Source organism: Aneurinibacillus sp. Ricciae_BoGa-3 (assembly GCF_028421645.1).
Lineage (GTDB): Bacteria > Bacillota > Bacilli > Aneurinibacillales > Aneurinibacillaceae > Aneurinibacillus_B.
This window is the reverse complement of record NZ_CP116887.1, coordinates 355001-412671: the sequence shown is the minus strand read 5'-3', so window position 1 is coordinate 412671 and position 57671 is coordinate 355001. Positions and strand designations below refer to the sequence as shown.

Annotated in this window: 45 protein-coding genes, 13 tRNA genes, 1 rRNA gene and 8 pseudogenes (1 of these 67 cut by a window edge); 22 read left to right on the top strand and 45 right to left on the bottom strand. The window is 42.4% G+C overall.

Annotated features, from left to right (window positions below):
- Nucleotides 1-370 precede the first annotated feature (370 nt).
- Nucleotides 371-1081, bottom strand: a complete 711-nt coding sequence (locus PP175_RS02170; RefSeq protein ID WP_272441238.1) for a HAMP domain-containing protein — start codon at nucleotides 1079-1081, stop codon at nucleotides 371-373.
- Nucleotides 1078-1611 (bottom strand): response regulator transcription factor, encoded by a 534-nt coding sequence (locus PP175_RS02165; RefSeq protein WP_272441237.1) that lies wholly within the window; start codon nucleotides 1609-1611, stop codon nucleotides 1078-1080. Before PP175_RS02165 ends, PP175_RS02170 begins: the two co-directional genes overlap by 4 nt.
- A 405-nt stretch (nucleotides 1612-2016) precedes the next feature.
- Here PP175_RS02165 and PP175_RS02160 point away from each other — a divergent pair, with 405 nt between their 5' ends.
- Nucleotides 2017-2157, top strand: a complete 141-nt coding sequence (locus PP175_RS02160) for a hypothetical protein (RefSeq protein WP_272441236.1) — start codon at nucleotides 2017-2019, stop codon at nucleotides 2155-2157.
- Nucleotides 2158-2207: 50 nt separating this feature from the next.
- Here the strand turns inward: PP175_RS02160 and PP175_RS02155 are convergent, their stop codons facing one another.
- Entirely contained in the window at nucleotides 2208-4637 is a 2430-nt protein-coding gene (locus PP175_RS02155) for a heavy metal translocating P-type ATPase (protein WP_272441235.1), read from the bottom strand.
- Nucleotides 4638-4993: 356 nt separating this feature from the next.
- Here PP175_RS02155 and PP175_RS02150 point away from each other — a divergent pair, with 356 nt between their 5' ends.
- The 3 genes from PP175_RS02150 (at nucleotide 4994) to PP175_RS02140 (ending at nucleotide 8309) form a co-directional block, all read left to right on the top strand.
- Nucleotides 4994-5878 carry a cupredoxin domain-containing protein gene (locus PP175_RS02150; protein WP_272441234.1) on the top strand — a complete coding sequence of 295 codons (885 nt, stop codon included), beginning with the start codon at nucleotides 4994-4996 and terminating at the stop codon, nucleotides 5876-5878.
- 74 nt (nucleotides 5879-5952) lie between these two features.
- Complete coding sequence (locus PP175_RS02145) at nucleotides 5953-6657, top strand: cytochrome c biogenesis CcdA family protein (protein ID WP_272441233.1); 705 nt, start codon at nucleotides 5953-5955, stop codon at nucleotides 6655-6657.
- Between the two features lie 461 nt (nucleotides 6658-7118).
- Nucleotides 7119-8309 (top strand): oxalate decarboxylase family bicupin, encoded by a 1191-nt coding sequence (locus PP175_RS02140; protein WP_272441232.1) that lies wholly within the window; start codon nucleotides 7119-7121, stop codon nucleotides 8307-8309.
- A 503-nt stretch (nucleotides 8310-8812) separates the two neighbouring features.
- Here PP175_RS02140 and PP175_RS02135 read toward each other — a convergent pair.
- A pseudogene (locus PP175_RS02135) lies at nucleotides 8813-9658 on the bottom strand (reverse transcriptase domain-containing protein); the annotation flags it as partial.
- Nucleotides 9659-9744: 86 nt separating this feature from the next.
- Between PP175_RS02135 and PP175_RS02130 the strand changes: the two are divergent.
- Together PP175_RS02130 and xerA are read left to right on the top strand one after the other, a co-directional pair.
- Nucleotides 9745-11529 carry a tyrosine-type recombinase/integrase gene (locus PP175_RS02130; protein ID WP_272441231.1) on the top strand — a complete coding sequence of 595 codons (1785 nt, stop codon included), beginning with the start codon at nucleotides 9745-9747 and terminating at the stop codon, nucleotides 11527-11529.
- Between the two features lie 122 nt (nucleotides 11530-11651).
- Nucleotides 11652-12614, top strand: coding sequence for a site-specific tyrosine recombinase/integron integrase (gene xerA, locus PP175_RS02125; RefSeq protein WP_272439344.1), 963 nt, complete (start codon nucleotides 11652-11654; stop codon nucleotides 12612-12614).
- Nucleotides 12615-12698: 84 nt separating this feature from the next.
- Here xerA and PP175_RS02120 read toward each other — a convergent pair.
- The 3 genes and pseudogenes from PP175_RS02120 to PP175_RS02110 form a co-directional block, all read right to left on the bottom strand.
- Nucleotides 12699-13124: pseudogene (locus tag PP175_RS02120) on the bottom strand (reverse transcriptase domain-containing protein); the annotation flags it as partial.
- A gap of 189 nt (nucleotides 13125-13313) precedes the next feature.
- Nucleotides 13314-13454, bottom strand: a complete 141-nt coding sequence (locus PP175_RS02115; RefSeq protein WP_272439345.1) for a hypothetical protein — start codon at nucleotides 13452-13454, stop codon at nucleotides 13314-13316.
- A gap of 283 nt (nucleotides 13455-13737) precedes the next feature.
- Nucleotides 13738-13962, bottom strand: a pseudogene (locus tag PP175_RS02110) (NAD(P)H-dependent oxidoreductase); the annotation flags it as partial.
- A gap of 55 nt (nucleotides 13963-14017) precedes the next feature.
- Between PP175_RS02110 and PP175_RS02105 the strand changes: the two are divergent.
- Both PP175_RS02105 and PP175_RS02100 read left to right on the top strand, forming a co-directional pair.
- Entirely contained in the window at nucleotides 14018-14650 is a 633-nt protein-coding gene (locus tag PP175_RS02105; protein ID WP_272441230.1) for a YdeI/OmpD-associated family protein, read from the top strand.
- Nucleotides 14651-14825: 175 nt separating this feature from the next.
- On the top strand, nucleotides 14826-15407 hold the full coding sequence (locus tag PP175_RS02100; RefSeq protein WP_272441229.1) for a DJ-1/PfpI family protein: 582 nt from the start codon (nucleotides 14826-14828) through the stop codon (nucleotides 15405-15407).
- 131 nt (nucleotides 15408-15538) lie between these two features.
- On the opposite strand, the gene PP175_RS02095 is transcribed toward PP175_RS02100, so the two are convergent.
- The gene (locus PP175_RS02095; protein WP_272441228.1) at nucleotides 15539-16690 is read right to left on the bottom strand and encodes an NADH-dependent flavin oxidoreductase; all 1152 of its coding nucleotides are present in this window, start codon (nucleotides 16688-16690) and stop codon (nucleotides 15539-15541) included.
- Nucleotides 16691-17003: 313 nt separating this feature from the next.
- Between PP175_RS02095 and PP175_RS02090 the strand changes: the two genes are divergently transcribed.
- Complete coding sequence (locus PP175_RS02090) at nucleotides 17004-17396, top strand: MerR family transcriptional regulator (RefSeq protein ID WP_272441227.1); 393 nt, start codon at nucleotides 17004-17006, stop codon at nucleotides 17394-17396.
- 28 nt (nucleotides 17397-17424) lie between these two features.
- Here the strand turns inward: PP175_RS02090 and PP175_RS02085 are convergent.
- Nucleotides 17425-17730, bottom strand: a pseudogene (locus tag PP175_RS02085) (transposase); the annotation flags it as partial.
- 98 nt (nucleotides 17731-17828) lie between these two features.
- Here PP175_RS02085 and PP175_RS02080 point away from each other — a divergent pair.
- Entirely contained in the window at nucleotides 17829-19055 is a 1227-nt protein-coding gene (locus tag PP175_RS02080; RefSeq protein ID WP_272441226.1) for an ISL3 family transposase, read from the top strand.
- A gap of 206 nt (nucleotides 19056-19261) precedes the next feature.
- Nucleotides 19262-19941: pseudogene (locus tag PP175_RS02075) on the top strand (transposase); the annotation flags it as partial.
- A gap of 316 nt (nucleotides 19942-20257) precedes the next feature.
- Here the strand turns inward: PP175_RS02075 and PP175_RS02070 are convergent.
- Nucleotides 20258-21175 carry an AraC family transcriptional regulator gene (locus PP175_RS02070; RefSeq protein ID WP_272441225.1) on the bottom strand — a complete coding sequence of 306 codons (918 nt, stop codon included), beginning with the start codon at nucleotides 21173-21175 and terminating at the stop codon, nucleotides 20258-20260.
- Between the two features lie 247 nt (nucleotides 21176-21422).
- On the opposite strand from PP175_RS02070, the gene PP175_RS02065 reads away from it, so the two are divergent.
- From PP175_RS02065 to PP175_RS02055, 3 genes are all read left to right on the top strand, one after another.
- Complete coding sequence (locus tag PP175_RS02065) at nucleotides 21423-22406, top strand: aldo/keto reductase (RefSeq protein WP_272441224.1); 984 nt, start codon at nucleotides 21423-21425, stop codon at nucleotides 22404-22406.
- Between the two features lie 35 nt (nucleotides 22407-22441).
- Entirely contained in the window at nucleotides 22442-23293 is an 852-nt protein-coding gene (locus tag PP175_RS02060) for an aldo/keto reductase (protein WP_272441223.1), read from the top strand.
- A 762-nt stretch (nucleotides 23294-24055) separates the two neighbouring features.
- On the top strand, nucleotides 24056-24352 hold the full coding sequence (locus tag PP175_RS02055) for a hypothetical protein (protein ID WP_272441222.1): 297 nt from the start codon (nucleotides 24056-24058) through the stop codon (nucleotides 24350-24352).
- A 173-nt stretch (nucleotides 24353-24525) separates the two neighbouring features.
- Here PP175_RS02055 and PP175_RS02050 read toward each other — a convergent pair whose 3' ends face one another.
- The 5 genes from PP175_RS02050 to PP175_RS02030 form a co-directional block, all read right to left on the bottom strand.
- Nucleotides 24526-24810, bottom strand: coding sequence for a hypothetical protein (locus tag PP175_RS02050; protein WP_272441221.1), 285 nt, complete (start codon nucleotides 24808-24810; stop codon nucleotides 24526-24528).
- A gap of 1472 nt (nucleotides 24811-26282) precedes the next feature.
- Nucleotides 26283-27614 (bottom strand): multicopper oxidase family protein, encoded by a 1332-nt coding sequence (locus PP175_RS02045; RefSeq protein WP_272441220.1) that lies wholly within the window; start codon nucleotides 27612-27614, stop codon nucleotides 26283-26285.
- The gene (locus PP175_RS02040; protein ID WP_272441219.1) at nucleotides 27611-27883 is read right to left on the bottom strand and encodes a cupredoxin domain-containing protein; all 273 of its coding nucleotides are present in this window, start codon (nucleotides 27881-27883) and stop codon (nucleotides 27611-27613) included. The genes PP175_RS02045 and PP175_RS02040 overlap by 4 nt, the downstream gene beginning before the upstream one ends.
- 119 nt (nucleotides 27884-28002) lie before the next feature.
- Nucleotides 28003-28602, bottom strand: coding sequence for a class I SAM-dependent methyltransferase (locus PP175_RS02035; RefSeq protein ID WP_272441218.1), 600 nt, complete (start codon nucleotides 28600-28602; stop codon nucleotides 28003-28005).
- Nucleotides 28603-28683: 81 nt separating this feature from the next.
- On the bottom strand, nucleotides 28684-29529 hold the full coding sequence (locus PP175_RS02030) for a polysaccharide deacetylase family protein (protein ID WP_272441217.1): 846 nt from the start codon (nucleotides 29527-29529) through the stop codon (nucleotides 28684-28686).
- Nucleotides 29530-29872: 343 nt separating this feature from the next.
- Here PP175_RS02030 and PP175_RS29810 point away from each other — a divergent pair, with 343 nt between their 5' ends.
- A complete protein-coding gene (locus tag PP175_RS29810) occupies nucleotides 29873-30085 on the top strand; it encodes a four-helix bundle copper-binding protein (RefSeq protein WP_442870443.1) in 213 nt (70 codons plus the stop codon).
- An 87-nt stretch (nucleotides 30086-30172) separates the two neighbouring features.
- Here PP175_RS29810 and PP175_RS02020 read toward each other — a convergent pair whose 3' ends face one another.
- Nucleotides 30173-30811 (bottom strand): nitrite/sulfite reductase domain-containing protein, encoded by a 639-nt coding sequence (locus tag PP175_RS02020; RefSeq protein ID WP_272441216.1) that lies wholly within the window; start codon nucleotides 30809-30811, stop codon nucleotides 30173-30175.
- 295 nt (nucleotides 30812-31106) lie between these two features.
- Between PP175_RS02020 and PP175_RS02015 the strand changes: the two genes are divergently transcribed.
- A complete protein-coding gene (locus PP175_RS02015; protein ID WP_272441215.1) occupies nucleotides 31107-31499 on the top strand; it encodes a hypothetical protein in 393 nt (130 codons plus the stop codon).
- Between the two features lie 247 nt (nucleotides 31500-31746).
- Here the strand turns inward: PP175_RS02015 and PP175_RS02010 are convergent.
- Nucleotides 31747-32616: pseudogene (locus tag PP175_RS02010) on the bottom strand (efflux RND transporter permease subunit).
- A gap of 337 nt (nucleotides 32617-32953) precedes the next feature.
- On the opposite strand from PP175_RS02010, the gene PP175_RS02005 reads away from it, so the two are divergent.
- Nucleotides 32954-33376 (top strand): hypothetical protein, encoded by a 423-nt coding sequence (locus PP175_RS02005; protein ID WP_272441214.1) that lies wholly within the window; start codon nucleotides 32954-32956, stop codon nucleotides 33374-33376.
- Nucleotides 33377-33817: 441 nt separating this feature from the next.
- Here PP175_RS02005 and PP175_RS02000 read toward each other — a convergent pair whose 3' ends face one another.
- A complete protein-coding gene (locus PP175_RS02000; RefSeq protein ID WP_272441213.1) occupies nucleotides 33818-34645 on the bottom strand; it encodes a TrmB family transcriptional regulator in 828 nt (275 codons plus the stop codon).
- A gap of 141 nt (nucleotides 34646-34786) precedes the next feature.
- Between PP175_RS02000 and PP175_RS01995 the strand changes: the two genes are divergently transcribed.
- Complete coding sequence (locus tag PP175_RS01995; protein ID WP_272441212.1) at nucleotides 34787-35416, top strand: homoserine/threonine efflux transporter; 630 nt, start codon at nucleotides 34787-34789, stop codon at nucleotides 35414-35416.
- A gap of 185 nt (nucleotides 35417-35601) precedes the next feature.
- Here the strand turns inward: PP175_RS01995 and PP175_RS29700 are convergent.
- Nucleotides 35602-35715, bottom strand: a pseudogene (locus PP175_RS29700) (integrase); the annotation flags it as partial.
- Between the two features lie 86 nt (nucleotides 35716-35801).
- Nucleotides 35802-36161, bottom strand: coding sequence for a macro domain-containing protein (locus tag PP175_RS01990; RefSeq protein WP_272441211.1), 360 nt, complete (start codon nucleotides 36159-36161; stop codon nucleotides 35802-35804).
- 107 nt (nucleotides 36162-36268) lie between these two features.
- Between PP175_RS01990 and PP175_RS29805 the strand changes: the two are divergent.
- A pseudogene (locus PP175_RS29805) lies at nucleotides 36269-36496 on the top strand (DUF6444 domain-containing protein); the annotation flags it as partial.
- Nucleotides 36497-36517: 21 nt separating this feature from the next.
- Nucleotides 36518-37498, top strand: a complete 981-nt coding sequence (locus tag PP175_RS01985) for an IS66 family transposase (RefSeq protein ID WP_272441210.1) — start codon at nucleotides 36518-36520, stop codon at nucleotides 37496-37498.
- A gap of 292 nt (nucleotides 37499-37790) precedes the next feature.
- Here the strand turns inward: PP175_RS01985 and glmS are convergent, their stop codons facing one another.
- The 11 genes from glmS to rocF all read right to left on the bottom strand — a co-directional run bounded on the left by glmS (nucleotide 37791) and on the right by rocF (nucleotide 51648).
- Entirely contained in the window at nucleotides 37791-39590 is a 1800-nt protein-coding gene (gene glmS, locus PP175_RS01980) for a glutamine--fructose-6-phosphate transaminase (isomerizing) (protein ID WP_272441209.1), read from the bottom strand.
- Between the two features lie 558 nt (nucleotides 39591-40148).
- Entirely contained in the window at nucleotides 40149-41291 is a 1143-nt protein-coding gene (locus PP175_RS01975; protein WP_272441208.1) for a mannitol-1-phosphate 5-dehydrogenase, read from the bottom strand.
- Between the two features lie 5 nt (nucleotides 41292-41296).
- Nucleotides 41297-43378 carry a BglG family transcription antiterminator gene (locus PP175_RS01970; RefSeq protein ID WP_272441207.1) on the bottom strand — a complete coding sequence of 694 codons (2082 nt, stop codon included), beginning with the start codon at nucleotides 43376-43378 and terminating at the stop codon, nucleotides 41297-41299.
- Nucleotides 43379-43559: 181 nt separating this feature from the next.
- On the bottom strand, nucleotides 43560-45488 hold the full coding sequence (locus tag PP175_RS01965; protein ID WP_272441206.1) for a PTS mannitol transporter subunit IICBA: 1929 nt from the start codon (nucleotides 45486-45488) through the stop codon (nucleotides 43560-43562).
- A 307-nt stretch (nucleotides 45489-45795) separates the two neighbouring features.
- Nucleotides 45796-47145, bottom strand: a complete 1350-nt coding sequence (glmM, locus tag PP175_RS01960; RefSeq protein ID WP_272441205.1) for a phosphoglucosamine mutase — start codon at nucleotides 47143-47145, stop codon at nucleotides 45796-45798.
- 24 nt (nucleotides 47146-47169) lie between these two features.
- Nucleotides 47170-47394: a CdaR family protein gene (locus tag PP175_RS01955; RefSeq protein ID WP_272441204.1), complete on the bottom strand. Its 225-nt coding sequence runs from the start codon at nucleotides 47392-47394 to the stop codon at nucleotides 47170-47172.
- Nucleotides 47370-48467: a CdaR family protein gene (locus PP175_RS01950; protein WP_272441203.1), complete on the bottom strand. Its 1098-nt coding sequence runs from the start codon at nucleotides 48465-48467 to the stop codon at nucleotides 47370-47372. Before PP175_RS01950 ends, PP175_RS01955 begins: the two co-directional genes overlap by 25 nt.
- Nucleotides 48460-49284 carry a diadenylate cyclase CdaA gene (gene cdaA, locus PP175_RS01945; protein ID WP_272441202.1) on the bottom strand — a complete coding sequence of 275 codons (825 nt, stop codon included), beginning with the start codon at nucleotides 49282-49284 and terminating at the stop codon, nucleotides 48460-48462. Before cdaA ends, PP175_RS01950 begins: the two co-directional genes overlap by 8 nt.
- Before the next feature lie 130 nt (nucleotides 49285-49414).
- Entirely contained in the window at nucleotides 49415-50035 is a 621-nt protein-coding gene (locus PP175_RS01940) for a zf-HC2 domain-containing protein (RefSeq protein ID WP_272441201.1), read from the bottom strand.
- 18 nt (nucleotides 50036-50053) lie between these two features.
- Nucleotides 50054-50617: an RNA polymerase sigma factor SigW gene (sigW, locus tag PP175_RS01935; RefSeq protein WP_272441200.1), complete on the bottom strand. Its 564-nt coding sequence runs from the start codon at nucleotides 50615-50617 to the stop codon at nucleotides 50054-50056.
- A gap of 119 nt (nucleotides 50618-50736) precedes the next feature.
- Nucleotides 50737-51648, bottom strand: coding sequence for an arginase (rocF, locus tag PP175_RS01930; protein ID WP_272441199.1), 912 nt, complete (start codon nucleotides 51646-51648; stop codon nucleotides 50737-50739).
- Between the two features lie 210 nt (nucleotides 51649-51858).
- Between rocF and PP175_RS01925 the strand changes: the two genes are divergently transcribed.
- Both PP175_RS01925 and PP175_RS01920 read left to right on the top strand, forming a co-directional pair.
- A complete protein-coding gene (locus PP175_RS01925; protein ID WP_272441198.1) occupies nucleotides 51859-52830 on the top strand; it encodes an ABC transporter ATP-binding protein in 972 nt (323 codons plus the stop codon).
- Nucleotides 52830-54350, top strand: coding sequence for an ABC transporter permease/substrate-binding protein (locus PP175_RS01920; protein WP_272441197.1), 1521 nt, complete (start codon nucleotides 52830-52832; stop codon nucleotides 54348-54350). The genes PP175_RS01925 and PP175_RS01920 overlap by 1 nt, the downstream gene beginning before the upstream one ends.
- Before the next feature lie 212 nt (nucleotides 54351-54562).
- On the opposite strand, the gene PP175_RS01915 is transcribed toward PP175_RS01920, so the two are convergent.
- The 14 genes from PP175_RS01915 to PP175_RS01850 form a co-directional block, all read right to left on the bottom strand.
- Nucleotides 54563-54636 (bottom strand) — tRNA-Gly (locus PP175_RS01915).
- Nucleotides 54637-54662: 26 nt separating this feature from the next.
- Nucleotides 54663-54739 (bottom strand) — tRNA-Pro (locus tag PP175_RS01910).
- 13 nt (nucleotides 54740-54752) lie between these two features.
- Nucleotides 54753-54829, bottom strand: a tRNA-Arg gene (locus PP175_RS01905).
- A gap of 82 nt (nucleotides 54830-54911) precedes the next feature.
- Nucleotides 54912-54987 (bottom strand) — tRNA-Gly (locus PP175_RS01900).
- Nucleotides 54988-55100: 113 nt separating this feature from the next.
- Nucleotides 55101-55183, bottom strand: a tRNA-Leu gene (locus PP175_RS01895).
- A 237-nt stretch (nucleotides 55184-55420) separates the two neighbouring features.
- A tRNA-Lys gene (locus PP175_RS01890) sits at nucleotides 55421-55496 on the bottom strand.
- 12 nt (nucleotides 55497-55508) lie between these two features.
- Nucleotides 55509-55583, bottom strand: a tRNA-Gln gene (locus PP175_RS01885).
- A 144-nt stretch (nucleotides 55584-55727) separates the two neighbouring features.
- Nucleotides 55728-55804 (bottom strand) — tRNA-Asp (locus PP175_RS01880).
- A gap of 158 nt (nucleotides 55805-55962) precedes the next feature.
- Nucleotides 55963-56038: transfer RNA gene (locus tag PP175_RS01875), tRNA-Met, on the bottom strand.
- An 8-nt stretch (nucleotides 56039-56046) separates the two neighbouring features.
- A tRNA-Val gene (locus PP175_RS01870) sits at nucleotides 56047-56122 on the bottom strand.
- Between the two features lie 3 nt (nucleotides 56123-56125).
- A tRNA-Glu gene (locus PP175_RS01865) sits at nucleotides 56126-56202 on the bottom strand.
- A 66-nt stretch (nucleotides 56203-56268) separates the two neighbouring features.
- Nucleotides 56269-56344: transfer RNA gene (locus PP175_RS01860), tRNA-Thr, on the bottom strand.
- A gap of 3 nt (nucleotides 56345-56347) precedes the next feature.
- Nucleotides 56348-56422, bottom strand: a tRNA-Asn gene (locus PP175_RS01855).
- A 71-nt stretch (nucleotides 56423-56493) separates the two neighbouring features.
- Nucleotides 56494-57671, bottom strand: a 23S ribosomal RNA gene (locus tag PP175_RS01850); it runs 1761 nt beyond the window's last position.

The window sequence follows — 57671 nt, the reverse complement described above, 5'->3', positions numbered from 1 at the left end:
TTGCTTCATCTTGGCTAATGTTTTCGTTGGAATGTTCCATTGTTTATCTCTCCAATGTTTTTGTTGCCCTACATAATCATTTTAATTGGCTCGTGGCGAATGCCTGCCTTACAAAGGGAAGACAACTTAGGGCACAATGTAGATAAAACGTACTAGTTTACTGATTTTAGTGTACCCATGTTTTATTATTATTTACTAGCACTCCAATTATAGCATACCCCTGTACCGTATGCAAATAACAAAAAGATGTTCCTTAATTATGATTAATGATTTCCGCTCTCTCTTAGATCAGGAGCAACAAGAAAAAAGTTGCCGATACAAGTCCATTAAAATAGTTCCGATTAATCATTAAAGATCCAAGATTATAATTTCAGGTAAACCTATCATTTATGGAATGACCCAATTGGGCGATCTCATCATTTCCTGTCACCGGGACCCGGGTTGTATACCGCCCCTCCGCGATTTCACTGGTGGATTGTTTCATGTCAATTAGGGGCCTAACAATCATACGGGAAATGACAAATAAAAGACCACCCATAACAAGAACTGTCACAATTCCTGTTAACATTAACATTCCCTGCAATACTCGTACAGCTTGGCGAATGGGTGCTGTTGAGGAGAACATTACGACTTCGCCAATCGTTGTGCCGTTCTGTAAAATGGGAGAGCGGGAAACAAGAAAAAGTTTGGTATCCCAATTCTTTTCTATTGTGTCCTCTTGTCCTTCTTCTTTACCGGCAGCCACCTTTAAGTAGCTTCTTTGTAGGGGGGAAATAGGAGCAGAACTGTCTATTATCCTCCCCAGTTTATTCAGAAGGACCACCGTAAATTTCGACCCTTTTTCCATCCGGATTACATGTTCAACGGTTACAGGGAAGAAGTGGTCACTCAAAACAGATGCATGACTGTGCCCGCGCTGTACAAGCTCTTCTGTTACATGAGAAAGATAGAAATTTAGAAAAAGAGAATATAAAATGTTGCCGACCGAAAAAATAATAATCATAAAAACAGAAAGCAGCAATAATCCAAGCTTTAATGCAACACGCTCCCGGAAACGTTCTAAAATGGCGGTTGTATTCACTGTAATTTATACCCTACTCCCCATACTGTTTTAATAATGTTGTGGGCAGGAGCCCCTTTGGCCCGTAATTTTTCCCGGAGATTTTTCACATGCGTATCCACCGTTCGCTCATCTTCAATATTTTGTTCCCCCCATATCAAAGCCAATAAATCTTCACGACTAAAAATACGCCGCGGGGATTTCAACAATATATAAAGAATCTCGTATTCTTTAGGTGTCAAAGATAACAGCTGGTTGTCAAAAAAAGCTTCACGTTGATAACTATGCAATGTGATCCCTTGATGCGTCAGCAGGAGTTCATCGTTCTTTGCTTGTTGATTATTTTTGCTCGTAGTTCTCCTGACTACTGCTTGCACTCTCGCCAGATCCATGACAGGCATCATAACATCAAGTAATATTAATATGTAGGTATCCCTCTCGATCTTCTCGATAGCTTCTTCCCCCGAAGATGCCCGATCTGTACGGTATCCAGCCTGACGCAGACAAATGGAAAGGAGCTGTTGCATCGGTTTCTCGTTATCAACAATCAATATTATCCCCTTACCTTCCATCATAACACCGCCTTTCATTTAACTTTTTCAAAATGAGCTCATACTCTACCACACTAATTTCGCCCTTGGCGAATCTCTCCCGGATACTATTAACTTCATTATCCTGTGTATATCTTTTATTGGATGGACCTTGAATCCACTTTATAATCAAATACACACCAAGCAGCAGAAAACCCCACTGGAAAAACATTCAAACGAACATGCCAGCTCCTTGGAACCCCATAAACATGATTAGAAGGCCTCCTTTAAATAGAAATGCAATAATAAAGCTTGTTTATCCCTACTATTTGTTATATCCAAAAAAGCGAAGGAAATGTGAAGGTGCCTTTTCATCACACTTTCTTCATTTGTATTTCTTACACTTTAAATAGGGAGGGATGAATCATGTTAAATTGCTTGCAGAATTTCGGCATGGGTGGGGTAGGAATGATTGCTTGGATGCTCTTTCAATGGGCACTCCTACTTGGCGTTATTTACTTGACTAAAATCAATAGGAGCCAGCCTTGTCTAGCTGGCTCCTATTGATCACATTGATTTAGAATATTGTTTCTCAGAATAACTTGAAGTGCAACGATTTAACGTATGTTAACCTTTTGGAGCCGCAGCGCGTTGAGAACAACGGAGACCGAACTCAGTGCCATTGCTGCTCCAGCGACCCACGGGGCCAGTAAGCCTACTGCGGCAACCGGAATCCCCAGGGAATTATAAGCCAGAGCCCAGAACAGGTTCTGTTTGATGTTCCCCATTGTCCTGCGGCTGATGTAGATGGCATCCGGGATGCTGTTTAAATCACCTCGCATGAGCGTTACATCTGCCGCCTCCATGGCTACATCGGTGCCTGTTCCAATCGCCATTCCAATGTCAGCAGTAGCAAGAGCGGGGGCATCGTTGATTCCATCCCCGACCATGGCAACCTTTTTTCCGTGAGCTTGCAGTTTTTTCACTTCTTCTGCCTTTCCCTCAGGCAGAACTTCTGCCAGAACCTCATCGATGCCCACCTGTTGAGCAATCGCCTGCGCGGTTCGCTCATTATCACCCGTGATCATAATAACTTGAATGCCCATTTGTTTTAATCGTGCTACAGCTTCTTTTGACGTTTCTTTAATGGTATCGGCAACAGCAACAATGCCAGCATATTTACCATCAATGGCGATTAACATCGCTGTCTTTCCTGCGTGCTCAAGCTGTTCCATTAAACTTAGTTCCTCGTTTAACGATACATCATATTTCATCATCATCTTCCGCGTACCGGCTAGGATTTCCTTCCCCTCAACAACGGCCCGTATCCCGTAACCCGGGATTGCCTCAAATTCATCCACTGCTGGGATTTTGATTCCTTTAGCAACGATACCTGTGACAATCGCTTGAGCCAGTGGATGCTCTGAATTCTTCTCAGCGGCACCGACCCACCGTAAAAATAAACGTTCGGCAATGCCGGATACGAGTACATCCGTTAATTCCGGTTTTCCTTTGGTGACTGTTCCGGTTTTATCTAAAACGATGGCATCTATATGATGCGTGGACTCCAGATGCTCACCACCCTTAAACAGAATGCCGTATTCAGCGGCACGGCCCGACCCAGCCATAATAGAAGTCGGTGTTGCCAGACCGAGCGCACAGGGGCAGGCAATGACCAGAATGGCAATCGCTTTCTCTAAAGCGCCCGCAAAATTTCCGGGAGCCGCCCAGAAATACCAAATCAAAAAAGCAATGAGCGCAATTCCCACAACGATAGGAACAAAAATACCTGAAATAACATCGGCAATCCGTTGAATTGGCGCTTTGGAACCCTGCGCTTCCTCTACAACCTTAATGATTTGGGCAAGGGCTGTTTCTTTGCCCACCTTCAAGGCTTTTATTTTAAGAACACCATTTTTATTGATGGTCGCGCCTATAGCATTGTCCCCCGTTCTTTTCTCAACAGGAAGGCTCTCACCTGTCAGCATCGACTCATCCACGGAAGAAACACCCTCGATTACTTCTCCATCTACAGGTACCTTCTCCCCGGGTTTAACAAGGATTACATCCCCCACCACGACTTCCTCAATAGGAATGCTTACCTCCTCGCCATTTCGGAGAACTAGCGCTGTTTTGGCCTGCAATCCCATTAGCGTCTTAATCGCTTCCGAAGTTCTCCCTTTAGCAAGAGCCTCAAACAATTTGCCTAGAATGATTAGCGTAATTAAAATAGAACTCGTTTCATAATACATTTCAGGTAAATGATGAGCATTTACGCTTCCCGTCCACTTTATGGTTAAATACAGACTATAAAAGTAAGCGGCAGAAGTTCCTAAAGCAACCAGCACATCCATATTTGCGCTCTTATTACGAAGCGCTTTATAGGCGCTGACGTAAAACTGCCTTCCAATGATAAACTGGACGGGAGTTGCCAACGCCAGTTGAACCCACGGGTTCATAAACCATGTCGGTACCCAAATGAAAGACGTGAAGGAAAAGTGGCCAACCATTGCCCACAGTAAAGGGATGGAAAGAATCGCTGACATTAGCAATTTTCGTTTTTGACGTTTAATTTCTTGCTGGCGCTGTTCCCCCGCACTAACCTGATCTTTCTTCGGTAACGCTTTGTACCCAAGTTTCTCTACCTTTTTCACCATTTCTGAAACCGAAACGGAACCCGGGAGGAACTCCACATGCGCTGTTTCCAAAGCAAAATTCACGCTGGCATTCGAAACACCGGGCATTTTATTCAACCCTTTTTCTATACGATTAGCACAAGCGGCACACGTCATGCCTACTAGTTGCAGATTCACTTCATCCTTGGCAACGCCATAACCCAGCTTCTCAATGCGTTGTTCCATTTCAGGTACATTTACTTGCTGAGGGTCATATGTGATCGAAGCTTTTTCCATCGCAAAGTTAACATTTGCTTCTTTTACACCTTCTATCTTGTTTAGGCCCTTTTCTATGCGATTTGCACATGCCGCACAGGTCATTCCGGTAATTTGAAGGGAAGTTTGTTTTATTTCTTTATCAGTGGTTTGCATGATTTCCACCTCTTTCTATATTAAATTCATGAATTCTTTAAGAATTACATAAGGATACTTCTTTCATTCCATATTTTTATACTATACCCCCCTTATGTATATGTCAAGAGTTGTCACATCCAAACCTATGATGATTTTCCCTTTTTCGAGCTATTTTTATTATTAACAATGAATTTGAAGAAAGTGTGAAGAGACAGGCTTATAAATCAAGAAGAAAATAAGGAGAAAAAATGAAGAATTTTTGTTGAGGATTTTATGTAAGATAGAACATGGTTTAATGGGACATTCCCCTGCTTTATTCAATACTTGTAATTAAAAACCATAAAAGATCAAACAGACAGAAAGAGGTTGAGAACATGAAAGCCGTTTTGTTCAATGCTTTATTGGCTCTTGTATTTTATTGTTTCTGCCTGTGGCAATTGCATCGATATAGGAAATTCATACCCGGTATGACGGGGATGACAATATCCATGTGTTTAGGAATGGCCGCTGGACTCGTGGGGGGATATCTACCTCTTCTTTATTATCCAACTGATCTATTTACTTACTCCCTATTAGGCATTTTCGCTGGGGGGTTTTTAGGCATACTTTCCGGAACTCCACTAGGATTAGTTTGCGTATTAGAGGGTTTCTTTGGCGGTCTTATGAGCGGTATGATGGGAGCTATGCTGGGCGATATGATTTCGCCCCCTCAAAGGGAATTTTTATTTTATATTTTTCTTGTGCTATTATTTTGTACGATCTCACTTGCTATTTATCTTATTGTGCACGAACTTTTCAAGCGAGAAATACCTACTAAACTAGGCGTTGTTGCAAATCCCTTCTATCCTATATTCCTTTTGATAACTCTTTTCCTGATGTTCCCTCACAATTCTTTTAAGCTAGGCCAACCTACACCTCCCCCTTCCATTGTTATTGAAGCAAGGGAATTTGCTTACTCTCCCAATGTAATTAAATTAGCAAAAAGTGAACCTGTAAAAATTACATTAATTAATAAAGGGATACAAGAACATGATCTAGAAATCAAAAGTATTTCCTTCTCACAATTACAAATAAATGAGCATTCTGGGCATGTCCATCACAGCCATAATGAGAGGAATTTTTTACATATCCATGCCAATCCCGGGCAACAATCCGAGGTGATATTTACTCCTAATTCTGATGGCACCTATGTGTGGTTCTGTACCCTCCCCGGTCATAGAGAGTCTGGCATGACAGGCACTCTTATCGTAAAGGGCTAATTTATCGTTCTTCACATTACCTTCAATTATGTACGATATCCTACAGATTAAAATAAACATGGAGTTGGTATTCGTTGATAGATATGAGTATATGGGTTGCCTTTGGAGCCGGTTTTTTATCCTTTGTTTCTCCTTGTTGTTTGCCACTTTATCCTACGTTTCTCTCATATATAACTGGAGTTTCGGTAAGTGAGATCAAAAACACAGGGTTAGCAAGTCCGACAGCACTGATTCATACATTCTTTTTCACCATTGGGTTCTCCATAATATTCTTTGCTCTTGGTTTTTCCACAACTTTTCTAGGTGCACTCTTTAAACTAAATCAAGACCTTATACGTCAAATAGGCGCGATCCTAATTGCCGTAATGGGTCTTGTTATGGCAGGAATTTTTACTCCGAAGTTTATGATGAAAGAATATAAGATGCATTTTACCAATCGACCTACAGGCTATGTTGGTTCGACTTTAATCGGAATAACGTTTGCCGCAGGGTGGACACCTTGTGTTGGCCCTATCCTCACAGCAGTTCTAGGTCTAAGCGTAGCAAACCCTACACAAGGTATATGGTACATGATCGCCTATACGCTTGGGTTCTCGATTCCTTTTTATATCATGTCATTCTTTATTGGCAAAATGAGGTGGATAAGTCGTTATAGCGGGTTCATCATGAAAATCGGAGGTGTTACGATGATCCTTCTTTCTGTCTTGCTTTACACGAATCAAATGAGTGCCATAACGAGAACTTTAATTCGGCTTTATGGAGGGTTTTCTGGATTTTAATCATCCCAAAAAATAAAAATATTATTTTTTATCAATTTTGCTTATGAGCATTTGCCACATTCCATATCACATGGCGAATAATTTTACAGAACCATTAGGTGGAATGGTCACAACCATTAAATATGTCTAAAAAAGCCTGCAATAAAACAAAACAGTCTTTAGGTGCAAAACAGTAACAAAAAAACATGGATAAAGATTTTTATTCCTCTCTATTCAGTAGTGGACGATCGGGCAAACCCACCTTCACAGAACCCATGAAACGATAGGACGTACAAATGTATTTAATGTTCATTAAGGTTTAACTGCTCTGTAAAAGTTGACCGTTGACTTTCTTATCAAACTAACAGGCAGTATACCGTTATAAGAGGACATAGTTCCTAATCCTGATTCTATTCATAATTTAAAATTAGGTACCTGAACCAGTGTAAAATACTTAGTGAAAAGAATCAGGGGTGTTTATTTTGGAAAAACAAACAAGGAACGTATACATACCACAACCGATAAGGGATGGTGCCGGATGGTGGGATTTCGGACCACGGGATATTTGGCGAGACCTTGAGAACCCCGATATGTTGGTTTCGCCTGCTACGGATGCCGGAACGCTTCCTAACCTAAAGTTTTCTTTCTCCGATGCCTATATGCAGTTAAATCATGGTGGTTGGTCACGGGAAGTTACAGTAAGACAACTTCCGATTGCGACCACCATTGCTGGTGTGAATATGGCTCTGACTCCGGGTGGTGTGCGTGAGTTACATTGGCATCAACAAGCGGAATGGGCTATCATGCTTGTGGGGCGAGCACGCATTACAGCAGTTGACCAGAACGGGAGAAACTTCATTGCTGACGTAGGCGTGGGAGACCTATGGTACTTTCCTCCTGGAATTCCGCATTCTATTCAAGGGTTGGAAGAAGGTTGTGAGTTTTTACTGGTCTTTCCTGACGGTAATTTCTCTGACCTCAATACTTTATCTATCTCCGATTGGTTCTCACACACGCCAAAGGACGTACTATCGGCGAATTTCGGGGTTCCAACAAGTGCTTTTGCCCATATTCCAAACCATCAGCTATACATTTTCCAAGGAACTATTCCTGGTCCACTCGAAAGTCAGCAGGTAGCAGACCCTCAAGGCACGGTACCAAAAACCTTTAAACATCGACTACTTGCACAAGAGCCGATTGTAACTCCGGGCGGGAGTACTGTGCGAATAGTCGATTCAACCAACTTTCCTATTTCCACTCAAATTGCCGCATCGTTGTTGGAAATCAAACCAGGCTCAATGAGAGAAATGCATTGGCATCCAAACAATGATGAATGGCAATATTATATCTCAGGTACGGCTCGCATGACGGTTATGGCACCAAATGGTACTGCTCGTACTTTTGATTATCGTGCTGGGGATGTAGGATATGTACCACGTGCCTTTGGTCACTACATCCAAAACACTGGTAATCAAAGTGTGTGGGCTTTGGAGATGTTTAAGAGTGACCGCTTTGAAGATATTTCACTGAATCAGTGGATGGCTCTTACTCCTCATCAACTCGTACAACAGAACCTAAATGTAGGACCGGAATTAATGAACGCATTGCGAAAGGAAAAACAATATATAGTACAATATCCGGGATTCTCTTATTACCCAAGAATGGATAGATAAGTGTTTTAGCCGCCTCATAATATCCAAAAGTTGATGGTAAAAGATGTCCAGAATCTGCTAGATACTTTGACCAAATCCGAAACAAAAGGCTGTCAATGCTGTAAAGCGTTCTTTAAAATGAAAATACATAGTTTTGCAGATCGGTTACTCTGAGGCAACTTCAGATGGAGTGGAGGGCATGATAGACTTGTATGGTGAAGCCAGTCCTTGAGACTACTGGCTTTCTGGCTTGGTAATCATTCCCGCAGAGGCTCTGTGTCAAGTCGCTAATATATTGTTTCTGGCATTTAATTGATGAATGTCTGGCAGTATATTTAGTAATCTTTATGAATTATTTCTCAAAGAAAAAATGTATAGATACTAATATTCATACATTTTTTTGAAGTAGTTGTTATTAAACAAACGTTGCAGTTTAGTTCAAGAAGAAAAAATCGAGTAGGAGGGGGTGATTAACCCCCGACCTCTCACACCACCGTACGTACCGTTCGGTATACGGCGGTTCATTATGTACTCCGCAACGAGTCATATCGTTCTGCCAGACTCTTAAGCTGAAGCGATTCGAAGAATCGATTATTCAACGTTCGATCCAGGACAGGACTGTTGGAAATACGCCAGTATCCCTTGCGGGAATTACCCCACTCGAAGGCTTTTGCTTTAGGAACACCTAAAGCGATAAGCCTTTTTACTTTTGTACGGGGAAGTTTCCACTGTTTCCATAGGCACATCCGCAATCGTCTGCGAATCCACATATCAAGACTTTTGAAAACACTTGGCGTATCTGCCAGCGCAAAGTATCCCAACCATCCCATGAGATATTGATTGAGTTCCTCGATTCTATCATCGATAGCCATCGGACTCTTCCGGGACGTGATCGCGCGGATTTTCTGTTTAACTCTTTTCAGAGATTGGGGAGCGATGCGGACTTTCGGATTGACATGGAAGGTAAAGCTAAATCCTAGAAATTTGCGTTTCCATGGACGGTCTACCGCACTCTTTTCCTGATTCACTTTAAGCTTGAGTGTTTCTTCAATAAAGTTGGTCACCGATGCTTTCACCCGTTCTCCCGCTTTACGTGTACGAACGTAAATATTACAGTCGTCTGCATAGCGGACAAACTTGTGTCCTCGCTTCTCCAGTTCCTTATCCAGTTCATCTAATACGATGTTGGAAAGCAACGGACTTAGTGGACCACCTTGCGGCGTGCCCTCTTCCGAATCTCTGACAACTCCATGTATCATGACACCCGCTTGAAGAAATCGACGAATCAAGAGAAGAACCGTTTTATCTTCTACTTTCTCCGCTACCTTCCTCATCAACCGATCATGATTCACTTTGTCGAAGAATTTCTCTTTAGCGATATAAGATAGACCCATAGGATCATCCCTAGACAAGATCGTGAGATCTTGTAAACTAACTTCAGAGAGGTACACATCTTATGGAATCTATCATCGAGGATTATCGAGAATATCAAACCATTATTCGAGGATATACGCCAAAAGTGGTGAAAGCTACTTGGCGGGAACTCAAAAAGCTAGCTCAATATCTGGAGAACTTATCCATCAACTTTCAAAACGTTCAACTCGTTCACCTGGAGAACTACTGTATTGAACGTACAGAAAGTAAATCTCTTGGATACCGAAATGTAATCATTAGTCAACTTCGTTCTTTTTTTAATTATTTAGTGCAGCAAGAATTACGTTTAGAAAATCCTGCTCGTCATCTAAGGTATACGAATCTAGATCTTTATCAATCCTTACCTGAGATCGCTTCAATAGAGGAAATTCAAGATTGCCTAAAGGAATTAAAAAGGCAAATCGACAGTTGTTTGAGCCGTCGTCAATTCGACCCTATCCGAAAGCGTAATCTGGCCTTATTTGCTCTTTTGTATGCCTCCGGCATTCGAGCTGGAGAAGCAGCAAACTTACAGATCAGAGATATTCTATGGGAAGAACAAGTTCTCATCATTCGAGAAGGAAAAGGGCGAAAAGAACGGCGAGTTCCCGTCGTTAATGAGATATTAGAATTACTTCAGATTTATTTAGCTACGCGTAATGATCTTGAACCTAACGCACCGCTATTCTTAACCTGGCGGAAAGAAGCGATGGACAACAACTTAATAGGTGCTACCTTTAGGAAATATCATGAGATGTGGGAAAAATCCCTTCGCCCCCATCAACTACGCCATATTTGTGCAAGTCATCTGTATCAACAAGGAGGCAATATCGTACAAATCAAAGACTGGTTAGGCCATAAACGGCTGACAACAACCCTTCATTATACTCGGATTCAAAACCCAGAGATAGAAGCAACACTGGAGTCACACCCTATCAACGAAATGTCTTGTTCATCAAAACCCAAGTTGGAAATTGTTAACGTATCTAGCCAAAATAAACCACTACGTCGAAAATATACGATGACTCCCATAGCTGAACCTCTTACAGGAAAATTAGCAGAACAAATTCAAGAATTCCTTCGAACTGCAGAGGGTATGAAGAAATATTCGAAGGGTACGTTAAAGGAATTTCGTTTTAGTCTTACTCGATTTGCCGTAGGCTGTCCACATTGTCTGGAGAAAGGAATTGAGGTGTTACGTGCCGTAGACATCATTCGCTGGCTTAGTGCTCGTAGACAAGCCGGAATCTCTCCTTGTACGATAGACAAAAATCTATCCCACCTTCGCTCATTTATGGCTTACGCCATAGACCGTGGCTGGAGAACTGAAAATCCGATGGAGGCACTTAAAATGGTACCCAAACAACCGAAAGAACAAACCTATTTAACGGAAGAAGAGATGCTACGTATACTTTCTGCACCTGATCGCTCAACTAACCAAGGTTTTACGGACTTTATTACTCTTTTGGTACTCTATGCAACAGGGCTCCGTGTCGGAGAACTGAGTGCTCTAAACATCGAAGATGTGGACCTAAAAGAAGGCTGGATTCATGTACGAGAAGGAAAATCAGGTGATCGTCAAACAGCTATTCCTAAAGCAGCTATTGGCGACTTAAAAAAGTATGTTGGACTCTATCGCAAAGCCAAATCGGGCCCTTTCCTATTGAATCAAAAAGGAACTCGTATTAAACCATGGACCATAACAAGGCGTATACGAAAATATTCCGAAGCTGCTCATATTGAAAAGCCTGTTAGCCCTCATACCATTCGTCATACTTTTACGGCTCATCTTATCCAACGAGGTGGAAGAGTAGAAGCTCATAGCTAAAGCACTTGGACATAAGTCATTAAAAGAAACCACCCCCTATGCTCACGCCGATTTCGAGGATATCAGAAAAGCCGTTAGCCTACTTCGCAGAAATATTCCACCCGTGTCAGGAGAGAAAAAGCATGAATAATGAAGCCATTCTTAGAGAATTTCTCGACTATACCCAATTTGTTCGAGGTTGTCGTCCTAAAACCGCCGATGCCTACGCCATCGATATGAAAGTTTGGCAAACATTTTGTAGAAATGACTACCCACAAATGGACAATCCCTCCAAAGCTAAAATGGTTGTGGATTATATCCGCTACCTTCGTGTTGACCGTAAGAATGGTTCTTCTGCTGTGCAACGTAAATTGGCCACCCTTTCAGCATTTATCGACTATCTCATTCTTATGGAGATAATAACTCCTAAACAAGATGAACGAAAAAAATGGCCGAAACTTCTCGATACACCGGAACGACTTCCAGTGGTCTTAGAAAACAAAGAAATTCAACAGATACTCACCCAACCAGACACCACAACTATTTTAGGCCGCCGTGACCGGGCAATCCTTACTTTGATCTACTCAGTTGGACTACGAGTAAGTGAAATCTGCTCCCTCCAGCTACGTAATGTCCATTGGGAAGAGAAACGAATTCTGATTCAAGGAAAGGGGGGACGGGAGCGATATGTACCACTGGATTCAATCGTTGAAGACGTCATTAAGGATTACCTCACTTCTAGAACTAGCACTATTTCTGAGCTCTTTGTCAGCAAAAAGGGAGGTGCGCTAACTTCTCGAGCTATTCAGTTTATGGTTAAGAAATATGCGGCACGAGCTGGTATCGATAAGAAAGTCACTCCCCATAAATTGCGACATACATGTGCTACTCACCTTTTGCAAGAAGGCGCTCATTTAGTGGCCATTCAAAAATTATTAGGCCATAAGAGCCTAAATACGACTCAAATTTATCTACACATCACCATTACAGACTTAAAACAACTTTCTCAACGCCATCCGATGCGTAAAATGCGTACTGTCATAGGCTTATGCGGTAAACCAGTAACTTGTTTTCAAGCACCTTACGGTGCCCGAACGGGTACGTAATTCTGAAATACTGCGATTTAATTAGAAAAACATAGATAATAAACGTTAATTAACTTAAATAGGCGAGGGCCACTCTAAATTAATATCGCTAAATTTCTCCAGATCCATGTCGACCACCCACCTATATCCCTGCTGCATGTAGCGCTTCGCTTTCCTTACGGCATCATGTCCTCGCCTTGCAGGGCGGAATCCATAACTATGGTCAGAAAAGCCAGGGGCAAAGAGAAGCGTCAATACTTGCGCAAGTGCCTGTTGAATGAAACGGTCGGTCACGGTAGGGATGCCTAACTGCCTCACGCCGCCGTTCGGTTTCGGGATTTCGACCCGACGGACTGGGCTCGGTTTATAGGAGCCCATCTCGATGGAACGGCGAATGTCATGCCAGTGTTCCTTAATATGTGCTCGTAGGAGTTTAACTGACATACCGTCCACGCCATGACTTCCTTTATTCCGTTCCACTTGCTTTAGGGCAAGTAAGAGATTGTTCCGTGACAGCAATTGTTCAATCATAACGTATACTCCTTGCGTGAATGAAAGGCCCAATTTGTGCCGAACGCACACTCCGCCCTTCTGAAGTTCCCCGTGGATTCACCACTTCTTCCTTCAGATAAGTCCTTTCGGATTGTCTGCCTTCATCGCGTGTCTTCGAACGCCTTGTCTTTCATTCTCCATAATGTTCAGCCCTTCCATGGTTTGTCGTCACAACCCATGTACTATGGCTTCTGCTGACTTCTGTCTGTTCAGCTTATCCTCACGGATAAGGTTGCCAAGGGAACTCGGCATGTCAGACAGATCTCCCCGGGTAAGAACATTATCTTCCCCTCCATCTATCTGCCTCATTTACTCTCATTCGCCTTCGGCAGTATGGACTTCGTCTTGTTTAGCAGACTCATCCAACGAATGTTAGCCTTATATGAGGTTCGTGTTCCTCAGACCGGAGGTTTGCCGCCGGCTTCCTTCAGATTCGACCTCACGGTCGACACCCTTGCCTTAAGCTATGGTTACTACTGCCTTCACCATTCGGGACTTGAACCCTATAGATAATGCCCATGCCGGGCGCACTAAAATAACCTGAGTCCATATCAGGACTCAGGTCGTATATTTGTGCTTTTTAATTTACGGTCTACTTAACATTAGTAGTCTTTGAGAAATGGAAATTAATTGTATCTTCAACTTTATTTAAAATGCCTTTATATGCTTTTGTATCAAGATAACCGATGCTTCCAAAAAGTAAGTGTTCTACAGGTTCAATACCAACAAAGTCGAAAATACCAGTATCAGACGTGATTTTCAATCCATCAGTCATACCAGACTTATCGTAAATTTCTTTAGGAGTACCGAATGTACTCGGTTAATCCAATAAGAAATCGTTCGATGAAGATGTGAAAGAGGGGTGTACCTTGATGACAAACAAAAGAATGAATCCTAAGGTTGATGCATATTTCACTGAGGGTTGCATGCGTTGCCCTCTGGGAGGGACTCCTAACTGTAAAGTCCATAATTGGCAGGAAGAATTGAAGAAACTGAGAATGATCCTTCTTGACTGTGGACTGACTGAAGAATTGAAGTGGTCTCAACCTTGTTACACATATCAGAAACGAAACATAGTTTTAATGAGTGCATTTAAAGAATACTGTGCGATTAACTTTATCAAAGGTTCCTTATTAAAGGATGCCAATGGTATTCTAATCAAACCTGGAGAGAATACGCAGGTGGGGCGTCAGATTCGGTTCACCAATGTTCAAGATATAGTTGAGATGGAACCCACCTTGAAAGCATATATTTATGAAGCCATTGAAGTGGAGAAATCTGGTGTAAAACCAAATATTAAAAAGAATCCAGAACCAATTCCTGAAGAACTTCAAAAGAAATTAGATGAAATACCTGCCTTGAAAACTGCTTTTGAGGCATTGACGCTAGGACGGCAAAGAGCATACATTCTTTATTTTTCAGCAGCCAAACAATCAAAAACTCGGGAGTCAAGAATAGAAAAATGTATGCAGCAAATTCTCAATGGAAAGGGATTAAATGATTAGTATAATATTCTGCTTGAACTAACGGGGATCAATAGCGGAGGAGTCAGTGTACTGGCTCCTTTTTTCGTTGTTCAGCTATTGGGCAGTTTAGCGTAATAAATCCGGAAGGTATTTTTTGGTATGTAAAGAATTGACTACGTAAGATTAAATTACAAGATAGGGGCGAGATTTATCAATGAAGATTGCTTTTATCCTTTTTGACCAGATGACTTCTCTCGATTTTGTGGGTTTCTATGATGGTATTACTCGATTGAAAACTATGGGAATTAAAGATGACCTCCATTGGGATTTATGTGCCTATACTGAACAAGTAAATGATGATCGCGGAATTACATACAGTGTAAATAAGGTGCGTTCAGATTTGTCAGCTTATGATTTGATATTTATCCCTGGTGGGATGGGAACGAGAACATTAATTCATGACACTGAATTTATTAATTGGCTGAAAACGGCTGAAGTAGTCCCTTATAAAGTTTCTGTATGTACGGGTTCTCTCCTTCTAGGAGCTTCTGGATTCTTAGAAGGAAAAAAGGCAACGACTCATCCTAACGCTCTCGACTTGCTTGGATTATATACAGAACACGTTCAATCCCAGAGGGTTATAAAGGATGGAAACACTATTACTGGTGGAGGGGTAGCAACTTCAGTGGATCTCGGACTATATTTATGTGAACTTTTTGCTGGAAAAGAAGCGGTAATGAAAATCCAAAAACAAATGGATTATCCATATTATCATACGGATGTAGTCACACAATAGCTCTAACAACGAGGATCGTTACTAAATACCGGCTGCTACGGCAGCCATTTTATTTACTATGCTAATTGGCAGGTTAGCTTAGGTAAAACACAAAGAAAAGAGGCACTTCAGGAGTATCTCTTTTCTTTCTTTTATTTAGTTACTTTATCGGTAGTTTCTACCGCAAACCAACCAGTCGTGGCTTGAATGACATTCCATAGCTTTTCAGGAATATCCAGTTGGTCTAGTTTTGATATCTTCAGTGCTGTTTCTATTTCATCTTCACGTCCATTTGCGACCAACTCGACCCAATTGGGATTCATAATTAACGCCTGACCTATGGCAATTAACGGTAAGCCTAATTCGAAAGCTTTCAGTGCATCATCTGGAGTTCTCATGGAACCAGCAGCCATTACAGGCACTCTCCCGTTCGCTCTTTCGAGAATTAGTTCAAGTCGTGTTTTTTCGTTCTGGCTGGTTTTTGGTTTAGATGATACATCATCTAATGAAGCATGGATGTAATCTAAATCTTGCTCAATGAGGCGGTCAATTAATTGGTACGTATCTTCCATTGTTAATCCGCCTTCTGTTGATGATTCTTCAGGGGAAACCCGATATCCTAACATAAATGGTTTGGTAGCATGTTTTTTAATGACATTTTTGATTTCATTAATGACTGCAAGCGGAAACCGTAGGCGATTTTCAAGTGTTCCTCCCCATTGGTCCGTCCGTTGATTAGTCGCGGGAGACCAGAAATTTTGAAGTAGAAATCCATGCGCCCCATGTAATTCAACACCGTTAAACCCTGCTTCAATGGCTCGTCTCGCCGTTTCTCCAAAAGCATGAATCATATCCAAAATTTCTTCGTGGGATAGTTCTCTGGGTAATATTTCAGCAGCAAATAGAGTGGCCTCCGTCTTCACTGCGCTTGCGCTTACCACCTCTCCATTTGGAATAAGTTCCGTCACAGCTTTATTACCAGCATGGAAAATTTGGAGTAGGGCAGGGGACCCTCCAGTTTTCGCAGCGTTAGCTAATTTCCGTAAACTTGGTATAAATTTATCATCGTACGCAGCGAATTCATCCGTAAAACCTTGTCCGTTTGGAGTAACACGAGTGCAACCCGTAATAACAAGCCCAACACCATTTACTCTGCGGCTATAATACTTTACTTCATCATCAGAAATAGTACCGTCCTCGTTGCTTGACCAAGTTGTCATTGGAGCCATGACTAACCTGTTCTTAATACTCACTCCACTTCGGAATGTGAAAGGCTCGAATAACTTGCTGTATTTAACGTTCATTTTTATAACCCCTTTATTTGTTTATTTCAGTTAACCTTATCCACGGGCAGCTCCCGTAATAAACCACACTTTAATCATATATGTTTACCTACTTCGTTCCTTAGAGTCTCCAGTGACTTACATGTGATTTACGGTGATTTAAAATTTCTTCTATTAGTTGTTACACTTTATTGTAAGTTATTGTTGTTACAACAAGTCAATTTTATATTCTTATATGTGGGAAGCATTATTATATAAGGGTTATTGAATTTTTTTATCTTTTTTGGTATGATTTTAGTTATAGTTACTATAACTAAAATAGGGGGACGGGTAGATGTCATATTCGATGAAATATGTAGTTGATCATTTAAATATATCCGCAAATACTCTTAGATTTTATGAAACTGAAGGGATATTAAACGAAATCTCTCGTGATTCCAAAGGTCGTAGAATTTATAGCGAAGAAAACATCGAGTGGATTAAATTCATTCGTTGTCTAAGGGAGACAGGAATGCCAATTTCAAAAATAAAGGAATATATAGACCTTTATGAATTAGGAAATGCTACATTCCTGCAAAGAAAAGAGATGATGATGCAACACAAATTAGAGGTACAAAATAAAATAAATGAAAGTCTAAAATATTTGGAAATAATCAGTTATAAAGTAGCTACGTATGAACTTCAAGAAGAAGAAGTTATGAAAAATAATATCAAATGTCACCTGTAATAAAGGGGTTGCAGAAGCAACCCCTTTATTGAGTTCGTCGATTAAAACTGATTGTAGAGTGATCAGGAACCGGCTCGGCTATGTTGAATCATAAGAACCACCGATAAGCCACATTCGTTAGAATTTCTTTTTCTAGTTGGCGTTCGGAGTGTATTCCGTAAAAATAGCCGATAAACATCATCTTAAAAAGTGTGACAGGGTGAATCGAAGGTCTTCCGTTGTTTTCACAATAGTAGGAAGATAGTTTCTCCTCAATGAATGAAAAATCGATAATGTTATCTACTGAACGTAAAAAATGGTCCGAAGGAACAAGGTGTTCAATGGAAGTGGCAATGACTTCATCTCTATTATTTTTTTGCTTCCTCGCTGTCTAGCGTGAAACATATATGTTAATGATAGAGCTATCATACTTTTTACAAGGGGAATAGCTCAATGAAAACTAATGAACAACAAGACTTAGAAATGTATCAAGCAGCTTTACAACTTGAATATCCTTGGTATGTCATCCGCAAGGAATTTGATTTGAACAATGGTCGTTTGGATATTTATTTAGATTTTGACCGTAAGGGCAACTTTCCCTGTGCCACTTGTGGTGCAAAGAACCAGCCCTTCTATGACATCGTGGTAAAGGAACGTGTCTGGCGACACTTGGATTTCTGGCAGTATACCTCTTTTCTGCATGCTCCTCTTCCGCGTGTACGTTGCGAGCAATGCGATAAAGTGAAAGCTGCTTCTGTTTCTTGGTCTCGCCCAGGCAGCGGCTTTACGGAACTCTTCGAGTTTCGGGTATTAGAACTGGTAAAAGAAATGCCGGTGAATGCGGCTGCTCGTATTATGCGCGAACATGACACCCGTTTATGGCGTACTCTTCGCTTCTATGTCCATAAGGAACTCGAAAAGCAAGATTTGTCAAAGGTAACGAAAGTGGCCATTGATGAAACATCCTCTAAAAGAGGACATCAATATGTGAGTTTAGTTGTTGACATACAACAGCGAAAAGTCATCTTTGCTACAGAAGGAAAAGACGCTTCTACACTGAAGCGATTTAAAGCTGAATTAGAGACGAAAAATGGAGCAGCAGAACAAATAGAAGAATTCTGCAGTGATCTATCTCCCGCTTTTATTCAAGGAGTGAAAACGCACTTTCCTAATGCAAATCATACCTTCGATAAGTTTCATATTTTGAAGCTGATTAATGACGCGGTCGATGAGGTGCGTCGACAGGAACAAAGAGAAATACCGGAACTAAAAAGAAGCCGGTATGTTTGGCTTAAAAATGAAAAAAATCTCAATGTAAAACAGAAAGAGCAGCTCATTCGCTTAAAAGAAATGAATCTGAAAACGACGAAAGCGTATCATCTAAAGCTGGCTTTTCAAGATTTCTGGACAAGGCCCGCCTTACTAGCCGATCTTTATTTGCAAGAATGGTACAACTGGGCTGTTCGCTCCCGGCTTGAAGCGATGGTTCAAGTAGCGAAAACCATTAAGCATCACAAACAAGGCATTTTACAATGGTTTCAGTCGAAAATAACCAATGGTCTCTTAGGCATCAATAGCCTTGTTCAAGCTGCAAAACGTAAAGCACGAGGCTATCGAACGATACAAAATCTTATGACGATGATTTACCTAATCGCTGGAAAGTTAGAAATAGCCAAGTAAAGAAAAAAGGACAATTACCGGTATGAAAACAAGCATCATTCGCTCGTCCAACCAATAACAGTCCCTGTCCTACTCCAAGTATGAACAGGATAAGAAAAACATATACCGGGTGGATTCAAGCGGATTTCGTGAGTTCAACCAATAACAGTTCCCTGTCCTATTAATCTTTTAAATTATCTCTAAATCATGGTAATTAGCGAAGAGCCAATGTTTTCTGGTTTGGATACAAGCTTCATTTAGCTGCGGAAACAAAAAGTCAATATATCTTGGTTCACTTGCTCTCTTCAGGAAATATGAATGATGCGAAAGCTGCTATCCCCCTGTAAAAGGAGTGGCTGAGCGTTTTCCCGTTCTTAACATCACGAAAGTGATGGCAGACGCTGGATATGACTACAATCCGATCTACGAACAGATCCATCGCATGAAGGCGGATGGTATTATTGCTTATAATAAGCGAAATTAAGCGCCACCTATCGGTATTGACAAGCATTTTTCACCGACATGTGTACGGGAGCATTCCTATCGTTATGACAGCTATGATAAGAAATACGAGACACTCAAATATACAAGACCGAAGGAATGCAGAGAATGTCCACTAGCTCATGACACGTTATGTCAAAAAATCATTAAAATCAAAAAGACAAAGGATTTACGGCGTTACCCTGCTCCTGCAAGAGGAAGTAAGGCATGGAAAGAACTTTATAAAGAGCGTACTTCTGTTGAACGAGTAAATGCCTATTTAAAAGAATATTTCCAGTTAAATAACATCCGATACCGTTCTGGAGGTCTTGCAAGAGTTCACACTGATTTAATATGCTTACTGTTCAATGCCTGTAAAATTGCCGTTAACCGTATTAACACCAAATTAAATTGCAAAGCAGCCTAAGCTATTACGACGACCTACGGTCGTTTTAAAATCAAAATACTGAAATTCTGGGAGCCTTAGCATCTGAACAAAAAATAATTATGAAATTGATTCAATTAATATTCAGTTTTAGATATCCCAAGGTAATTGCTTATTGTGGTAACGAGGATCAATAGCGGAGGAGTCAGTGTACTGGCTCCTTTTTTCGTTGTTCAACTATCGGGCAGGATAGCTGAATAACGATGATAACCCACTACGAAAAAAGGAACAGATTGTCTTAGACATCTGCTCCTTTTTTATATTCTATCTGGGATTCACGCCGTCGTGGGCAAGGGATTCATACGTTTAAAGTTTGTTCATATTTGCCCCTAAGGCGCTTTATATCTTCCTTGGGTGGAAAACCAAACATGCGAGAATATTCACGGCTAAATTGCGTGGCACTTTCATAGCCTACCTGAAATGCAGCATCAGCTGCATCAATTGGATCGGATAATAACAGGCGCCTAGCTTCCTGCAACCTGAGATGTTTTTGGAACTGAATTGGACTCATTGCGGTTACCTCTTTAAAGTGCCGATGAAGCGTAGCAACACTCATATTAGCTATCTCTGCAAGTTCCTCAATCCGAAAAGAACGATTATAGTTGTCCATTATATGGTCAATTACGTCACTGATTTGATTGGTGGCACTTCCATCTATTGCTATTTGTTTCAGCACACCCCCATGTTCTCCTTGTAGCACCCTATAGATGATTTCTTTTGTGACTAGAGGTGCAATTACCGGAATATCTTTAGGGTTGTCTAGTAAACGCATTAATCTGGTTACCGCGTCTAGCAGAGGCGGTTCTATCCGGCTGACATACATACCTCGCTTAGGATTTTCCTTCTTGTCAACTCCGATTTTAGAATCACGTAAAACGTCTAGGATTTGAGTCGACGTTAATTCAAGTTTCAGAGCCAAATACGGAACCTGGGAAGAGGCTTGTGTTACTAGTCCAGTAATTGGTAAGTTAACGGATGCAACAAGGTAATCGGCTGGACCGTACTTATAACACTCCTCTGCGAGCAATATCTCCTTGTCACCCTGTACTACAATGCATAAGGAAGGTTTATAAACTCCGTAATTTGGTCCGGTAACACTAGAGTAACGAGACAAAAATAAACAGGGAATAGCAGTCGCGTGAGCACCGTCCCGACCTGTATTACGCTCAATCAGTTTGGTGAGTTCAACCTGCTGTGTATTTATTTGTTCAGACATGGGAACCTCCTTGCTCCTTCACTGTTGGTGGTCCAATTATAATCATATTTACCCGTTAAGTAAATCTTCGTGATAGGATCAGGCAATCATTTGATACGATTGTGATACCAGTATCTGTTGAATCTATTGGATAATAAAGATGCTCAAGTTTTTGTTCACACTTTATTGTTGATCGCAAAAGATTGGCAACGAATTCTTAAGAAGCATCCACAATGCACAAACTATAAAAAAGGAAGGGAAGATAAACATGCAAATACGTAAATTAGGAAAAAGTGGTTTGGAAGTTTCCGCTATCGGGCTAGGTTGCATGGGAATGAGTCATGGTTATGGTCCCGCATCGGACAAGAAAGATATGATCTCGCTGATCCATGCGGCAATTGACCGCGGTGTTACTTTCTTCGACACAGCTGAAGTTTATGGTCCTTATGTGAATGAAGAGTTGGTAGGTGAAGCACTTGCCCCATTCAAGGGAAAGGTGGTTATCGCAACTAAGTTTGGTATTCAAATGGTCGATGGTAAGCAGGTGTTGGACAGCAAGCCAGAGCAGATTAGGCGATCCGTTGAAGGATCCCTCAAACGCCTGAAAGTAGATACCATTGACCTGTACTATCAACACCGTGTTGACCCAAATGTGCCGATTGAGGAAGTAGCTGGAGTCGTACAAGACCTAATTAAGGAAGGTAAGGTTAAGCATTGGGGACTGTCTGAAGCTGGGGTAGCAACAATCCGCCGGGCACACGCGATTTTGCCGCTCACTGCCATTGAAAGTGAATACTCCATGATGTGGCGAAATCCTGAAGAAGAGCTGCTACCTACCCTTGAAGAACTCGGAATCGGCTTTGTTCCGTTTAGTCCGCTGGGCAAGGGCTTCCTTACCGGAAAAATTGATAAAAGTGCAACATTTGTTAAGTCCGACTTCCGCAGCATTGTGCCACGCTTCAAACCGGAGAATCTAGAAGCCAATCAGGTCTTAGTTGAACTGATAAAGAAGATTGCTGAGGGGAAAGACGCAGCACCGGCTCAAATTGCACTTGCATGGGTGATTGCCCAGAAGCCATGGATTGTTCCGATTCCCGGCACACGCAAAATGAAGCGCCTGGAAGAGAATCTTGGCGCTGTGGACGTCAAGCTGACTCCAGAGGAACTAAGTAATTTGAACGATGCGCTCTCCAAGATCGAAATTTCGGGAGATCGCTATCCGGCAGAATATGCAAATAGAGTGGGTAAATAACGGAAACTTATATTAAAAAAACTGGAGGATTTCATATGCAAAAAGTAACTCTGAACAATGGTGTTGAGATGCCGATACTAGGCTTTGGTGTTTATCAAATTCCAGATGCAGATGAATGTGAACGAAGCGTTTACGATGCCATTAAGGCCGGCTATCGTCTGATTGATACAGCCGCCTCTTATCTAAATGAAGAAGCAGTTGGCAGAGCAATCAAACGCAGTGAAGTACCAAGAGAGGAATTATTCATCACTACAAAACTCTGGGTTCAAGATACCGGCTATGAGCGCACAAAGAAAGCATTCGAAAAATCACTACAAAGACTACAATTGGATTATTTGGATTTATACCTCATTCACCAACCGTTTGGTGATGTTTTTGGCTCTTGGCGGGCTATGGAGGAATTGTATCGTGAAGGCAAGGTCAAAGCAATCGGAGTGAGTAACTTTCAGATGGACCGTCTGCTCGATTTAATGCTTCGCAACGAAGTCATCCCTGCCGTAAACCAGGTTGAAACACATCCTTTCTGCCAACAAATCGAAAGTGCAAAACTGATGAAAGAAAACAATGTTCAAATCGAGTCTTGGGCACCTTTTGCTGAAGGGAGAAATGACCTCTTCCAAAATGAAGTTTTAGTATCTATAGCTGAAAAGCACAAAAAATCTGTTGCTCAAGTAGTTTTACATTGGTTGACCCAAAGAGGTGTTGTTGTTATCCCAAAATCTGTTCGTAAGGAAAGAATCATCGAAAACTTGAATATCTTCGACTTTGAATTAAGCCAAGAGGATATGGAGAGAATCACTACGTTAGATACGGGAAAGAGCTTGTTCTTTTCGCATAACGATCCTGAAATCGTGAAATGGATGGCTACCCGAAAACTTGATATTTAATTAACATAACAGAATGAAGTGCGCTGAAGTCCAAGAGGCAAGCCAAGCAGGCTTGTCTTTTTTAGCATTCGGTAACTTTAGAATCACCAATTGGTGATTCCGTAAGTGGATTATTTATATCAGGAATGGGTATACGACATGTTGTTTTCGGAGGATTACTATTCTTTATTTTGAACTTAATAACAATGCCGCAAAACGAACTGGACAAAATTCCTAAACCACAATGTCACAATTTACTAAATGATGGATAGTATAGGTTGAGAGTTACCCTGTTACAGGGGCTTTTTTATGCCCCTTTAAGATGTTATTGAACTATTGGGGATCTATAGTTCAATAGCTAAAAACGGATACTTCTTAGAATGCTCTTGATCCCCGTTAGCACAACAACTAAATCCATTTTAATTGCCTAATATCAATCATTTTAATATCCCAATAGAAATTATGGACGATATCCGATATAACGTTCAAAAATATTTAGTACGTCCAATAGACAAACGTCTATACGGCTTTTTTATCTTTTGCATATGGTTAACTTTGTAACGAATAAATTCATTTAAAGGAAAGTGACTTTACTCAGTTGTTTTTCTTATTTTCTTCGTTGTGTCCTTCATACCATCTGCTGGTTACGCTGCTGTCACAGCTTATTCCTTTAATAAACGGAGGTTGTAAAAATGGATGATTTTCAAAAAGAACTTCAAGGGTTGAAAGTTTCTAATTTCCAGGTGGGTCCGATGATTCCTGTTAGCTCTCAAGACCAATTCTATGATTCTACTCGACAATGCGGCGGTGGCGGTCGTTGTGGTGGTGGTGGCGGTCGCTGCGGCGGTGGCGGTCAATGCTTTGGCGGCGGTCAATGCTTTGGCGGCGGTCAATGCTTTGGTGGCGGTCAATGCTTTGGTGGCGGTCAATGCTTTGGTGGCGGTCAATGCTTTGGTGGCGGTCAATGCTTTGGCGGCGGTCAATGCTTTGGCGGCAGTCAATGCTTTGGTGGCGGAGGTGCACGTTGTGGCGGTGGTGCCCGTAGTTTCTAGTTTCATAAAGGAAACCTTGGTTGCCTAAGGAGAAGAGCCCTTCAGTTCTGTTATAACAGTAAACATATTTGATTTTATTAAGATCAGATAACATTCAAATGGTAAAGCAAAGAGCCCACCAGGGTTCGGGTGGGCTTTCTTCTTTATCCCAGATAACTTGGTTAATTATATTAAGTAATCCATGGACATAAATAGCAATTATCAAATGAATAAAAACGGTAAGAGAAACAGAAAAGGGAAAAAGAATCGGTGGAAGCGTCTAAATGGACGTCTAAAGAACCGTTCGCCTTGAAAATCCTCCGCTTTAACATCAATATTCTTTTCAATAAGCTTCATGGATGGACTGACATCATAAAAAGATGGGATTAGCATCGTCACTCCCCGGTTATTTACGCTTTCAATTTTTCCATAATAAGAACCAAATTTTGTATGAACCATTTTCCATTTACCTACGTTTTTAACCATCTCTTGCTGAAGGTTTGCCAACTATGATTCCCCCTAACTATCGATAATTTGTAGCTTCAATATAGGATATGAAAAAAAGCCATTCTTGTCCTAGTCTATTAACCCCATTTTGACTCTTCCATCAATGTAATCCCTTCCATATACTCCTACAGTTTTATTATTACCTATCTAAGATCCACTATTTCTTAGGAAAGTTCTGTTCAAATTTGGAAGTATAAGTAAAAATTGGAGCTGAAATAATCGTATCACGCTAAAGATCCTCGTTAATTGAACAATAAGAACCGCTATATCGATCTCCATAACGCTCTTCCTGAATTTCCTCTAGCTCAGCAGTTGGTGAAAGAGTTAAATGAAATTCTCCATAAAGCAGCCGACTCCCATAGAAAGATTGTTCCTGTGTATGCCTCCTTTTTTACATCACGAAAATAAGCTGTTATTTATCGATGGGTTACATCCCAACTATAATGAACATCGATTAATAGCAGAACCATTAGAAATTTAGATGATAAACCCTAAGGCTTCTGCTCCATGCAAGTAATATCATCCGTCCCTTATTTAAAGAGGAAGAGGATATGGCTTCCGGTATTAACAACAACAAATATATGTTATCTCGTGCACTTCCCCCTTAGTTATCCAGCTTTTGTTATGTTATCGGATATAAATCCAAAAATGAGTCTACTGAGCACTTGTCCACAACAAAGATAAAACGAATCATATGATACATGGAAACTACATTTGAAATAGCAAAAACGAATTTCTTTTGATAATCCATTACTGGTCTAACCTTCTCTCCATCGCATGAAGTGTAGTTTACTCCATTCAACATCGGAGGTGATAGTATGTTCTTTACAGGCATTCGATTCGTTCTTGTTATCTTTGTTCTGCTTGTGATCATTTCTGAAGGTTGCGAAAGAGGTTGTGACCGATAATGGGTAAATCTCACAGATGCAATCTCTGAAAACCCATAGACCTCCCTCCTAAAAAAGCCCGTTCAATTTGAACGGGCTTTTGCTTACCAAGTAAATGTGACAGATGTATCTCCCAAAAGCTCCCTACCACAGGAAAGGTCATTCTCTTAGAAACAACCGTTGGTGCCGATCGGGTCCAAATGTTTTTGAACATAATTTGTGTTTATTCAACTATTCTGCCCAATAGCGGAATAAAAAAAGGACTGCCGAAACAGCCCCTTTTTGAAGTATAGATTCCAAATGCATCATGATGCCCTTTACTATTTAAATTTGGGGTTCTCGAAAACATGTAAAAATAAGCGGGTCTAAAACCCGCTTATTTTTAAGAACTGTGCTTTATTCTGTCGCCATCATTTTATCACTATGAGGCTGGGTGACTATGAACCGACAACCTAAGAGTACCCCGTACCGTGCAATTTCCTAGTGCAATGCTTGCTTTTATACCTACTATCAGTAAACCCGTTTGGTTTATGCAACAAGTTGCCCCAAAAAATTTTTAACCAGCCATAACAAAACAGTTAATTTTTATTCCTTCACCCCTGCTTTATCAACTCCAGCCGGTGTTTTATACCCTACATAGTGGACCACCGTGGCCATCCCTGTACTTGCATGATGCAGGTCATGGCAGTGGAACATCCAGTCACCCGGATTAGTCGCATGGAAGGCAATTTCAAAGGTCTCGTTTGGCTTTACATTCAGCGTATCTTTAATAATAGGCGATCCTTTTAACGGCACACCGTTTTTGGAAAGAACGATAAACGAATGACCGTGTAAGTGCATGGGATGATTTGCCTGTCCTTTGTTTTCAAAGGTTACTTTTACCCATTCATTTTTGTTTACATTTAACGGCTCGGTGTTAGGGAAAGACTTGCCGTTTATCGTGTACTTCATCCCCATATCAGAACTGGGATCCATTACATCTTGGAACACCATTTTAAACTGTTTGTTAAATTTTTTAGGGATTTCTATTTGGCCTTTTCCGTAATTTGTAACATCAAACAACTGAGAATTCATCTGGCCACTTTGGGCGACTTGGTTATTATCCTGATTCTTAACCAGAATTTTTATATCTTTTGCGGCTGGCCGCTGGGTGCGATCCATTATCGCGAAACTAGTTGAAGGCACGATAAACTCAACATCGTATCGTTCACCGGGGGCGACTGGTAATAATTTATTTTTTATGTCTGCCGGTTGTTGAATATCCTGCCCGTCCGTCGCAACTACCTTATAGGAGACATTTCCGAAATCCATTAAGCGTAGTTGATACCCAGCATTAATAAAACGCAGTTTTACTTTATCCCCAGTTTTCACCTGAACGGGTTCAATTAAAGAACCCGATTTACCGTTGACGGTAAACAAATTATAGGAAGCCATATGATCCATATTCATCTTACTTTCCATTTGTTGCTGGGACATATTTTGCATACTGTCTCCGGACATGTTGTTCATGCCATCGCTTGACATGTTGCCCATATCACCATGAGACATGTTCTGCATTTGAGAATGATCCATGCCATTCATAGAGTGGGTATTCTTTGAAGTGCCTGTTTCCCATTCATCGAGTATGACGGTATAATCTTTGTTTACTTGCGGTTCATCTTTCTTTTCAACGATAAACGCCCCATAGAGCCCCTTGTCTATCTGGTGAACACTATCGACATGGGAATGGTACCAGTACGTTCCCGGAACAGTTGCTTTAAATTTATACGTAAAAGTTTGGCCCGGTTTAATTGAATTCTGTGATACTCCTGGAACACCGTCCATTTCGGACGGTACGGGATAACCATGCCAATGAATCGTTACATTCTTCTGCAATTCATTTTTTAGGTTCACCACAACTTCCTGTCCCTGTTTCACCCGAATTTCCTACTCGGAACAGTTCCGCCATACGTCCATACAGGCATCGTCACACCTTTTGCCAACTCCTGCTCGGTTGCTTTGGCTACCAAGTCAACGGTAACTTGATTTCCTTTATCTTTGATGCTGGCCAACGATTTAGATGTTTCTGTTACCGCTGGCTTATCATGCGACGCCTTTGCAGATAGGACTTCAGCTTTTGAACCACATGCCGCTAAAAGTAAACTTCCTGCAAAAACGGAAGCGATTAGTAAGCTATGTTTCTTCACTTTTCCTCATCCCTTCTTCTCCTGTTCTTTTCTGGTTTCTATTTCTGTTATACCAAAAGGTTGTGAAGAAACATTGAAGTTCAGCTAAAGACACAATTTTGTTAAAGATGGCAGTATTCCTAGATTTTTTTATTAACTGCTTCAACAGCAATAAAAATATCTTTAAAGTATCGTTCAACACGGAGCACTTTGAATCCGGCCATTGTTACTTGTTGTAGGCTATCACGGTTTAAATGGCACCCGTGACATAATCGCCTCCATATTGGCGTCAGACAGTCCTGCAACCGGCCCAAAAATGGATTATTATTCAATCTTACATGTTCAAAAAATAGAACAGTTCCGTCTGGTTTGCAAACCCGCCGAATTTCCGAAAGAGCTTTTGATGGATTTGCGATTGTACAAAGAACCAATGTGCCCACAACCGTATCAAACGTATTATCTGGAAAGGGAAGGGCCTCTGCCCCAGCACTAATAACTTCAATTGGTATTTGGACAGTGCTTACCCTCTTTAAAGATCGTTCCCTCATGAATAATTCCGGTTCAATCGCAACAACCTTTTCAACTTGTTCATAATAAGGAAAGTTATTTCCCGTTCCCGAGCCAATCTCGAGTACCGTACCTGACGCGTTTCGTATTAGCTTTCTTCGAATATCCCGTAGGCCCCTGCGCTCTAAAGGCTCCATAAATATATCGTAAAACCTAGTAAACCATGTCCCCATTATCTCCACTCCCGTATGGTGTATGGCTTTTCTTTTTAATGTTTATTTCATTCTTTTTCATCTGGTACGTGTTGATCATATTTAACTTCTTATTTCTTCTTTAGGAATAGGAGACGCAGGAAGTGCCACCATATTGTACCCTTTGCTTCGCAAATACTGAATAACTTTTGGAAGCATTTTAACGGTTTGTTTCCGTTCGTGCATTAAAATAATTGAACCGGGTTTCACACCATCGTGCTCGATATTACTTAGAATTTTCTCTGGATTATGTGCTAAACTCCAATCCAGACTATCAACCTGCCAAAACACGATATACTCGCCGATCCCTTTGGCAACTTGTTTTGTATACTTATTTACTGAGCCATATGGCGGGCGCATGTAAACAATTTTTTCACCGATTTTCTTTCCAATCAGGTCGGCTGATGTGGCCAAATCCTGTTGTTGTTGTTCAGCATTTTCCTTACCAAGGGCATCATGATGCATCGTATGAGAACCAATGACATTTCCCTGCTGGATCATTTGATGACCAAAATGGCCCAGATCATTTGTAATCTGGTCTTCAATCCAAAAGAACGAACCATGGACACCATTTTGATGAAGAATGGAATCAATCTCTTTGGTATAAACTCCAGGACCATCATCAAAGGTCAAATATACCGTTTTGTTATCCTTTGTAGGAATGTTATCAATTAATTTACCTAGTGGTAATGCAACATTCCCTTGTTCAGTAACGGTTATCGGTACTGGGGTCTTTCTGTTATGAAGCTTGTTCTGTTGTTCTTTATTTGTGTCTCCCTTTAATGTATCTATATTTGTAGGGCTGGCGGAAGATGTGGCTGCATGGTTAAAAATAAAATTGATGATAACAATAAGTGCCAAACAACCAATTGCAGACCATATTAGGACTGCTCTTACTTTTGGTTTCAACTTTTTTCCCCTTTTCTTCTTTTCTGTTTACTGTATCGTACACTGATTTTGTTAAGATAGAATTAGAATAAATGTTCAATACAATCCATATACGATCGACATTATAAAACAAGAAGGATTCCATCTGGCGTTTACAACCCATCCAGGAAGAGTTTATCCGGGCAGCCCTCTATATGAACTGCCTCGATATGCAGTGTATCCCTATACGAGCCTTAAGGGATTCAAAAAAATCATTGGTTTGAAAGCGAACTTATTACGAATAGACACCACGTCCCTGCAAAACAAGTCCAGGCATGATTAACCATCGCAAAAAGAACCAGCCCACCATGTCCCATGCCATTAGCTGCTTCAATTTCAACCATGTTATCCACATCGCCTTGCTGTTTGTTGGAAATGCAATGGCTTCCACCGACGATGTATACATGGTTGTAAGGGCTGTGCTGATATTTGTGAAGCATGCGCCGATGAATTTGGAAAGCACAAAGCCGAACACTGTCAAAAATGCGCGGATGCATGTCGCAGGTGTGCTGTTTCCTGCCGGAAAATGACCGCATAAGACCACCCTAGTAAAAACTCCTGGTTGGTTGTTATCCATCCAGGAGTTTTTACATACAAACAAAATGATATCTGCGGGAAAACTGCTTTATCCAACGGAATCCTTCGAGGTAATCAATTCTTTTTTGATACTTTCCATTCCATAACGACTAATGAATTCATTAAATTTCTCTTTCTTTAATCCATGCTGCTGATACAGGGTGATCAATTTCTTAACGAACTCAGGCAATTCTTTCTCGCTCACCTGTTGCATCAATAAGTTTCCTGTGCCCGCTTTTAATGTTTTCGGTGTACCCCCAATATAAATGTCAAAGGATTCCTTCCGCTTTACAATCCCTATATCCTTTAACAATGGTTCTCCGCAAGCATTGGGACATCCAGAGTAGCCGACTCTCATGCCGAAGGGAGTGGAAAGCCCAACGATTGCCTTATTTACATTCCGCGCTGCATTTAACCCTTCAATTTCTGCGCCCTTGCATAAATTACATACAGAGAGATTCTTCACAACCGAACCAGTTTCGTATACGCATAATCCTTGCTTAAGCAGCTGTTGCTTTGCATCTTCTGCCTCCTCTACATTTACTTCAACAACAAGTTGTTGAAAAGTGGTGAGCTCAATTTTGGCATCATCTCCAGCTATTTTTGCAATTGCAATTAAATCCTCTGAAGTAAAAACCGATCCACCCACTCTTATTTCTGGGCTTACTGCTAGAGTTACTTTGCTCAATCTCCTCATCCTTTCTTCTTTATTCTAAGAGAAGGGGCCTAAATAACTTCCCGCTATTAGCAAATATATGGGCTTATGTGTAGATTCAGGTCATGTGCCGGGGCATATGATGGAGTGTTAAAAAAACGATTATTCACACCGTTGGAACATGTAATTTTTCTTTCAAGGAACCATTTCTTACAATGATATTAGTTATCCTGCTCGTAGCTTAAATTTAAACTGTGCCTTATTAATTTGTCTAAATCACTTCTGAGCCCGTCTTCATATGGTAGTGGTATAAGGGGGTGGATGAAAAATGGCAACAACAAGTGCCGTAAAAATTGGAGCAAGGTGTATCTTCAAAGTAAATGGACGCTTTTTTCTGATAGCCGAAATAGAAGCAAAAACCACTGGAGTTGAAATTGAACCTGACGTTATCATTAGACTAACCAACGACCAAGCTGCACGACTCCTTGCTGGTGGTATTAAGCGATGCCAAATTAGTAGTACAAAACCGACTGCAAGTCCAGGAACAAAAGTTGAATTTAAATGTATCTTTATCGATGGCAACAAAGCATTTTCGATATTTGATGTTGAAAATAGCACCAGGGACGATGCGGTATTAGTACCTATTACCGTACAACGTGCTAAAACACTAATTGCAAGAGGAGTCCGTCGTTGTACAGTAATTCGTAGTAGGATACAATAGTAAAGTAGCTGGTCTGGTTCTGCAGGCGAGCTTCTTTATTTTCTCAGATTCTCCCCCATGTAGAACGCATATGCCCGATTCGCTTTTTGTTGTGTCAATGTTTGATTCGCGTTTATTGCTCAGATTTATTAATCGATAAACGCCGGTCTAAATAACAAACACTCGAAATCAAGTGCTAATCCACAAAAAACGCCAACCGTAGCAGATGACGTTTTTTGTGCCCTCTTAGATTTTAAAAATTGAATCACTAGGTTGGATTTTCAGATGACCTAACAGGTAATTTTTGTATCTTAACTTTGCGTCCCTGCAGCCATTCATAAATAATAGGAATCACAAGGAAACTATTGAGGGTTGAAGTAATCATTTCACCAATGACTACAATCCCAAGTGTTTGGGAAATGACAGTATCCGAGCTGTGTGTAAGTGCTAACGGCAGAAGAGTCAAAATGGTCGTTCCAGCCGTCATGAAAATTGGACGAACCCGGGATAAGCTTCCTCGGGTAATAGCTTCACGAAGTTCCATTCCCTTCAATCGATTACGCTCAATTTTATCAATCATAACGATACCATTGGTAACCATAATACCTACAAGCATCAGTACACCGATCAACGCAGACAGGTTCCATTCTCCTCCAAAGAGAATGAGGCTCAATACAACCCCACTCAATGCCAATGGGATACTTAAAAGAACAGCTAAAGGAGCTCTTCATCCTTTAAAGACAGCGCTGGTAATCAGCAGGACAAGCAGGACAGAGAAAGCCAAAGCTATTGACATTTCAATAATCATTTGTGTAACCTGTTCTGAAATTCCGCCTAATGAGAACGTAACGCCTTTAGGTAGCGGTGTCTGTTCAAGGGTTTTCTCTACTTTAGCAGACACACCACTCATATCGTTTGATGTAATCTGAGCTGTCACCGAGGTAAATGGCTGCCCGTCACGCTCTTGCATAGAAGAAGGTGTGTGATTTGTGGAAATGGTTGCAAGCTGATCTAAGCGAATTTTTTGTCCGGTCTTTCCAGTTACTGTCTCAGCACCAAGCGAAGCGATAAGTTTGGATGGCTCTACGGCATTTATGGTTGCACCAGTGCCTTTTTGCTGTAATTGATCCAGATACATATCACCCGCAATGGCACGAGCGCTCGTCGTAATGGAGAAGTCTGTCGGCTGGTTGAAGTAACGATTGAAAATGTGTGTAATATCATCAGTTTTACCTCAGCCTGCTGAATTTTATTTTGATCAAGAGTAACTGTATACTTAGGCATTCCATTTGTCATGTCGACTTTTCCATCTACACTGAGTCCGGAAATGTGCAGATAAATGTCAACAGTGGTTTAAAAATGCTTGTGGCAAAGAACACCCAAATTTAGAAGAAGCTGATTGGCTTAAATGTTTGCAGACCCTGTTAATTCAAGGAGAGGAATTCTTCAAGGGAATCCGTAGAGAATTAGAGTCATTGAAAACGGAAGAATTTAAAGAAGTTGTGTTAGAGCAATGGCGGGAATCAAAAAATATGATTCGTCAGCCGGATAGTCTTGATAACGTACTACATATTGTAGCCTTGGAAATGGGAAGAACCGTAGATGTTGGAAACTATCGCAAAAAGAACGAAAGCAGGTGGTTAGAACGGATTAGACACAATATAATATCCCCTCAGGACCCTAACTTCGATTTAGAAGCTCGCTATGTAATTGAACGACACCTGTTAATTGAAAGTATTGGCAACTTACCAATTACTGTAGAAGATCTCCTTGAAGAACTTGAAATCCCGCCTGGGGAACAGGTCGGTGACTTGATGCTTAAGGCGTTGGGTCACTTTATCTTGGGGATAAATTCCAAATCCGGTTTATTAAAAGAACTTCGGAAAGAAATCCAGTAAAAATACCAACCATTGAACTTTTCAGGATTAGTCCCTTCCATCATTTTAATGGGAGGGACTTTTGGTTTTACCAAGCAAGGGTGAAGATCGATGCCTAAATCTTATTCCAGATAAGCTCCCTTTAGTTTAAGAATACCCAGCCAAATTTATCTTTTTTCCACAAATAGTAAAATAAATGTAGTTAGTCGGCCTAATAGTAATGATAAAATAAACCAATTTTACTAATACCTACTCCCTTACATAATTTATTTATAAGTTTATTTTGTAATGAGGATTGTTAACTACCTGCCTTTTGTTAAAGAAACAAACTGCCAGCGATCCAGCGATGGCAGCCCGGCAGTTAAAGTAACGCGCCCTTTAATTGAATAAGAAAAGCATTATTTGCTATGAAGTAATGCTTTTCTTATTATGTTGTATAAAACAGACAAGAATAGTACAAATCTATTTTACATAATGTTTTTTAAAATCTGGGTGGATAGAAAATTTGCGACGTAAATTGATGAGGTTTTCCCCAAAACTTTCCTCTAAAAGTTCTCTATGTTTCTCCATAATTTCCATGAGATACAAATCATGAATCATGACTTCTGTAATTGGCATTACTAAACCTACATGCATTGTCCATGCTGCACGGCTATCTTTACCCAGCGAGACAATACCTGCTACTACTTCTGAATCATCTCCACTAATAACAAGCCATCGTCCACCATACTCTTCTGTAATTTCATGACCCATATAATGAAGGTAAATATTAGCAAAATCAGAGACAATTTCCCCATAAGCAATAATCGTTACATTGACCCCTCTATTTGCTGCCTGTCTTAGTTCAGACTCCAATTCTTCGAATTCCTCTTCCCAAATCTCTAAGAGAATTCTTTTTTTAGCAGATAATATACAAGCTTTTACCTTATCGAGTATTTCATTGCGTCCCGTGATATTCCAGATATTTTCACGGTCATTTGCAGAACGTTCAAACTCCGCTAATGATTTTTCTGCCAGTTCAAAATTCTCTTCTGCTTTCATTCGACGGTTTTTAATTAGCTCCTTTGCAGGAACAGGAGTATACTGTGGTGTGTTTCCGGGACTAACCAGAATATCTCCGCGCATGACGAGACTGTCCAGAACTTCATATATTCTTGAACGTGGTACACCGGAATTTTTTGCTACTGCATAGCCGGTTAATGGTGATTCTTCCAATAGGGTAAGATATGCTTTCGCTTCATATTCGGTAAAATTTAGATTTTTTAATGTTTCTAAAATGCTTTCTTTCATAAATCCTCCAATACAACCTTAGTCGCTACCTTTGTAACTAATATTTTAGCAAAATGTGTTGATTTTTTCCAAGGGCATCTGATACACTTATATGAGTAGTTACTTAAGTAGTCACTATCAAGAGAAGAAGGGAGAAATAGTATGGATAACTTACTAACATACATCTTAATAGCTGCAATGATGGTTATCATACCTGGAGCAGATACTATGCTACTTGTAAAAAACACACTCAGCTATGGTCCAAAAGCCGGACGTTATACGGTTCTTGGAATGGCAATGGGACTTTCGTTTTGGACACTGATTGCGATCCTTGGCTTATCTGTTGTCATTGCAAAGTCCGTCATTCTTTTCAGCACCATCAAATATTTGGGAGCCGCCTACTTAATTTACTTAGGGATAAAAAGTTTTTTTGCTAAAAGCGTGTTTTCTTTAAAAGAAATTCAGACTCAAGCAAATACACCTACGAAGTATTCAAATCGGCATAATAAAGATTCCTTTATGCAAGCGTTACTTAATAATATTCTTAATCCAAAGACTGTTTTAGTTTATATAACAATCATGCCACAATATATCAATTTGAACGGAAATGTAAACCAGCAATTGATTGTATTAGCCTTTATCCTAACCTTACTCGCTGTATTGTGGTTTCTATTTCTTGTTTATCTAATTGATTACGCAAAAAAATGGTTGAACAACTCCAAATTCCAGAAGGCATTCCAAAAATCAACTGGCTTAATTTTAATAGGTTTTGGCATAAAAACAGGAATTTAAATTCATTTACTTAACACACCTAATTTGATTCTCTCCGTTCAGAAAATTGAACGGTTTTTTCTGTTTATCATCGTTTGTTTTAACGTGCAACTAACATCCTTGTTCAATTAACTGGCCCGATACAAAAAGACACGCATTTATCTATGCGTGCGTCGATTTCGATTAAATATTATTTTTAGTAGCTTTCAAAAATATTTACTATAAAAATCATGTCTCAACTTTCCGCTGAGCTGCGCATATATTTTTGTAGTCTCACTCTTCTCATGACCAAGTAAGCTTTGGATTACTTCAAGAGGTGCAAGATACAAAATCCTTGGTGGCGTGCGCACTTAAATTACTTTCACTAAAAGGTTCACTTACATAAAACGCTGAATAATTGCCATTCCTATAAGCCACTTTTCTCAAACTCCTTTAGTCGATAATAATTTACTTCTTTAAGATGATTTTCTAACATTACTATGATAATTTTGGATGGTTCCCTAAACTTAACTTTACTGATTTTGAACGTCCAAAGCATTACTTCTAATAAGTCATGAGGTTTTGCATCAAAATCTCTATGCCTTGTAATACCCGATCCCAAAAGAGGGATTACTACAGTTGATTGATTATAAAGAGTGTTTACTTCATTCCAAAAATGAATTAAGCAATTTTCATATTCATTTAATTTCAAATTTGCCTTATTATCCTGATCAAATTTAGAAAATGCGACTAAAAAATAATCTTTATCTTTAAAGATACTACCCAATTCATATTTGTAACTACTTACGTTAATGAATTGTTTAACATTATATTAAAACGGGTATTTACCGACAACTTCCAAAAAGATGGAAAGTGAGGTGGGACCTGTGAAATATACTGCTAAACAGATTAGGCCAAATAAGTGAAGGTAATCCTTCAGAAATTGCACAGTTTATTACGACCCTTGTTGTACATATTGAAAAACTTGAAACACGCGTAAAAGAGCTAGAGCGACAGCCCGGCTCTAATAGCAGTAACAGCAGTAAACCGCCATCCAGCGATGGTTTCCGCAAACCAAAGAGCCTGCGTACTTCTGGCGGAAAAAAAGGTGCCCCGAAGGGGCACGACGGACGTACACTTAAAATGGCCGACAACCCAGATGAAATTAAATGGCATGAACCTCATACATGTATGCATTGCGATCATTCCCTTGCCGAAACACCAATTGAAGGTTATAAACGGAGACAGGTAGTTGACATTCCTCTTCCACGCTTGATATTTACAGAACATAGAGTAGCGATAAAGTGTTGTCCAAACTGCAATATGAAACAACAGGCTGCATTCCCTGGGAATGTGAAGGCGCCTATTCAGTATGGCGACAGCTGGAATGCGTGGTGCGCCTATTTGAACAGCTATCAACACCTTCCTCTCGAACGAATCAGCCAATTGTTTGAAGACCTCACTGGACACCGGCCAAGCGAAGCTACCCTACTGTCCCATCTCGAAAAACTTTCGATTCAATTAGAGCCTATTGAAAGGCTGATCAGGCAAAATCTTCTGGATAGTAAATTGGTTCATGCCGATGAAACAGGCATGCGTATCGAAGGTAAATTGCACATGCAGATTCTCTTACGAGAATCCCTGAAAGAAAGAAAAAAGGCATTAGAGGCCGAAAGGCCGCTTAATCCTGAAGCAATCTCGAACATAGAAACCAGATACGATGAAATTCTAAGCCGGGGTGCCAAGGAATGGCGTCCTCCTCTGAAATCTGCTGAATCGGGAAAAAGAGGACGGAAAGCCAAGAGCAAAGCGGCAAACCTAGCTGAAAGGTTCATCTTGTACAAAGCCGACATATTGCGGTTTCTTCAGAATGCTCTTGTGCCTTTTGATAACAGTCAGGCAGAGCGAGATATCCGAATGGTAAAAGTAAAAGAGAAAGTATCAGGTTCCTTTCGTACGCAAAAAGGCGCTATTCAGTTTGCGCGTATTCGTGGTTTTATTTCCACTATGCGAAAACAGGGAAGGAATCTACTTGATTCTATAATTTTAGTTGGTCGAGGTCAGTTTTTTTTAACTGACCTGAGTAGTTACAACTGGAGAGTTATTTGGCGTGCCTATTTTTAGTATACATCACTCTTTTTAAAAATTTATATAGAAATATTGACAACCTATTAGCTGGTTTAGTTCAATAACTCCAGTCTAGTACTTTATTTTACAGTCTACAACTTTATTTTCTTTGAACATAAAAAACTATTTAATTTGAACAGCTATTGTAAAAAAGGCTGTTATTGTGTATTCCACACAAATAACAGCCTTAGTAAATATCTTTTTTGTCAAGCTAACAACTTTTTTGTCTAGTAAAGAACTTTATTGTTACCTCACAGCTCCACAAAACCAATTTACCCCAACCAGCAGTTTATTCAACCGTTACAGACTTAGCCAGGTTGCGTGGTTTATCCACATCACAACCGCGGTGAAGTGCTGCATAGTACGCGATAAGCTGGAACGGGATAACCGATACAATCGGTGTTAACAGTTCATGAACAGCCGGAATAACAAAGCGGTCGCCATCCTGCTCTAAGCCTTTCATGCTGATAATGCATGCGTTAGCGCCGCGGGCCACAACTTCTTTCACGTTGCCGCGGATGTTCAAGTTAACCGCCTCTTGTGTTGCAAGCGCAAATACCGGTGTATCTGTTTCGATAAGAGCAATCGTTCCGTGCTTAAGCTCACCGCCGGCAAAACCTTCGGCCTGAATGTAAGAGATTTCTTTAAGTTTGAGTGCACCCTCAAGGCATACATAGAAATCGATGCCGCGCCCAATGAAGAAAGCGTTTCGGTGGGACAGGTACTCATCCGCAATTTTTTCCATTTCTTCTTTATTGTCGCACAGGGCTTCAATGGCATTCGCTACGATGCTCAGCTCGTGAATCGGATCGAAATCAAGGGCGATGCCTTTCGCACGGGCTGTATCAACAGCAAGAATAGCAAGAACCGCAATTTGTGCTGTGTAAGCCTTGGTGGAAGCAACGGCAATTTCCGGTCCCGCATACAGCGGAAGCGTGTAGTTGGCTTCACGCGAAAGCGTAGAACCTGGAACATTCGTAAGGGTCAGCGCCCGGTGGCCTAGCTTTTTCACCGCTACAAGCACCGCGCGGCTGTCGGCCGTTTCCCCACTTTGGGAGATAAAGAGAAAGAGCGGCTTCTGGCTTAACAGCGGCATGTTGTACACAAATTCACTTGCGATGTGAACTTCAACCGGAATGTTCGCCAGCTTCTCGAGAAACTGCTTGCCGACGAGACCTGCATTGTAGCTCGTTCCACAAGCGATGATGTAAATGCGGTCAGTATCAAGCATCGCCTGGCGAATGGAATCGTCCAGCTTAATTTGGCCATCCGCATTCTCATATTCCTGCACAATGCGGCGAATGACAAATGGTTGCTCATCAATTTCTTTCAGCATATAGTGAGCATACGTGCCTTTTTCAATATCGCTGGCATCAATTTGTGCAGTAAACGGCTTCCGTTCAACAACAATGCCGTCAAGGTTTTTAATAACAGCTTCTTCTTTTGTAACAACCACATACTCCTCATCCATCAACTCAAGGAATTGGTCGGTTACCTGAAGCATCGCCATTGCGTCGCTCGCCACAACATTGCAGCCTTCAGAAAGGCCAACAAGAAGCGGGCTTTTGTTTTTTGCAACAAGAATGACATCTTCGTTCTCGTTATCGAGAAGTGCTAGGGCATATGAACCTTTTAAAGCCTTAAGCGTTGTCCGGAATGCTTCTTCGACCAACATTCCATCCTGTACGAATTTCTCAATAAGTTGAACGATAACTTCCGTGTCGGTTTCACTTGTAAAAGAATACCCTTGCAGGTACTCCTGCTTGAGTTGCTCATAATTCTCAATCACACCATTGTGAACGAGCGTAAGGCGTCCGCTTGCACTGCGGTGCGGGTGAGCATTGACGCGGTTAGGTACCCCGTGGGTAGCCCAGCGTGTATGGCCGATACCGACATGTCCCTCAACGTCTTTGTCCACAATTTCACGCAGCGCGGCAATGCGCCCTTTTTCCTTAAATACATGAACGCCATCTTCATTCAACACCGCGATACCTGCTGAATCATAGCCGCGGTATTCCAGCCTTTCAAGGCCTTTCAGAAGAATTTCTTTTGAGTCATTATTCCCGATATATCCGACGATTCCACACATAAACGTTTGGACCCCTTTCAAAATAAAGACAGGGGGATGTTCTGTTACACCTCGAAAAACAGGCAACCAGAAAATGAGGGTCCAGAATTCTCTCCCTGTCCCTCCAGTTTGTATAGTTGTATCTCCTGCTGATGCCGTTTATTCATTTCTGGCAACGACAAATAAATATAGCCATCTATATGATGAACTGTACTGTTCCTTTGTACGGCAGGTCACCCTGACGTTTTGTAGAACAGTCCTGCGGCAGCAGTTCTCTGCCGGGAGGTATCCGCCGAAGTTTCGATAAACCTCCTCCTCGTCAACCATTCTCTTGTCCGTCCGTGAGCAATGGTCCAGGCGCTTTAATCAACAATTTAGCTTGCAGTAAGTTACTTTATTCTACTACCACCGATCATCCCCTTTCAATCAATACAGATACCTTACCATAAACCAATACGGTCTACAACAGGTTATGCAAAAAATCCAAGAAGGTTTCATGAAAATCAAAAAGGGCTGTCTCAACCATGATTTTTATGGTGATTGAGATTAGCCCTTTTTGCGATAAGCGAGAAAAATAGATTATTTCTTCAACGCTCTGTAATGACTCAGGACTTTTTGGGTAATCCCGCTTTCCTCATCAAGCCCGCTTACTTCTTTAAGTACAAAAGGAACGCCATTTTCCTTAATCATGGCCTGCAGTTTTACAGCTTCTTCGTCTTTCTCGTAATCAAAGAGCAAGGCCGCTGCCATTGCCTTAGCCAGATTCGTATAGGGGAGACCTGCTTTGTCCGCTTCGGTTGCCGGGCGTACAAGACGGTCATTCGGCCCAAGCTTGCGGAGAGGCGATCGGCCTACTCTTGTCACAGCATCATTCAAGTATGGATTTTTGAAGCGATTGATGATTTTGTTTATATATTGCTGGTGCTCGTCTGGATCCAAACCATATTGCTTGATCAAGTAAGCGCCGGTTTCAGCAAGTGTTGCCTGGACTTGCTTAACGATGTCTTCATCCGCTAACGTTTGGTCAATGGTCGGCTTGTTCTCCAGATATCCAAGGTAAGCAATGACAGCATGGCCTGTATTAACTGTAAAAAGCTTTCTTTCAATAAAAGGTGCAAGATCTGAAACAATCTTCATTCCTTCAATTGGTGGAATGCTTTCCCTTGACTCCACAACCCATTCATAATAAGGCTCAACTAGAACGTCTAGGGAATCTTGATTGTTTTGGATTGGAACAATGCGGTCAACGGCCGAGTTAAAGAAATAAACTTTTCCAGCCAGATTCGCTTTTGTTCCTTCATCTAAGTTATCTAAAATATACCCCTTTAATAACTCGGTAGCCGATATTTGATTTTCGCAGGCAATCACATATAATTTTTCCTCGCTTGTCTTAACTCTTTCCGCCAGGCCTTTTGCAATCAATGGAGCAATGCGAGGAAGGATATTTGGACCAATGGCGGTTGTAAGGTAGGTTGCATTCCTAATCGCGTCAACCACTTCGTTTTCCTGTGTCATATTGTTTAAGCCTGAAACATTTTCTATAGTCATTGCTTCATGTTGGTCTGTAGCGAGCTTAACTCGATACTGCTTTTGCTCATTTAGTCGGTTAATTATTTGCTCGGCGATATCCACAAAGGTTACATGATAACCCGATTGTGAAAAAAGCGCTCCGATAAAACCTCTTCCAATATTCCCTGCTCCAAAATGTACGGCTTGTTTCATTTGTATCAGTCCTTTATTAAGTTAGTGTGGAGATAGTCTAAGAAGATTTCTTCTAATCTTGTGCGAATCATGCCCTCATTCGATGAGGAATAGATCATCTTTGCTTCATTAGTCTCAATTAAACTTGTACTTATCAAGCTTACTATTTCCTGCTCTCTTGCACTTAATTCCTCAGGCGCGAGCATTAATAGCAGGCTTCTCATGTACATAAGTTTACCATCCATGCCTTTTATCAGGCAGGGCTTATCCAAATGGGAAACTTGGAAAATGAGCTCGTGAACCTTGTTATGCCGGCAATGGAAAAGGCCCATCCCCGTATGGGGAATTCCCAGCCCGCCTTTTCTTTCCCTGTCCTTTAACGCTTCAATCACGTCGTCGGCATCTGATAAAAGCTTTTCCTGCTCCGCCATTCTTACCATGTCTTCAATCACCAGTTCGTGTTGTTTCGCAGGAGGCATCCGATACACACGAAAGTTATCCAGAATAGCCTGGATGCTTTGTTGTACATCCTTAAGCTCCTGCAACACTTCCGATATGCCTCTATCGGATGGCGGTACTTGTTTGTGTACTGATTTTTTATAATGCTTATTTTTCGTTAGATTTTCAATGTTTTTCTTTAAAAATCGCCGGATTGTTGCAATATCTTCCTCACTCAACAATGGGGTGACCAAGATATAATCGATGGCAATCAATGGGAGCCGAACAGTGGAGATAATGATATCATAGCGATTTAAATTTCCCTGCTGCTGAATTTCTTTGATGGATTTAATTTCAACTGATTCAATCTCCAAGAATTCTTTTTTAATTCGGCTGGCCAACATTTTCGAAGTGCCTATACCTGTTGGGCAGACCACAAGGGCTTTCATCGCCAATTCCTCTTCCCGCATGACTAACGCTGAGCCGAAATGAAGGACAATGAAGGCTATCTCATCATCGGGAAAATAATCAATCTCTTTAAATTCTTTTTCAACACTGTTCCTTACAGCCATAAATAGAATGGGATACTTCCGTTTTATATCCTCTGTTAACGGGTTAAACAGGCCCATTTTTTGTTTGATCCGGAAAAGTGAAGGTTCCATATGGGCAAGGAGACCCTGAAACAACGAAAAATCCTTAGTTAAATCAATATGTAGCTGAGAAGAAACATGTTGGATCAAGTTCTTTATCATCTGACCGAGCACGACACTGTCGTATGGCACAGCATCCGCCGCTTGAAGCTTCGAGCCTTTAAGTATCACCGACAGATAGCTAATGTCGTGGCCGGTGAACGTTATGGAAAATGTTGATTCAAGCTCTTTACATATTTTCATGATAAGGCCATGTTCATCCCTAAGTTCGTTCGTATTGCCTGGATCTTCTTCCAAAAGAAATTGGGCTTTTGTCCTCTGCATCGTAATACAAAGATGTACAATCAGCCCGATGTAGTCGCTATCTGCAAGGCGGGACTGACCGCTATTTATCGTATTATTTACCAGACGGTCAATCGCAAGAAGATAGTCGGGAAGAAAATAGTGCAAGATCCTTGCATCAGAGCATTTTCCTTTTTCTAACAAAAATAAGCTTTCAATCAGTTCTTCATTAAAATAAAGCAAGAAATAACTTGCCAACGCTTTTCGTTTGTTTGCTTCCGCCGCGTCCAGCTTAACTCCTACTCCTCTTTTTCTTGTAAGCTCTACATTAAAATTATTTAGCCATTCACTCAATTCATCCAAGTACGTGGTTAGTGTTGTAATGCTTACACCGAGATGAATCGCTAAAGCCTGGATTTTGTATTGCTCTTCTTCAAGCAACGCTAAAAGCAGCAACAGCTTTCTTTCCTGAGAAGTTTGATTGATTGGCTGGCTGCCCATTAAGTACTGGATCAGCCGAAATATTTGTTCATTCTTTCCCTCAATCACAAGCCCTTCATCTGTATTTCGGGTTAAACGTAGGTCAAACTGCTGGAGAGTTTTTTTCACGGTTTTTAAATCACGGTGGATCGTTCGAACACTGACATTTAAAAAGGTGGCAATGGACAAAGCCGTGTGTTTTCCAGATGTTTTGATAATTAATTCAATAATTGCTTTTTCCCTTGAGGTTATAAACATGCTACCAACTCATTTCTGGTCAATTAACCTAAAGAAAACTTGGCTAGCGCCAAACCGAAGGCGCATGCGATAGCCTTAGTGGCGCTTATGTAGGTAAGAAAGTTATACTTTCTTATCTACCAAGAAAATAGTGAATAGAAAAGCATGAGGCACGCTAATCTATTCACTAATTTTAAATTATTTATTTTTTATCATTGATAATATCCATTAATTCTTTAGCTGATTTAGCAGCAACCATCTTTTCAATGTTGTCCATATCCGAGCATGTTACCGCTATGCCAGACAATATCTCAAGATGGGTGCCATCTTTGCCGGCAATGCCGAAAATCAAACGTACTTTTTGACCATCGAAGTCGACTCCATCTGGTACTTGTAAAACGGTAAACCCAGACTTAAGTACATCCTTCTTCGCTTCTTCTGTACCATGAGGAATTGCAACATCATTTCCCATATAAGTGGATGTCAATTTGTCCCGCGCAATCATCGCCTCGATATAGCTTTCTTTAACGTATCCCGCATTTACCAGAGCTCTGCCAGCGAAGCGAATCGCATCTTCCTTATTGGCGAACGATTGGTTTAAAAATACATTCTCTTCACGAAGCAAATCGTTGTCAGCTACACCAGCATCAACGCCTACATCATCGTTAACACCGGGTACACTGGCTTGAGCCTCCTGAACGATTTCGTGAAGCTCATCATTTCCGTGATTTTTAAGCTGATCGATTAATTTGTCGTATTCAGGGCTTGATAAGAAGTTATCAACCGAAACATGATAAGCATTCGGCACTTTGTTCTGAGCCCTTGGTGTTAACTCTTCCTGTGTAACAACAATCTGGGCATCAGAAGGAAGGTTACTAATCGCTGTATTGGTGACTGAAATATTCAAGCCTGCTTCCTTGACCTTTTTGCGAAGAAGGGACGCACCCATTGCACTCGAACCCATGCCAGCGTCACAAGCAAAAACAATTTTGTTGACATTTTTAGGCATCACACCTGGATTGGAAGCAAATACGCCTGCCACAGAACTTTTCTTCCCTTTCATTTCTTGCATCTTCCTTGCTGCATCTTCAATGTTTTCATCTGTTTGCTTGCTTGTTTTTAAAATGATTGATGAAAGTACAAAGGATACAATTCCAGCTACCAGCACTCCAGCAAAGTTAGCAATATAGGAACTTGCATGATGTGGAGTCACCGCAGCAACCGCAAGAATACTGCCAGGAGATGCAGGTGCGAATAAACCGCCGCCTAGAAGAACCAGTGTGAATACTCCGCTGATCCCGGCTAGGATTACCGCAAAAAATAGCATAGGACGCATCAGGATATAAGGAAAGTAAATTTCATGAATACCGCCAAAGAATTGGATGATGGCAGCACCTGGTGCCGATCTCTTGGCTGAGCCTTTACCAAAAATACAGTAAGCAAGCAATACACCGATACCAGGTCCAGGATTTGCTTCAAGAAGAAACAGAACCGATTTACCTGACTGTTTAACTTGTTCTACACCGATTGGTGAAAGCACACCATGGTTTATCGCATTATTTAAAAACAACACTTTAGCAGGTTCGATTATGATACTTGTCAAAGGAAGCAGTCCTGTTCCAACCAGCCAATCAACACCATTTACAAGCCAGCCTGTAAAAACGTCAACAGCTGGGCCAATCGCTACAAAGGAAAGGATAGACAATAGTCCGCCAAGAATCCCTGCAGAGAAATTATTAACCAGCATTTCAAAACCAGCTTTGACTCTTCCTTCAATAAGTTGATCAAATTTCTTAATAACATATCCGCCGAGCGGACCCATAATCATGGCGCCAAGAAACATGGGAATGTTCGCACCTACAATGACCCCCATTGTTGCAATAGCCCCGACAACGGCCCCACGTTGATCGTGTACGAGCTTACCGCCGGTATAGCCGATTAAGAGCGGCAGCAAGAAGGTAATCATTGGGCCGACCATTTTGGCAAGGCTTTCATTTGGCAAGAAACCAGTAGGAATAAATAGTGCAGTAATTAATCCCCACGCTATAAAAGCCGAAATGTTCGGCATCACCATTGAACTTAAGAAGTTACCAAACTTCTGTACAGCTACTTTTATATTTGATTGAGCCATATAGTAGTCCCCCTTCGTTATTTTCTATCCTTAATTAATGTTAAGGTACAAAGTAAACGTATTCAATAAATAAGAAAGCTAACTTTGTCGCGACAAGAAAGACAAAACTATTGTATCTCAAAAAAAAACACGCTTCCATCTCTATCATTACCAAGTAGCCATCAAATATATCCAAATGTTATACTACCCTTTTTTACTCATTTCTTTTAAAAAACCAAAACTCCCTTGTCGGTATTATTCCAAGGGAGTTTGTTTTCAAATATGAGTGATGCTCTATAGGCACTTTTTTTAGTGCTTGTGTAAAAATTTACACAAGCTCTCTGCGAACCACGTCCGCAATCTGCTCCACATATACCTTTAATTGCTCCTCATCAGGGCCTTCTGCCATTACCCGCACAATGGGTTCTGTGCCTGAGGGGCGCACTAGTACACGCCCATCCCGGCCAAGCTTTTCTTCAATTTCTTGAATAGCTGCTAGCACCCCTGTGTTACCCTCTAGTTTCGATTTATCCGCTACCCGTACGTTAACAAGAATTTGCGGAAACTGGCGCATTGTTGCAGAAGCTAATTCCGACAGCGGCCTGCCATCCGCCGCAAGCACATCCAGCAGCTGCAGACCTGTCAGCAGCCCATCACCTGTCGTGTTGTAGTCGAGGAAAATAATGTGACCGGACTGCTCACCGCCAATATTATAACCGCCACGGGTCATTTCTTCCATTACATACCGGTCACCAACAGCCGTCTGCCTGGTTTCGATGCCGGCATCCTCCATTGCACGGTAGAAACCGATATTGCTCATCACAGTGGAAACAACGGTATCCTTTTTCAGTCTGCCGGCTTTCTTCCACGCTTTGGCACAAATGGCCATAACGAAATCACCATCTACAATGTTGCCTTTCTCGTCTACGGCAATCATCCGATCCGCATCGCCGTCAAAGGCAAGACCCACATTCGCACCATGCTGCACAACGGCCTTTTGCAGGTTTTCCGGGTGGGTGGAACCGCATTCCCGGTTAATGTTTAGCCCATCCGGATTGCAGGCAAGTGTGATAACATCCGCTTCCATATCCGCAAACAACGGCGCCGCAAGCGAAGAGGCAGCACCGTTTGCACAGTCTACTACAATTTTAAGCTTATCGAACCGGTTGCTGACAGTTGTTTTTAGGAACTGCATATATTTCTGAGCGCCTTCCTTGTAGTTCAGCGCCGATCCGATGCTCCCGCCAACCGGGCGTGGAAGTTCATCTGCTTGTGCGTCAATTAACCTCTCTATTTCAAGTTCTTTTTCGTCGAGCAGTTTAAAACCGTCTCCGCCAAAGAATTTAATTCCGTTATCTTCCACCGGATTGTGAGAGGCTGAGATCATTACGCCAGCATCCGCATCCAGTACGCGGGTTAAATAAGCAACCCCGGGTGTGGATATAACGCCAAGACGGATAACTTCAGCACCTATCGACTGAAGCCCGGAGATTAGTGATCGCTCAAGCATCTGGCCTGAAATCCGTGTATCTCGGCCTACAACTACCTTTGGACGTTCATTTATGCTGTTTTTTGTGACAACATAGCCGCCACAGCGGCCAAGTTTAAAGGCTAATTCAGGAGTTAGCTCCGTATTGGCAACCCCTCTTACTCCATCTGTTCCAAAATACTTACCCATAAAGTTAAACTCTCCTCTCAGAAATTAGCGCGAAGCCACCTGGTCTTTAATCCGAATCACCGCTTTAAGATTTGATGCGTTTACGACTCTTACTTCAGGCGGCACACTTACCTTAACATTTTCCGTATATTCACCAGGCCCCAGCTGGCTTGCATCTACTATTGCCTGCATATCTGCGCTTTGCAGCTGGGCGAGTTGCTGGTCTGTTCCTTCTACCTCGATCGTCACCTTGCCGGAATCTGGCTGCACAATTTGTACATCCACATTACTGGCAGCCCCGATGATCTGGACGGGCACGTCAAAACTGCTTTTTTTAAGGTCGGAGATGGAGGCGCGTTAGCAGCCGGTGAACCTTCATTTTTCACACCCGTTGGTGGAGGTGCTACTTCAACCGTCACTTCCACTACCTTCGGGTCAATCTTTGTGACGCTCCTATCCGGAGGCAGGCTTACCTGGAGGGTTTGGCTGCCAGTCAACCCGCTCACATCGATTGGCGCCGTTGAATAGGAATCCATCTGGTTAAGTGTATCCGGAGACCCGTATACCTTTATTTGGGCAGGAATAACATTAATCGATTGTATGGCATAACCGGCCGGAGGGTTTCCCTTGGTAGCAACTTTCACGGGAACTGATTTATAGGACGTAGTGAGCGGAATTTTTACATCCACCCTCTCCGGATAGACCTTTGCCTCAATTGGCTGTCCATGCTTATCCAATACACGCAAAGTCGCATGTGTCGCAATATCGGTTGATGCATCTTCTACGCTCACCACAGCTTGTACAAATCCTACATCGCTAACTCGGCTTTCCGCTACCTGCACCGTTACTTGCTGCGGATAGATGGAAGGCTGTCCAACGATGAGGCCGTTTTGGGCTTTGCCAACTACAGATACCCTGACGTTCTTGGTCACATTGGCAATCGCTTCAACTGTGACGGGAACAGTGGCCGGGGTAATTGCCACCTGGAGCCCGGCGGGGAATCCTTCCGGTTGAACGGGAACAGTATACGAACCCGTACCGTAATTGTGCAGGTCGATATACACATCGGACTTACCTGACATAATGGAAAAAAGTGCCAATTGTTCAGGGCTTCCCTTTATCTCAACCTGTACTTTTGCGGGGGCCTTCACTACATATTTCTTCTCATCATAGCGTACAGACAGCTCCATATCGGTTGTTTGCGTTACCAGGTGGGAAGAACTGCCACTGACTCCCGGCAGCGACGTCTGAGGCCGATCGTTGTTCACGACCATCCACAGCATAATGGCAATGATGACAGACAGTATTTTCACTACGGTGTTGTTGTTCAGCCATCTATCCATTGTTTTTCACTCTCCGCTGCCAGAGTGCGGAACCCGGCTTTCCCTTAGATACCAATTTTTCTTGAAGGAAGGAGCTTAAATTCTCCTTGCTCAAATTCCGGATAATTTCCCCATTCATCGCAATGGAAACCTGGCCTGTTTCTTCCGAGACGACAAGCGTGATGGCGTCTGACACTTCAGACAAACCAATCGCTGCACGATGGCGAGTGCCCAACTCTTTAGAAATCGTTGGATTTTCGGAAAGAGGAAGATAGCATCCAGCAGCCATTACGCGATCCTTCCGCATAATGACCGCACCATCATGCAGGGGCGTATTAGGGATAAATATGTTAATCAGCAGTTCAGAACTGGTTTTTGCCTCTATTGAAATACCTGTTTCAATATAATCGCTAAGTCCCGTCTCCTGCTCAATAACGATGAGAGCGCCAATTCTTCGTTTAGCCATGTAAAATACAGCTTTGGCTGTGCTTTCAACAAAATTGATGACAATCTCCTCGTCCGGCTTTAAACTGCGTGAGAACAGGCTGCCACGTCCAAGCTGTTCCAGCCCACGCCTCAGCTCAGGCTGAAAAATAATTAATATGGCTACAACCCCGTATGTAAGAGCTTGGTTCATTAACCAGTGCAGCGTTTGAAGCTGTAGATATGAACTAGCCACCATCAGGACCACAATAACCATAATGCCTTTAAGCAGTTGGAGGGCTCTTGTACCGCGCAACAGCATAATAACTTTATAAATGAGATAGGAAACAATTAAAATATCAGCCGCATCCGTAATATAGCCAATAAAATTACCGGTAAAATCCTCCACCTTCATGATACCCTCCTTAATGCTTGGGGAGGTGAATTGGTTTCCCAATCCCAGCAGTCAATTCTATATTAGTATAACTTTTTTTGCAGATACACGCAAAAAAGGACACGGACAGCCCCGTGTCTCTTTACACGTTTTATTTCCCGCTAAAAAGGTAGCCTGCTTCGGTTTTAACTGTATACCATACCCATTCAAGCGCTTTGTTAATTTCCTGAACTTCTCCGGAGATGTGGGCGGTTGATGCCTGAAGCACTTGTCCGTCAATCGCTATAACATTCCCGTTGACGTCTCCATCCACCCTGATTTTTCCGTTTCGAACCACGATATCCCCGTTCACTACCTGTCCGGCAGGAACAATCACCGTATGATGGTTCTCATCGACAGTCAGATGCTGCATGCGTGGGGCTGAAAATTCAAACTGACCCTGGCCATGCGTCCACGCTGACATCATGCTGCCCGCCATTAGAACGACAAATAAAGTAGCAGCTACGAGGAATGGATGGTTTTTCAGTTGTCTTTGCCAGCTGAGCTTCGTCCTTTGCCTAGGCAACCTGGCAATCACCTTTTCCGTAAAACCTTCCGGCGCTTTCGCCTGGGATAGCCCGCGCACAAAAGCAGCGGTCTTCTTAAGCTCATGTATATGCTGGCTGCATGCTTCACAGTGCGCAAGATGGCGGCCCAGCCGTTCCTCTTCGTTCTTAGCCATGCCGCCATCCAAATATAGGTGAATCAGGCAAACTGCTTCTTTACAGGTCATCGTCTTCCCTCCTTTCGCTTACTGGAACCGAAGTTTTTTCCGCAAAGCTTCCCGTCCTCGGTGAATTCGGGTTTTGATAGTGGATATAGGCAGGGAAATGGCTTCGCTAATTTCCTGTAAGCTCAGATCCTCTATATAACGCAGAATCATAATCGCCCGATAATTTGGGCTCAACTTCATAATTGCAGACTGCACTTCTTCCTGCAGTTCATCCGTAATAACTGTTTCCTCGGGTCCTTGGTTGGCGTCAGGCAGCCTATCGTGCCAGTCCAATCCGTCTGAACCGGTTACTTCGGCATCAAGGGAAAAGGTCTGTTTTCTTTTCCGGATTTGGTCAATGCAAAGGTTCGAAGCAATCCGGTATATCCAGGTGGAAAATTTATAGTTCGGGTCATAGCTTTGGATGTTTGCGTACACTTTGAGAAACGTCTCCTGCGCAACATCCTCAGCCTCCTGTTTATTCCCGAGCATACGATAGGCGATACGATAAACCCTGTCTTTATATAAGTCAACAAGCTCGGCAAACGCCTCCCGGTCACCCTTCTTGGTACGCAGAATAATTCGCTGCTCGGCTAGGTCCAATGATTCCACATCCCTAAAATCAGTTTCCTTTATGGTAATACGGCTAATTCGCTTATTGAGTTTCATAAAACTTAAAAAAGAGAAAAGGATGCCCTCTTCTCTTTTCTATACGGATTTAATTATATTAGTTTTTCACCAAATAAGGAAACCATTAATTCAACGGCGATCTCAGCTGTCTTATTCATATTATCCAGAATTGGATTTACTTCCACAAATTCAGCACTAGTCAGAACATTTGCCTCAGAAAGCATTTCCATAGCCAACTGGCTTTCCCTGTAGGTGATTCCCCCAATTACAGGCGTTCCAACCCCTGGCGCGTCATTCGGATCCAGGCCATCCAGATCAAGGCTAAGGTGAACGCCGTCAGTGTCCGTCGTAACGATCTCGAGTGCCTCTTCCATCACCCTCGTCATCCCCAGCCTGTCAATCTCATGCATCGTATAGACTTTTATTCCCCTCTCCTTAATGAAGCGCTTCTCTCCTTCATCAAGTGAGCGAGCCCCGATAATCACGATATTTTCAGCTTTCACTTTGCAATCAATTCCGCCAATAGATATTAACTTCTCATGCCCATGGCCCATACTAACCGCCAAGGGCATACCATGGATATTGCCAGAGGGGGAAGTGTCCGCGGTATTCAAGTCACCATGCGCATCATACCAGATAACCCCTGTGCTCTTCTTATGCTGGAGTACGCCAGCAAGGGTTCCCAGTGCTATGCTGTGGTCCCCTCCGATAATCAGAGGGAAATGGCCCAAACTCATTTCTTCGGCCACTTTATCCGCCAATTCCGTTCCTAGCCTTGATATTTCTTCGAGATACTTTAGATTCGTACCTGCCGTGCTGTAATTTCGCGGGCGTCGAACTACAAGATCACCCCGGTCATGAATGGTGTAACCGATTTTGCGAAGCCGTTCAACCACACCCGCATACCGGATGGCGCTGGGCCCCATGTCTACTCCCCGCCGGTCCGCTCCGAGATCCATTGGTACCCCTATAAGGGATATATTCGCATTTATAGTAGGATTCATCTCTATATAGGCCTTCCTTTCTGTGTCATCTAATGCTATTTTACCGTCTCACTTCCGGCTGACTCAACTCGACAGTTTTGTGAATCATTATACATTTGCTAACATTCTTTATAATAGGTATAAGAGGCGTGTTTTTCGAACGTTTCAACTATCAATGTTTGGGGTAATATAATAAGCTAGCATTATCACTGGTCGATAAGGAGCACTGTTATGATAACTTTTTCCTCCGTTTCAAAGAAATACGACGATGGCACGCTTGCCGTTAAATCACTGGATCTAACCATTAATGAAGGAGAGTTCTTTGTTCTCATTGGTCCAAGTGGTTGTGGGAAGACAACAACGTTGAAAATGATAAACCGGCTGATTGAGCCGACACAAGGAATGATTACCATTAAAAACAAAGATATATATTCCTATGACTTGCAACAGCTTCGTTGGAATATAGGATATGTACTTCAACAGATTGCCTTATTTCCACATATGACGATAGCTGAAAATATCGCCGTTGTGCCGGAGATGAAAAGGTGGGATAAAAATCAAATCCGTAACCGAGTCGACCAACTGCTGGATATGGTAGGACTTGAACCGGAGACCTACCGCAATCGGAAACCAGAAGAACTTTCAGGCGGCCAGCAGCAAAGGGTAGGCGTCATCCGAGCCCTGGCAGGTAATCCAGATATTATTTTGATGGATGAGCCGTTCAGTGCCCTCGATCCAATCAGCCGTGAACAACTGCAGCAGGATATTCGAAATCTCCAGAAAGATATTAAAAAAACCATCGTCTTTGTGACCCACGATATGAACGAGGCACTAAAGCTGGGGGATCGGATATGTTTCATGAAGGATGGACAGGTTGTTCAGTTAGATACACCTCAGAATCTGGCAATGAATCCCGCAAATGACTTTGTAAAGGAGTTTATAGGTTCACAACAATCACTCTGGCTTACACCCGTTGAGCAAATTGGCGAGACCGCAAGTTTGATTGGTTTCCATGGGTTGGGCCAGAATGAAGCGATTATTCCAGCCTCCCTCCCGTTGCAGGAAGCGGTGCCGCTTTTTGAGAAGTATAAGGTGGACCTCCTTTATGTAGAGAAGAACGGACAAGTCATGGGCACCCTTTCTTACAAAAATATCGTAGAAGCACTGGCAGATAAACCGGAAGGTGGAACGGAGCGTATTTGATGAGTGATTTACTCCTTGTATTTCAAAAAAATAAAAGTATTCTTTTACAAACAATCTGGGATCATCTACAGCTTTCATTAATTTCTTTGCTGCTGGCTGTTCTTATAGCTGTTCCCCTGGGGTTATATCTCGGACGAAGGCATAAAATTGCAGAAATCGTGATTGGATTTACTGCGGTATTGCAAACCATCCCCAGCCTGGCCCTTCTGGGTTTCTTGATACCTCTAATTGGAATTGGGAAAATTCCTGCCGCAATTGCCCTTACAATTTATGCTCTTTTGCCTATTCTCCGCAATACATACACAGGTATTAGAGAAATAAATCCCGCTTTAATTGAAGCGGCACAAAGCATGGGAATGAATAGGCTTCAACTGCTGCGAAAAATACAGCTTCCGTTGGCGATGTCCATGATTATGGCCGGTATCCGAACTGCGATGGTGCTTATTATCGGAACCGCTACCCTGGCATCCCTAATTGGTGCAGGGGGGCTTGGCGATCTTATCCTTACAGGCATCCAGCGGGCAGACAATGCCTATATCCTGCTAGGTGCAATTCCTGCTGCTCTGCTTGCCATACTTTTTGATGCGGCTCTCCGGTTTACCGAGAAACGCTCCCGCACCACATCCGTAAGACCTCTGGCTTTGACGCTTCTATTGTTTTTTGCGGTCTCTGTCGCTCCGCTGCTTGCTCCGGCTACACAGCCTTCTATTGTAATCGGAGGAAAACTTGGCGCGGAGCCGCGGATCTTAATTGAAATGTACAAACAGCTGATTGAGCAGAATACAAACCTGACAGTCCAATTGAAACCCAATATGGGGGGAACGGACTTCCTTTTTTCAGCATTAAAAAGAGGAGACATCGATATTTATCCGGAATTCAGCGGAACTGTCATCACAGCTCTTCTTAAAGAAAAACCGGTAAGCACGCGGGCAGATCGGGTGTACGAGCAGGCGAGAACAGGGTTAGCGAATACTTATCACCTGACTTATTTAAAACCCATGAAATATAACAACACCTATGCGCTCGCTGTGACAAAGAAAGTGGCAGATATGTACCACCTTCGTACCATATCAGATGTAAAGAATGCTGCAAGCTCATTAAAAGCTGGTTTCACTTATGAATTCAAGGATCGCCAAGACGGTTATCAGGGGCTAAAAAAGGTATACCAGTTTGAACTTCCATCGATCAAAACGATGGACGCTGGACTGCGGGCGAAAGCTATTCAAAGCGGAGATGTAAACATTATTGATGCGTATTCCACCGATGGTTATATGATCGCTTATCACCTTGTAACCCTTGAGGATAACAAGCATCTTTTCCCGCCTTATCAGGGGGCTCCTCTGCTTAATCAGAAAACGATACAGAAATATCCGCAACTGGAGCCCATTCTCAACCAGCTCCAAGGGAAAATAACCGACGATCAAATGAGAGAAATGAATTATCGGGTTGACTTTAAAAATGAGGACCCTGCGGCAGTCGCAAGGGACTTTCTTCAAAAGAATGGATTACTTAAAAAGTAATAAAAATATACAAAGCATCGTAGACCAAGCCGCATAGGTTTCCCATGCGGCTTTTCTTTGCTCCTCCGACACCATACGTGCTGTTTTTCACGAAAAAAGACTTTGCTACTCACTTACAGTTTCTTTTATAACAACAAAAAGCCGGGAGATTGTCCAGGCTAACGTTTATATCCTAAAAAAAATAAAAACCCCTGTTAAAAGGAGCTACTAGATGGAGCGGGTGATGGGAATCGAACCCACGTATTCAGCTTGGAAGGCTGATGTTCTACCATTGAACTACACCCGCAGTTTATTTAGTTTCTAATTGAAATATGGTCGGGAAGACAGGATTTGAACCTGCGACCCCCTGGTCCCAAACCAGGTGCTCTACCAAGCTGAGCCACTTCCCGATTAATACATACATGGCGTGCCCGGAGAGACTCGAACTCCCAACCTTCTGATTCGTAGTCAGACACTCTATCCGATTGAGCTACGGGCACCTATTCATGGAGCACCCTGCGGGTACCACTGATTTCATTCTTCGCCAAGAAGTTTACTCGACGTAGTGAGAATGAATAGTAATGGAGCGGACAACGAGACTCGAACTCGCGACCCCGACCTTGGCAAGGTCGTGCTCTACCAACTGAGCTATGTCCGCATAACTATGAAGCTGCTCAATGCAGTTAAATTAATTAATGGTGCACCCTACCGGGTACTACTGATTCGAATTCAACTAAGAAGATAACTCGACGTAGATGAATTCGATATTAATGGTGCGGGTGGAGGGACTTGAACCCCCACGCCGAAGCGCTAGATCCTAAGTCTAGTGCGTCTGCCAATTCCGCCACACCCGCACATGTTGTTGCCCATTTCTTTTGGGTCCCATAAAAGTATTCGGACCTACATAAAAGCTTATGCTACACTTTTATGGGTAAAGTGGTGAGCCATACTGGACTCCGATGCACAGGATGTGCAAGGTTCTGCGTTGCAACACGACGTTGCGGTTTTAGCAGAACTTCCTCTCGGGTGAGAGTCCCGTTCGCATTATTACGAAGTCTACAGATGATCTTACTCATCACTTTTAATGAAAGTGGTGAGCCATACTGGACTCGAACCAGTGACACCCTGATTAAAAGTCAGGTGCTCTACCAACTGAGCTAATGGCTCTTCGTTAAAAAATGGCTGGGGTACCTGGATTCGAACCAGGGCATGACGGAGTCAAAGTCCGTTGCCTTACCGCTTGGCTATACCCCAATAAAGTGGCCTACTTCTTGAGTTGATGGCGGAGCCGACGGGACTCCGATGCACAGGATGTGCAAGGTTCTGCGTTGCAACACGACGTTGCGGTTTTAGCAGAACTTCCTCTCGGGTGAGAGGCACGTCTACTTCTTGAATTAATGGCGGAGCCGACGGGACTCGAACCCGCGACCTCCGGAGTGACAGTCCAGCGTGAACTCCAACTTCACCACGGCTCCATATATTAGTTTCGCCCTGATGTGCACCACTGATTTCATTCTTTGCAATGAAGAATATTCGACGCAGGAAGAATGAATATTTTGGTTGCACCCTGGCGGGTACCACCGATTTCATTCTTTGCAATGAAGAATATTCGACGCAGGAAGAATGAATATTTTGGTTGCGGGGGCAGGACTTGAACCTGCGACCTTCGGGTTATGAGCCCGACGAGCTGCCAACTGCTCCACCCCGCGATAATCTATGGTGGAGGATGACGGGATCGAACCGCCGACCCTCTGCTTGTAAGGCAGATGCTCTCCCAGCTGAGCTAATCCTCCAAATGGTGACCCGTAGGGGATTCGAACCCCTGAATGCATGCGTGAAAGGCATGTGAGTTAAGCCGCTTCTCCAACGGGCCAACAGAACGCTGGCATTCTTTATTAGATAAATGACATGCCTGCTTGCAGCAAAACTTCATTTTTAATGGTGCTCCCGACAGGAATCGAACCTGCGACCTCATCCTTACCATGGATGCGCTCTACCGACTGAGCTACAGGAGCATCTGGCTCCGCAGGCCGGACTCGAACCAGCGACCGATCGGTTAACAGCCGATTGCTCTACCACTGAGCTACTGCGGAATAAATTGAAGATAAATTACACCTTCAAAACTGAACTGGAAGGAACAATGCGTTAGGAATTCCTTAAAAATTGGGTTAAGCCCTCGACCGATTAGTATTCGTCAGCTCCATGCGTTGCCGCACTTCTACCCCGAACCTATCTACCTCATCATCTATAAGGGGTCTTACCAGCTTATGCTGTGGGAAATCTCATCTTGAGGGGGGCTTCACGCTTAGATGCTTTCAGCGCTTATCCCGGCCGCACATAGCTACCCAGCGATGCTCCTGGCGGAACAACTGGTGCACCAGCGGTGCGTCCATCCCGGTCCTCTCGTACTAAGGACAGCTCCTCTCAAATTTCCTGCGCCCACGACAGATAGGGACCGAACTGTCTCACGACGTTCTGAACCCAGCTCGCGTACCGCTTTAATGGGCGAACAGCCCAACCCTTGGGACCTACTTCAGCCCCAGGATGCGATGAGCCGACATCGAGGTGCCAAACCTCCCCGTCGATGTGGACTCTTGGGGGAGATAAGCCTGTTATCCCCAGGGTAGCTTTTATCCGTTGAGCGATGGCCCTTCCATGCGGAACCACCGGATCACTAAGCCCGACTTTCGTCCCTGCTCGACTTGTAGGTCTCGCAGTCAAGCTCCCTTGTGCCTTTACACTCTGCGAATGATTTCCAACCATTCTGAGGGAACCTTTGGGCGCCTCCGTTACACTTTAGGAGGCGACCGCCCCAGTCAAACTGCCCACCTGACACGGTCCTCCATCCCGATAAGGGATGCGAGTGAGAAGGCCGGCATAATCAGGGTGGTATCCCAAGGATGCCTCCACCGAACCTGGCGGTCCGGGTTCAAAGGCTCCCACCTATCCTGTACAAATCATACCAGCATTCAATATCAAGCTGCAGTAAAGCTCCATGGGGTCTTTCCGTCTTGTCGCGGGTAACCTGCATCTTCACAGGTAGTATGATTTCACCGAGTCTCTTGCCGAGACAGTGCCCAAGTCGTTACGCCTTTCGTGCGGGTCGGAACTTACCCGACAAGGAATTTCGCTACCTTAGGACCGTTATAGTTACGGCCGCCGTTTACTGGGGCTTCGGTTCACAGCTTCGCGCTTGCGCGCTAACCGCTCCCCTTAACCTTCCAGCACCGGGCAGGCGTCAGCCCCTATACTTCGCCTTGCGGCTTCGCAGAGACCTGTGTTTTTGCTAAACAGTCGCTTGGGCCTTTTCACTGCGGCCCCCTCACGCTTATCACGCTAGCG

Bases quoted from the DNA above. Each gene is read 5' to 3' on its own strand.
- PP175_RS02160 (WP_272441236.1), top strand. From the start codon at position 2,017: ATGTTAAATTGCTTGCAGAATTTCGGCATGGGTGGGGTAGGAATGATT.
- PP175_RS02155 (WP_272441235.1), bottom strand. From the start codon at position 4,637: ATGCAAACCACTGATAAAGAAATAAAACAAACTTCCCTTCAAATTACC.
- PP175_RS02150 (WP_272441234.1), top strand. From the start codon at position 4,994: ATGAAAGCCGTTTTGTTCAATGCTTTATTGGCTCTTGTATTTTATTGT.
- PP175_RS02130 (WP_272441231.1), top strand. From the start codon at position 9,745: ATGGAATCTATCATCGAGGATTATCGAGAATATCAAACCATTATTCGA.
- xerA (WP_272439344.1), top strand. From the start codon at position 11,652: ATGAATAATGAAGCCATTCTTAGAGAATTTCTCGACTATACCCAATTT.
- PP175_RS02115 (WP_272439345.1), bottom strand. From the start codon at position 13,454: ATGAGGCAGATAGATGGAGGGGAAGATAATGTTCTTACCCGGGGAGAT.
- PP175_RS02105 (WP_272441230.1), top strand. From the start codon at position 14,018: ATGACAAACAAAAGAATGAATCCTAAGGTTGATGCATATTTCACTGAG.
- PP175_RS02100 (WP_272441229.1), top strand. From the start codon at position 14,826: ATGAAGATTGCTTTTATCCTTTTTGACCAGATGACTTCTCTCGATTTT.
- PP175_RS02095 (WP_272441228.1), bottom strand. From the start codon at position 16,690: ATGAACGTTAAATACAGCAAGTTATTCGAGCCTTTCACATTCCGAAGT.
- PP175_RS02090 (WP_272441227.1), top strand. From the start codon at position 17,004: ATGTCATATTCGATGAAATATGTAGTTGATCATTTAAATATATCCGCA.
- PP175_RS02080 (WP_272441226.1), top strand. From the start codon at position 17,829: ATGAAAACTAATGAACAACAAGACTTAGAAATGTATCAAGCAGCTTTA.
- PP175_RS02070 (WP_272441225.1), bottom strand. From the start codon at position 21,175: ATGTCTGAACAAATAAATACACAGCAGGTTGAACTCACCAAACTGATT.
- PP175_RS02065 (WP_272441224.1), top strand. From the start codon at position 21,423: ATGCAAATACGTAAATTAGGAAAAAGTGGTTTGGAAGTTTCCGCTATC.
- PP175_RS02060 (WP_272441223.1), top strand. From the start codon at position 22,442: ATGCAAAAAGTAACTCTGAACAATGGTGTTGAGATGCCGATACTAGGC.
- PP175_RS02055 (WP_272441222.1), top strand. From the start codon at position 24,056: ATGATTCTACTCGACAATGCGGCGGTGGCGGTCGTTGTGGTGGTGGTG.
- PP175_RS02035 (WP_272441218.1), bottom strand. From the start codon at position 28,602: ATGGGGACATGGTTTACTAGGTTTTACGATATATTTATGGAGCCTTTA.
- PP175_RS02015 (WP_272441215.1), top strand. From the start codon at position 31,107: ATGGCAACAACAAGTGCCGTAAAAATTGGAGCAAGGTGTATCTTCAAA.
- PP175_RS02000 (WP_272441213.1), bottom strand. From the start codon at position 34,645: ATGAAAGAAAGCATTTTAGAAACATTAAAAAATCTAAATTTTACCGAA.
- PP175_RS01995 (WP_272441212.1), top strand. From the start codon at position 34,787: ATGGATAACTTACTAACATACATCTTAATAGCTGCAATGATGGTTATC.
- PP175_RS01985 (WP_272441210.1), top strand. From the start codon at position 36,518: ATGGCCGACAACCCAGATGAAATTAAATGGCATGAACCTCATACATGT.
- glmS (WP_272441209.1), bottom strand. From the start codon at position 39,590: ATGTGTGGAATCGTCGGATATATCGGGAATAATGACTCAAAAGAAATT.
- PP175_RS01975 (WP_272441208.1), bottom strand. From the start codon at position 41,291: ATGAAACAAGCCGTACATTTTGGAGCAGGGAATATTGGAAGAGGTTTT.
- PP175_RS01970 (WP_272441207.1), bottom strand. From the start codon at position 43,378: ATGTTTATAACCTCAAGGGAAAAAGCAATTATTGAATTAATTATCAAA.
- PP175_RS01965 (WP_272441206.1), bottom strand. From the start codon at position 45,488: ATGGCTCAATCAAATATAAAAGTAGCTGTACAGAAGTTTGGTAACTTC.
- glmM (WP_272441205.1), bottom strand. From the start codon at position 47,145: ATGGGTAAGTATTTTGGAACAGATGGAGTAAGAGGGGTTGCCAATACG.
- PP175_RS01950 (WP_272441203.1), bottom strand. From the start codon at position 48,467: ATGGATAGATGGCTGAACAACAACACCGTAGTGAAAATACTGTCTGTC.
- cdaA (WP_272441202.1), bottom strand. From the start codon at position 49,284: ATGAAGGTGGAGGATTTTACCGGTAATTTTATTGGCTATATTACGGAT.
- PP175_RS01940 (WP_272441201.1), bottom strand. From the start codon at position 50,035: ATGACCTGTAAAGAAGCAGTTTGCCTGATTCACCTATATTTGGATGGC.
- rocF (WP_272441199.1), bottom strand. From the start codon at position 51,648: ATGAATCCTACTATAAATGCGAATATATCCCTTATAGGGGTACCAATG.
- PP175_RS01925 (WP_272441198.1), top strand. From the start codon at position 51,859: ATGATAACTTTTTCCTCCGTTTCAAAGAAATACGACGATGGCACGCTT.
- PP175_RS01920 (WP_272441197.1), top strand. From the start codon at position 52,830: ATGAGTGATTTACTCCTTGTATTTCAAAAAAATAAAAGTATTCTTTTA.